At 47.6% G+C, this 57,671-nt stretch carries 56 protein-coding genes (1 of these 56 only partly in view); 33 read left to right on the forward strand and 23 right to left on the reverse strand.

Going from position 1 to position 57,671, the window contains the following annotated elements; translation table 11 throughout:
- Positions 1–79 precede the first annotated feature (79 nt).
- Positions 80–649 carry a gamma-glutamylcyclotransferase gene (locus RJ32_RS10735; RefSeq protein ID WP_034822207.1) on the forward strand — a complete coding sequence of 190 codons (570 nt, stop codon included), beginning with the start codon at positions 80–82 and terminating at the stop codon, positions 647–649.
- On the opposite strand, the gene RJ32_RS10740 is transcribed toward RJ32_RS10735, so the two are convergent.
- Positions 642–2,906: an EAL domain-containing protein gene (locus RJ32_RS10740; RefSeq protein WP_034822209.1), complete on the reverse strand. Its 2,265-nt coding sequence runs from the start codon at positions 2,904–2,906 to the stop codon at positions 642–644. The two genes, RJ32_RS10735 and RJ32_RS10740, sit on opposite strands and share 8 nt — an antisense overlap.
- Positions 2,906–4,594, reverse strand: coding sequence for an EAL domain-containing protein (locus tag RJ32_RS10745; protein WP_034822210.1), 1,689 nt, complete (start codon positions 4,592–4,594; stop codon positions 2,906–2,908). The genes RJ32_RS10740 and RJ32_RS10745 overlap by 1 nt, the downstream gene beginning before the upstream one ends.
- 111 nt (positions 4,595–4,705) lie before the next feature.
- Here RJ32_RS10745 and RJ32_RS10750 point away from each other — a divergent pair, with 111 nt between their 5' ends.
- Positions 4,706–5,740 carry an AI-2E family transporter gene (locus tag RJ32_RS10750; RefSeq protein ID WP_034822212.1) on the forward strand — a complete coding sequence of 345 codons (1,035 nt, stop codon included), beginning with the start codon at positions 4,706–4,708 and terminating at the stop codon, positions 5,738–5,740.
- Between the two features lie 21 nt (positions 5,741–5,761).
- Here RJ32_RS10750 and cfa read toward each other — a convergent pair whose 3' ends face one another.
- From cfa to RJ32_RS10765, 3 genes are all read right to left on the reverse strand, one after another.
- Positions 5,762–6,877 (reverse strand): cyclopropane fatty acyl phospholipid synthase, encoded by a 1,116-nt coding sequence (gene cfa, locus RJ32_RS10755; RefSeq protein WP_034822214.1) that lies wholly within the window; start codon positions 6,875–6,877, stop codon positions 5,762–5,764.
- A 75-nt stretch (positions 6,878–6,952) separates the two neighbouring features.
- Positions 6,953–8,134, reverse strand: coding sequence for an ammonium transporter (locus tag RJ32_RS10760; RefSeq protein ID WP_034822216.1), 1,182 nt, complete (start codon positions 8,132–8,134; stop codon positions 6,953–6,955).
- Positions 8,135–8,144: 10 nt separating this feature from the next.
- A complete protein-coding gene (locus tag RJ32_RS10765) occupies positions 8,145–8,483 on the reverse strand; it encodes a P-II family nitrogen regulator (protein WP_011235392.1) in 339 nt (112 codons plus the stop codon).
- A 221-nt stretch (positions 8,484–8,704) separates the two neighbouring features.
- On the opposite strand from RJ32_RS10765, the gene RJ32_RS10770 reads away from it, so the two are divergent.
- Both RJ32_RS10770 and glpQ read left to right on the forward strand, forming a co-directional pair.
- Positions 8,705–9,757, forward strand: coding sequence for a cysteine synthase A (locus RJ32_RS10770; RefSeq protein ID WP_011235391.1), 1,053 nt, complete (start codon positions 8,705–8,707; stop codon positions 9,755–9,757).
- Complete coding sequence (glpQ, locus tag RJ32_RS10775) at positions 9,750–10,769, forward strand: glycerophosphodiester phosphodiesterase (RefSeq protein WP_011235390.1); 1,020 nt, start codon at positions 9,750–9,752, stop codon at positions 10,767–10,769. Before RJ32_RS10770 ends, glpQ begins: the two co-directional genes overlap by 8 nt.
- Here glpQ and RJ32_RS10780 read toward each other — a convergent pair.
- Positions 10,744–11,211, reverse strand: a complete 468-nt coding sequence (locus RJ32_RS10780; RefSeq protein WP_034822218.1) for an N-acetyltransferase — start codon at positions 11,209–11,211, stop codon at positions 10,744–10,746. The two genes, glpQ and RJ32_RS10780, sit on opposite strands and share 26 nt — an antisense overlap.
- Positions 11,201–12,661, reverse strand: a complete 1,461-nt coding sequence (locus tag RJ32_RS10785) for a RimK family protein (protein WP_034822220.1) — start codon at positions 12,659–12,661, stop codon at positions 11,201–11,203. Before RJ32_RS10785 ends, RJ32_RS10780 begins: the two co-directional genes overlap by 11 nt.
- Positions 12,662–12,804: 143 nt before the next feature.
- Between RJ32_RS10785 and RJ32_RS10790 the strand changes: the two genes are divergently transcribed.
- Both RJ32_RS10790 and RJ32_RS10795 read left to right on the forward strand, forming a co-directional pair.
- Complete coding sequence (locus tag RJ32_RS10790; protein ID WP_034822222.1) at positions 12,805–13,311, forward strand: DUF2062 domain-containing protein; 507 nt, start codon at positions 12,805–12,807, stop codon at positions 13,309–13,311.
- Positions 13,312–13,313: 2 nt separating this feature from the next.
- Positions 13,314–15,065, forward strand: coding sequence for a TIGR03545 family protein (locus RJ32_RS10795; RefSeq protein ID WP_034822224.1), 1,752 nt, complete (start codon positions 13,314–13,316; stop codon positions 15,063–15,065).
- A 9-nt stretch (positions 15,066–15,074) separates the two neighbouring features.
- Here the strand turns inward: RJ32_RS10795 and RJ32_RS10800 are convergent, their stop codons facing one another.
- The gene (locus RJ32_RS10800; RefSeq protein WP_034822225.1) at positions 15,075–16,367 is read right to left on the reverse strand and encodes a GntP family permease; all 1,293 of its coding nucleotides are present in this window, start codon (positions 16,365–16,367) and stop codon (positions 15,075–15,077) included.
- A 43-nt stretch (positions 16,368–16,410) separates the two neighbouring features.
- Positions 16,411–17,025, reverse strand: a complete 615-nt coding sequence (locus RJ32_RS10805) for a trimeric intracellular cation channel family protein (RefSeq protein WP_034822226.1) — start codon at positions 17,023–17,025, stop codon at positions 16,411–16,413.
- Between the two features lie 144 nt (positions 17,026–17,169).
- Between RJ32_RS10805 and RJ32_RS10810 the strand changes: the two genes are divergently transcribed.
- The 12 genes from RJ32_RS10810 to RJ32_RS10865 all read left to right on the forward strand — a co-directional run bounded on the left by RJ32_RS10810 (position 17,170) and on the right by RJ32_RS10865 (position 27,396).
- A complete protein-coding gene (locus RJ32_RS10810; RefSeq protein WP_034822228.1) occupies positions 17,170–18,681 on the forward strand; it encodes a sigma 54-interacting transcriptional regulator in 1,512 nt (503 codons plus the stop codon).
- 138 nt (positions 18,682–18,819) lie between these two features.
- A complete protein-coding gene (gene yajC, locus RJ32_RS10815; RefSeq protein WP_034822229.1) occupies positions 18,820–19,155 on the forward strand; it encodes a preprotein translocase subunit YajC in 336 nt (111 codons plus the stop codon).
- Between the two features lie 28 nt (positions 19,156–19,183).
- Positions 19,184–21,028 carry a protein translocase subunit SecD gene (gene secD / locus RJ32_RS10820; RefSeq protein ID WP_034822230.1) on the forward strand — a complete coding sequence of 615 codons (1,845 nt, stop codon included), beginning with the start codon at positions 19,184–19,186 and terminating at the stop codon, positions 21,026–21,028.
- Positions 21,029–21,036: 8 nt separating this feature from the next.
- Positions 21,037–21,984 (forward strand): protein translocase subunit SecF, encoded by a 948-nt coding sequence (gene secF / locus RJ32_RS10825; protein WP_034822231.1) that lies wholly within the window; start codon positions 21,037–21,039, stop codon positions 21,982–21,984.
- A gap of 33 nt (positions 21,985–22,017) precedes the next feature.
- A complete protein-coding gene (yaaA, locus tag RJ32_RS10830) occupies positions 22,018–22,794 on the forward strand; it encodes a peroxide stress protein YaaA (RefSeq protein WP_034822232.1) in 777 nt (258 codons plus the stop codon).
- Between the two features lie 11 nt (positions 22,795–22,805).
- Positions 22,806–23,690: a DUF3014 domain-containing protein gene (locus tag RJ32_RS10835; RefSeq protein WP_034822233.1), complete on the forward strand. Its 885-nt coding sequence runs from the start codon at positions 22,806–22,808 to the stop codon at positions 23,688–23,690.
- 4 nt (positions 23,691–23,694) lie between these two features.
- A complete protein-coding gene (locus RJ32_RS10840) occupies positions 23,695–24,297 on the forward strand; it encodes a 1-acyl-sn-glycerol-3-phosphate acyltransferase (RefSeq protein ID WP_034822235.1) in 603 nt (200 codons plus the stop codon).
- Positions 24,298–24,299: 2 nt separating this feature from the next.
- The gene (locus RJ32_RS10845; protein ID WP_235598950.1) at positions 24,300–24,941 is read left to right on the forward strand and encodes a GNAT family N-acetyltransferase; all 642 of its coding nucleotides are present in this window, start codon (positions 24,300–24,302) and stop codon (positions 24,939–24,941) included.
- A 55-nt stretch (positions 24,942–24,996) separates the two neighbouring features.
- On the forward strand, positions 24,997–25,461 hold the full coding sequence (ribE, locus tag RJ32_RS10850; protein ID WP_011235370.1) for a 6,7-dimethyl-8-ribityllumazine synthase: 465 nt from the start codon (positions 24,997–24,999) through the stop codon (positions 25,459–25,461).
- A 10-nt stretch (positions 25,462–25,471) separates the two neighbouring features.
- A complete protein-coding gene (gene nusB / locus RJ32_RS10855) occupies positions 25,472–25,891 on the forward strand; it encodes a transcription antitermination factor NusB (protein WP_034822240.1) in 420 nt (139 codons plus the stop codon).
- A gap of 3 nt (positions 25,892–25,894) precedes the next feature.
- The gene (thiL, locus tag RJ32_RS10860; protein ID WP_034822241.1) at positions 25,895–26,890 is read left to right on the forward strand and encodes a thiamine-phosphate kinase; all 996 of its coding nucleotides are present in this window, start codon (positions 25,895–25,897) and stop codon (positions 26,888–26,890) included.
- A gap of 23 nt (positions 26,891–26,913) precedes the next feature.
- Entirely contained in the window at positions 26,914–27,396 is a 483-nt protein-coding gene (locus tag RJ32_RS10865; RefSeq protein ID WP_034822243.1) for a phosphatidylglycerophosphatase A, read from the forward strand.
- 23 nt (positions 27,397–27,419) lie between these two features.
- Here RJ32_RS10865 and dxs read toward each other — a convergent pair whose 3' ends face one another.
- Genes dxs through RJ32_RS10880 form a run of 3 tightly spaced genes read right to left on the reverse strand, consistent with a single transcriptional unit; the run spans position 27,420 to position 30,401 of the window.
- On the reverse strand, positions 27,420–29,276 hold the full coding sequence (dxs, locus tag RJ32_RS10870) for a 1-deoxy-D-xylulose-5-phosphate synthase (protein ID WP_034822245.1): 1,857 nt from the start codon (positions 29,274–29,276) through the stop codon (positions 27,420–27,422).
- 4 nt (positions 29,277–29,280) lie between these two features.
- Positions 29,281–30,168, reverse strand: a complete 888-nt coding sequence (locus RJ32_RS10875; RefSeq protein WP_034822247.1) for a polyprenyl synthetase family protein — start codon at positions 30,166–30,168, stop codon at positions 29,281–29,283.
- Positions 30,165–30,401, reverse strand: coding sequence for an exodeoxyribonuclease VII small subunit (locus RJ32_RS10880; RefSeq protein WP_034822249.1), 237 nt, complete (start codon positions 30,399–30,401; stop codon positions 30,165–30,167). The genes RJ32_RS10875 and RJ32_RS10880 overlap by 4 nt, the downstream gene beginning before the upstream one ends.
- Positions 30,402–30,603: 202 nt before the next feature.
- On the opposite strand from RJ32_RS10880, the gene pomA reads away from it, so the two are divergent.
- The 4 genes from pomA (at position 30,604) to RJ32_RS10900 (ending at position 34,181) form a co-directional block, all read left to right on the forward strand.
- Positions 30,604–31,371: a flagellar motor protein PomA gene (gene pomA, locus RJ32_RS10885; protein ID WP_034822251.1), complete on the forward strand. Its 768-nt coding sequence runs from the start codon at positions 30,604–30,606 to the stop codon at positions 31,369–31,371.
- Positions 31,372–31,373: 2 nt separating this feature from the next.
- Entirely contained in the window at positions 31,374–32,312 is a 939-nt protein-coding gene (locus RJ32_RS10890; protein WP_034822253.1) for a flagellar motor protein MotB, read from the forward strand.
- A 66-nt stretch (positions 32,313–32,378) separates the two neighbouring features.
- Positions 32,379–33,830 carry a tRNA uracil 4-sulfurtransferase ThiI gene (gene thiI / locus RJ32_RS10895; RefSeq protein WP_034822255.1) on the forward strand — a complete coding sequence of 484 codons (1,452 nt, stop codon included), beginning with the start codon at positions 32,379–32,381 and terminating at the stop codon, positions 33,828–33,830.
- An 18-nt stretch (positions 33,831–33,848) separates the two neighbouring features.
- Complete coding sequence (locus tag RJ32_RS10900) at positions 33,849–34,181, forward strand: VanZ family protein (RefSeq protein WP_034822257.1); 333 nt, start codon at positions 33,849–33,851, stop codon at positions 34,179–34,181.
- Here RJ32_RS10900 and srmB read toward each other — a convergent pair.
- The 9 genes from srmB to RJ32_RS10945 all read right to left on the reverse strand — a co-directional run bounded on the left by srmB (position 34,178) and on the right by RJ32_RS10945 (position 45,059).
- A complete protein-coding gene (gene srmB, locus RJ32_RS10905) occupies positions 34,178–35,407 on the reverse strand; it encodes an ATP-dependent RNA helicase SrmB (protein WP_034822259.1) in 1,230 nt (409 codons plus the stop codon). The genes RJ32_RS10900 and srmB overlap by 4 nt on opposite strands.
- A gap of 34 nt (positions 35,408–35,441) precedes the next feature.
- Positions 35,442–36,290: a universal stress protein gene (locus tag RJ32_RS10910; protein ID WP_034822260.1), complete on the reverse strand. Its 849-nt coding sequence runs from the start codon at positions 36,288–36,290 to the stop codon at positions 35,442–35,444.
- A gap of 17 nt (positions 36,291–36,307) precedes the next feature.
- A complete protein-coding gene (locus tag RJ32_RS10915; protein WP_034822261.1) occupies positions 36,308–37,798 on the reverse strand; it encodes a SulP family inorganic anion transporter in 1,491 nt (496 codons plus the stop codon).
- Positions 37,799–38,008: 210 nt separating this feature from the next.
- A complete protein-coding gene (locus RJ32_RS10920; protein ID WP_034822262.1) occupies positions 38,009–38,686 on the reverse strand; it encodes an NADPH-dependent FMN reductase in 678 nt (225 codons plus the stop codon).
- A 77-nt stretch (positions 38,687–38,763) separates the two neighbouring features.
- Positions 38,764–39,975 (reverse strand): organoarsenical effux MFS transporter ArsJ, encoded by a 1,212-nt coding sequence (gene arsJ, locus RJ32_RS10925; RefSeq protein ID WP_034822263.1) that lies wholly within the window; start codon positions 39,973–39,975, stop codon positions 38,764–38,766.
- On the reverse strand, positions 39,975–40,970 hold the full coding sequence (locus tag RJ32_RS10930; protein WP_011235354.1) for an ArsJ-associated glyceraldehyde-3-phosphate dehydrogenase: 996 nt from the start codon (positions 40,968–40,970) through the stop codon (positions 39,975–39,977). The genes arsJ and RJ32_RS10930 overlap by 1 nt, the downstream gene beginning before the upstream one ends.
- 247 nt (positions 40,971–41,217) lie before the next feature.
- Entirely contained in the window at positions 41,218–42,258 is a 1,041-nt protein-coding gene (gene arsB, locus RJ32_RS10935; protein ID WP_034822264.1) for an ACR3 family arsenite efflux transporter, read from the reverse strand.
- Positions 42,245–42,976: a metalloregulator ArsR/SmtB family transcription factor gene (locus tag RJ32_RS10940; protein ID WP_235598951.1), complete on the reverse strand. Its 732-nt coding sequence runs from the start codon at positions 42,974–42,976 to the stop codon at positions 42,245–42,247. The genes arsB and RJ32_RS10940 overlap by 14 nt, the downstream gene beginning before the upstream one ends.
- A 418-nt stretch (positions 42,977–43,394) precedes the next feature.
- Positions 43,395–45,059 carry a Zn-dependent hydrolase gene (locus RJ32_RS10945; RefSeq protein ID WP_034822268.1) on the reverse strand — a complete coding sequence of 555 codons (1,665 nt, stop codon included), beginning with the start codon at positions 45,057–45,059 and terminating at the stop codon, positions 43,395–43,397.
- Between the two features lie 97 nt (positions 45,060–45,156).
- Here RJ32_RS10945 and RJ32_RS10950 point away from each other — a divergent pair, with 97 nt between their 5' ends.
- Positions 45,157–46,005 carry an HDOD domain-containing protein gene (locus RJ32_RS10950; RefSeq protein WP_034822270.1) on the forward strand — a complete coding sequence of 283 codons (849 nt, stop codon included), beginning with the start codon at positions 45,157–45,159 and terminating at the stop codon, positions 46,003–46,005.
- On the opposite strand, the gene rdgC is transcribed toward RJ32_RS10950, so the two are convergent.
- Positions 46,002–46,892, reverse strand: a complete 891-nt coding sequence (rdgC, locus tag RJ32_RS10955; RefSeq protein ID WP_034822272.1) for a recombination-associated protein RdgC — start codon at positions 46,890–46,892, stop codon at positions 46,002–46,004. The two genes, RJ32_RS10950 and rdgC, sit on opposite strands and share 4 nt — an antisense overlap.
- Positions 46,893–46,965: 73 nt before the next feature.
- Positions 46,966–48,699, reverse strand: a complete 1,734-nt coding sequence (locus tag RJ32_RS10960) for an ATP-binding protein (RefSeq protein ID WP_034822274.1) — start codon at positions 48,697–48,699, stop codon at positions 46,966–46,968.
- A 176-nt stretch (positions 48,700–48,875) separates the two neighbouring features.
- Here RJ32_RS10960 and RJ32_RS10965 point away from each other — a divergent pair, with 176 nt between their 5' ends.
- The 10 genes from RJ32_RS10965 to phoR all read left to right on the forward strand — a co-directional run.
- Positions 48,876–49,670, forward strand: a complete 795-nt coding sequence (locus RJ32_RS10965) for a DUF3450 domain-containing protein (RefSeq protein ID WP_011235347.1) — start codon at positions 48,876–48,878, stop codon at positions 49,668–49,670.
- A gap of 12 nt (positions 49,671–49,682) precedes the next feature.
- Positions 49,683–51,062, forward strand: a complete 1,380-nt coding sequence (locus tag RJ32_RS10970) for a MotA/TolQ/ExbB proton channel family protein (RefSeq protein WP_011235346.1) — start codon at positions 49,683–49,685, stop codon at positions 51,060–51,062.
- 2 nt (positions 51,063–51,064) lie between these two features.
- A complete protein-coding gene (locus RJ32_RS10975) occupies positions 51,065–51,595 on the forward strand; it encodes a MotA/TolQ/ExbB proton channel family protein (RefSeq protein WP_011235345.1) in 531 nt (176 codons plus the stop codon).
- 21 nt (positions 51,596–51,616) lie between these two features.
- Positions 51,617–52,024 (forward strand): biopolymer transporter ExbD, encoded by a 408-nt coding sequence (locus tag RJ32_RS10980; RefSeq protein WP_011235344.1) that lies wholly within the window; start codon positions 51,617–51,619, stop codon positions 52,022–52,024.
- Positions 52,025–52,633, forward strand: a complete 609-nt coding sequence (locus RJ32_RS10985; protein ID WP_011235343.1) for an energy transducer TonB — start codon at positions 52,025–52,027, stop codon at positions 52,631–52,633.
- A gap of 11 nt (positions 52,634–52,644) precedes the next feature.
- Positions 52,645–53,898, forward strand: coding sequence for a lipopolysaccharide assembly protein LapB (locus RJ32_RS10990; RefSeq protein ID WP_011235342.1), 1,254 nt, complete (start codon positions 52,645–52,647; stop codon positions 53,896–53,898).
- Positions 53,899–54,032: 134 nt separating this feature from the next.
- Positions 54,033–55,007, forward strand: a complete 975-nt coding sequence (locus RJ32_RS10995) for a porin (protein WP_231378591.1) — start codon at positions 54,033–54,035, stop codon at positions 55,005–55,007.
- Positions 55,008–55,095: 88 nt separating this feature from the next.
- Complete coding sequence (locus RJ32_RS11000) at positions 55,096–56,013, forward strand: AEC family transporter (protein WP_011235340.1); 918 nt, start codon at positions 55,096–55,098, stop codon at positions 56,011–56,013.
- A gap of 94 nt (positions 56,014–56,107) precedes the next feature.
- Entirely contained in the window at positions 56,108–56,794 is a 687-nt protein-coding gene (gene phoB, locus RJ32_RS11005; protein ID WP_011235339.1) for a phosphate regulon transcriptional regulator PhoB, read from the forward strand.
- Between the two features lie 17 nt (positions 56,795–56,811).
- A protein-coding gene (phoR, locus tag RJ32_RS11010) for a phosphate regulon sensor histidine kinase PhoR (RefSeq protein ID WP_011235338.1) crosses the window boundary here: on the forward strand, positions 56,812–57,671 show its 5' portion. The gene runs 436 nt beyond the window's last position; only the first 860 of its 1,296 coding nucleotides appear in the window; it begins with the start codon at positions 56,812–56,814; its stop codon lies off the right edge, out of view.

Raw genomic sequence — 57,671 nt, forward strand, 5'->3', positions numbered from 1 at the left:
ATTCATGTCAGGTGAGATATAGTTCCTGACGTAAACGTCAGGCTACAAAGCACCAAGCGAGAATAGGCAACTGAGCAGTATGTCACACGATACCATTGCAATGAATAAAGAGCGGCAGGACTTAAGTGGCCTGGAGGCTGTCTGGTTATTTGGTTATGGCTCACTGATTTATAAAGTCGACTTTCCGTATCTGGAACGGGCGGCTGCCTCAATACAAGGTTGGTCACGACGTTTCTGGCAAGGGTCGCACGACCATAGAGGCACACCAGAAGCTCCGGGCAGGGTACTGACTTTAACAGAAACTCCGGGTGAAGAATGCACGGGAATGGCCTACAAAGTCTCACCCGATGTGTTCGAGCATTTAGATCATCGTGAAAAAAACGGTTATTTAAGATTTACTACGCCGATGAGTTTTCGTGACGGCAGCCAACAAGAAGGCCTTGTTTATATTGCGACAGAAGACAATGAAGCGTTTCTTGGCGAGGCTACGGCGTCGGAAATTGCCAGCCATATCGCTCGTTCGTCCGGCCCCAGCGGGCCCAATGCCGAATACCTGGTCAAGTTGCAGTTGGCGCTACAGCAACTGGGCGTCAACGACCCTCATATTACTGAGGTTTATGAGGCCTTAATGGCAGACCGGGCTAGTTAGTGTCCTGAGTAAATACGGTGTCGGCGGTTTGCGGTAACATGTAAAGCTTACCCTGCCAGTAGTGGCAACCAAATTCGGCGAGTGTATCTAACTGTGCTTGGTTTTCTACGCCTACCGCTTGTACTTCCAACCCCAGCTCTGAGGTCATGCGAATAACCGCACGCACCAAATTGCGCGAGCGTTCGTTAGTATCAAGATCGCGAATAAACTCTCTTTCTATTTTAATTTTGCTCACCGGCATGGTTTTCAAATGCAGCATGCTGGCAACGCCTTTACCGAACCGGTCAATAACCAGAGTTATACCAAGCTGATGTAACTTCTCAATAATTTCCAGAGTGTGCGGCAGGGGTTCTTGTAAGCTGCTTTCACTTAAATCAAATTCCAGTTTTGCCGCTAGCTTTGGGGTCTTTTTAACAAACTGGCTGACTGTCTGATAAAGCTTCTGTGAAATTTGCTCGGTTGCCAAATTAATACCGATTTTTCCCGGAACGGTGTTTTGCTCCTGCCAGAGATCAATTTGCTCGATAACCTGTTCAACCACCCATACTCCCAGGGTGTCCAGCATGCCATTGGCATCAAATTGTGGCAGGAACTGGTCGGGTTTTAATGAGCCAAGGTCGGGGTGCTCCCAGCGCAGCAGAGCCTCAACGCCGACCACCTGATGCTGCATATTAAGAACGGGTTGATACACCAACTGCATTTGCCCGGTTTGCAACACACTGCGGACGTCTTCTTCTAATTGAATTTCATCGTAAGAGCGGGTTTCCAGCTCTTGTTTAAAGTAAGTGCTGCTCTCATTGTGCTCGTCTTTAGCAGAGTTCATTGCCAAATTGGCCTGAGCCAGAAGCTTTTCGGCATCGTAGCCGTCGAGTGGGTAAACGCTGGCGCCAATGCTGGCTGCCAGTTGCACCTGCCGCTGGCTGTCCGACAATATGAATGGCGGTTCGTACGCGGCCTGAATTTCCAGAATAATGTTCTGAATATCGATGTATTCAACAATATGATTCAAAACGACGGCAAATTCATCACCACCGAGGTTATAAAGTTTGGTACCGAAGGGAACGGCTTTTTTCAGTCTAAGCGCCAGGCGCTGTAAAATTTTATCGCCAATATGATGGCCATACTGGTCATTCACCTGATGGAAATGATTAACGTTCATTACAATGACGGCAGCCAATCTGTCGCTGGGCAATTCATCTAATAACCGGGTTAAATCCAGTGCCAGCGAGTTGCTGTTAGGTAAGCCAGTTAAGTCGTTAAAAAAGGCCAGCTTCTGCAATTGCCGCTGCTGCAATTTCATTCGGGTGACATCGCTTAAGGTCGCAATGTAGGCCGCTTCCCCGGGGAAACTAGCCGGGGCTTCACGAACGGTTAAAATGGCAGAGTAACGCTGATTATCTATATCGCGACCCACTATCAAAATACTCTGGTTACAGGGGAAGCCTCCGTCAATATCATCAATTTCCGTTGCTGATAGGAGTTCCTCGAGTCTTGAATTCAGACAGGCTGATTCGTTCAAGCCGGAAATGTCGGTAAATGGTGTATCAATCGCTATTACCCGACGGCGCCCGTCCAAAAGCGCAATGCCTGACAACACGTCATGCTCTGAGTTCTTCCCGGAATTAATGCTGGTGGTATCATAGTAGTCGGCAGAAATATTCGTCCAGGATCCCTGAAAGCGCAGCGGTTTCTGACTGCTACGGCGAACCTCGTCTCTAACCCAAACGTAATGCCCCTGTTGGTGACGAAAGCGATATTCACAAACAAATTGTTCTTCTTCAAAGCCGCGTAGAGCTGTTTTCTTTACTGTTTTTACGTCGTTAGGATGAATGTTGTTCAGCCACCAGCCCGGTGCCATTACCTCTTCTGTTGAGTATCCCAGAATGCGTTCGCAGTTTGTGCTTACCCAGTCGACGCAGAAGCCGGAATCGAGAGCCCTAAGCTCGTAGTGTACGGTTGGGCTGTTACCGAGATAGCTATGCAGTAACTCACGAGACTTTTTAAACCGTAAAAACCAAATGCGGCGAATAAAGAAAAACAGAAAAATGATGGATAGTGCGACAAACGCCCAGGGCTCCCATTGAATTAAGGTGCTTTTCGTGTCGGCTTCCACCGGTAACTTAGGAATTAAGGCGTTAGCGCCTATTTCCCAGATGATAGCGGCTATTATATAGCTGAGCGCCAGAATAACTTCCGGTCGTTTGAAAAATCGTTTACGCGATGCTCTATGCAGTGTTAACTCTCTTTCATTTCTCATTATCGTATCCGTGCCCAGGGTATTTCTGATTTCTTCAATGACTTACTGAGAATAGAGCCTTGTAATTCTTCACACCCTATTTGCTTTAACAGTAGTAGCTTAGCGCGATCATTGATGCCCGTAGCTATGGTTGTTAAACCTCGCGCTCTGGCCATTTTGACCATAGAGGCTAACTCTCTTTTTTGATCGCTGTGAGACGTGGCTTTTTGCACTAATTCCTCAGACAGTTTTACCGCATCTACAGGCAGCACAAAAAGTGACTGTATAGTGGAGCGGCCTTCTCCAAAGTGCGAAGCGATAACATTACAACCAATGCTGCGCAAACGTTCCAGGTAGCGTTTCGACTTGTCGGAAAGTGACATTAAGGCTCGCTCACTTACTTCTATATTAACATTTTGTGCCGGAAACTTAGTGTCCTGTAGCTCGTGCGCTAAAACATTGAGTACAAGCGGGTCAACAATGTCATTAATGCTAACGTTTATAGAGACCCGTACAGTGACTTTTTGTTTTTGCCATACCCGCAGGTCTTTAAAAGTTCGTTGAATAATCCATGACGTAAACTGCTGAGTTAAAGAAACCTCCTCTATCATTGGCTTAAACTCTTCTAAACTCATGCTGCCGCGCTTGGGGTGAACCCACTTAGCCGAAACTTCCAGCACGGAAAAGTAGCCTGAATTAGTATTGAGACGTGGCTGGTAGTAAAGTTGAATATCGTTATTTTTCATGGCCTCGCTAAATTGACGCGAGAAAGTGACCTCTTCAATTTGGTCAATAGCCCCATTTTGATCCAGAAAGGAAAACTGCTGTTTCTTTTGAAAGGCATTGAAAGCATGAGACTGAGCTTCGTCGAAAACTTTCTGGTGGTTTTCTTTAAGTTGTTGTTGTTTTACTCGAAGAACCCCAGCGGTGCTGTCCATTTGATAAGAAACACCGTCAACTACTATGGGTTGCTCCAGAAAACTCTCTATTTTTTGTTTTAGCTCTTTTGAATCTTCTTCAGCCTCAGAGCGAACTCCGACCAGCTCATTTCTTGATGTTTGACCGACGTGAACCTGGTCTCCAAGGAGCTTTTTCAGTTGTATTGCCATTTGCTTAACCAGCTCGTTGGCTTTTTCAGTCCCGACTTGCTGTTGAATTTTATCCATATTCTGTAAGCGGAAGTTGAAAATATCGACCAGGTCATCGGGTGAGCTACCTTTTCTATGACCAATGGCTTCTAGCTGCTTTAGCAGGGCGTTTATATTGGGAAGATCCGTTCCCTGATATTTGAATTTAGCCGTTTGTTCGGCACCGCTTAACTCTTTTATGACTTTGGCAATCATCCCCGCCATAGTGGCCACAAGAGTATAAGCGACCATGCGAAGCACCCAGCCGCCGACAATTTCATTACCGTTTATCAGCGACTCGGAAAAAGAAAAGGGGCTGAGTAATAAACCACACATGAAACCAGCCAGGGCACCAATGCGTGAACCCAGCAGTAAACCGGCAAAAATCAAGGGAAAGTAAAGCAGGTGCTCGTAAAGACTCGGAAGCCCGCCTGTTATCTCAATAACTCTGATAATCACGGCAATAAGTACGGCCAACACGAAGCCCATGAACACCTGCTTTTCGGCGTTCATCTCGGTGAAGTTGACGACACTTTCTTTGAGCCAGCTGGTAAAGCTGTTTGGGTCTTCAAGTTTAGGCATTTATTCTTATCAGTTGTGATAAATTAGGTAGTTAGCTACCTTGAGGTTGTTATCAATCTTAACTTCTGTCAAGTATTTAAGCCGAGAATCATTAACATCAAGGAATGAGCTATGCGGGAATCTTTAGAAAGGCGGGCATTTTTACTGACAATGGTGTTAGTCAGTATCGCCTTTGCCTGGGTACTTATACCGTTTTGGGGCGCCATTTTTTGGGCTTGTGTGGTGGCTGTAATTTTTTACCCGCTGCAACAAAAACTGAAAAAGAAATTTGGAGACAAACCCAACCGGGCAGCTCTTGTAACTTTGCTAATTGCCTTGGTTATCGTGGTGATCCCTGGGCTGGGTATTTCATACTCTTTCGTGCAGGAAGGTGTCAGCTTTTATCAGCGTCTGGACGAAGGCAAAATTAACCCAGGTAAGCTCTTTGATGATGTTCAAAAAGCCTTTCCGATTATTAGTGACTTGCTTTCTCAGTTTGATATTAAAGCCAGCGACGTGCGGGAAAAAATATCTTCGGGCGCAGCCAGCGGCAGTAAATTCTTAGCTGAAGAGGCTTTAGCCTTTGGTCAGAATACTTTTTCTTTTCTTATCAGTCTGGGGTTGATGATTTATCTAACCTTTTTTCTGCTAAGAGACGGGCAGTCTTTAATTAACCTGATGGTAAAAGCCTTGCCTCTGGGCGATGAGCGCGAGCGCCTGCTTTTTAGTAAGTTTGCCGGTGTGACCCGGGCGACAGTGAAAGGAAACATTGTTGTTGCTATAGTTCAGGGGGCACTGGGGGGCATAATTTTCGCCTTGCTGGGTATTCCGGGTGCCCTGCTATGGGGTGTGGTTATGGCCTTCTTGTCGTTAATTCCGGCGGTTGGTGCCAGTTTGGTATGGTTACCGGTATCTATTTATTTGTACGCGACAGGCAGCTGGATAGCCGCCACCATACTCGTTGCCTACGGCGCAATAGTGATTGGCCTGGCCGACAACGTACTGCGCCCAATTCTGGTCGGGCGTGATACTAAGTTACCGGATTATCTGGTGCTGTTTTCTACTTTAGGTGGTATGTCGTTGTTTGGTATTACCGGCTTTGTTTTAGGGCCGCTGATTGCAGCCCTGTTTTTGGTCTTCTGGAATATCTTTATGACAGAATTTTAGCAGCCGGGTTAATACGGCCTCTTAAAGTTGAGGCCGTAAATATCCTCCAACCCTGCCCTTAGGAGATAACACCCATTGCCACAATTGAATGTCGCGGGCACGGAACGCACCTGCGCAGGACAGTAAATAGTATTTCCACATACGGTAAAATTCGTCATCAAACTGTGACTTAATAGACGGCCAGGCTTTATCGAAGTTTTCAAACCAGGCCATTAAGGTTTTATCGTAATCGGCACCAAAGTTGTGCAGGTCTTCGCAGACAAATTTTTCTTCCAGTGCCGTTCCTATTTGTGAAATAGACGGAATTTCGCCATTCGGGAAAATGTACTTGCTGATCCATGGGTCGGCTGCGGTGTCACTGACATTTTTACCAATAGTGTGCAGCAGGAACAGGCCGTCTTCTTTGGTGCAGCGCAGAGCGACATCCATATAGTCGTCGTAGTTTTTCTGACCGACATGCTCAAACATGCCTAAGCTGATAACGCGGTCAAACTGTTCGTCCAGCTCGCGATAGTCCTGTAGCCGGAACTCTACCGGAAGCCCTTCGCAGCGCTCCTTGCCAAGGGCTACCTGCTCTTTAGAGATAGTGACTCCAACACATTCGACACCGTAGTTTTCAGCGGCATACTGCATGAAGCTGCCCCAGCCACAACCAATATCAAGAACGCGCATGCCAGGCTTCAGTCCCAGTTTTTTACAGCACAGTTCAAGTTTATGTCGTTGTGCTTCATCAACGTTTTTGGCTTTTTCCCAGTAACCACAGGTGTAAACCATACGCTCATCAAGCATGGACTGATAAAGGTCATTGCCCATGTCGTAATGATGCTGACCAACCTCCCAGGCTTTGGATTTACTTTGTAAGTTGAATACTCGGCTTTTTAAGGAATGAAAAATAAGGCGGGCGGGGTTAACTTCATCCTGAATGCCAGAGCGCAGTAGCTGGAAGAAAAACTGGTCAAGCGATTCGGCGTCCCACAAACGAGCCATATAGGATTCACCCAAGCCAAGATTACCGCGCGACAGTGCCTGATCAAATACGGTTTCATCGTGAACCTGCATATCCCAGGCTCTGTCACCGTTAATGCGGATATCTGCTTTTGCTAAAAGCTCTTCAACATACTCTCGTGATGTCGACATATTTGTTCGCCCATTCCGGAAAATGATGGTTAAAAACGTTATCAAGAATGGGCGAAACTGGCAATAAAAAGCCTTTTACCCGTCTTTTTTCGACGTAAACTCAGGGTAAGCTTCAACGCCGCAATCGACTTGATCTAAGCCGATATATTCCTGCTCTTTAGTTACACGAATGCCCAATATTAGCTTCAGTATAGCCCAGACAATAAGACTACTGAAAAACACCCAGCAGAAAATGGTACCGACACCGGCTAACTGAATAACAAAGCTGGCACCGTCATCGCTGAGCGGCACCACAAGGGTACCGAAAATACCGACCACACCGTGTACCGAAATAGCACCGACCGGATCGTCAATGTGGAGCTTATCCAGCCCAATAATGGAGAGCACGACAATAAGCCCCGCAATAAAGCCGATAACGCCGGCAAGCCAGGGTTCTGGGGTAACAGGTTGTGCGGTAATGGCAACCAGACCGGCTAAGGCACCGTTTAAAATCATGGTTAAATCGGCTTTTTTCCACAACAGCTTAGTAAATAGCAGCGTGGCGATAGTGCCAGCTGCGGCCGAGGTATTAGTGTTTACCATGGCGCGGGCTATGGCATTGGCATCGTCAACGGTGCTTAGCGCTAACTGTGAACCGCCGTTAAAACCAAACCAGCCAAACCAGAGAATGAAGGTACCCAGCGCGGCCAGTGGCATATTAGAGCCGGGTAAAGCGTTGATACTGCCATCACTCAGGTATTTACCGGAGCGCGGGCCAAGTAAAAGAACCGCAGCAAGTGCCGCTGATGCACCGGTTAAATGCACAATGCTGGAGCCGGCAAAATCGACAAAGCCCCATTCTGTCAGCATTCCACCGCCCCAGGTCCATAAGCCCTGTACCGGATAAATGACCGCACTAAGCACGACACAGAACAGCAGAAAGCTCATTAGCTTCATACGCTCGGCAACGGCACCTGAGACTATCGACATAGCAGTAGCAACGAACACCATCTGAAAAAAGAAATTAGCGTCAGCCGCGTAAGCTGAGGTTGAAGGATCGGGGTACATGACTTTGTAGCCGATAACCAGGTAAACAATACAGGCGATGGCGTAGAGCACGATGTTTTTGGTCAGAATTTCGGTGGTGTTTTTGCTTCTGACCAGACCCGCCTCCAGCATGGAAAAACCAGCCGCCATCCACATAACCAGCGCCCCGGATATGAGTAAGTAAAAGGTGTCTACCGCGAAAGTGAGTTGTTGTAAGTTTTGTGCTTCCATGATGGGCTCCTTAAAGGGCGTCTTGGTCGGTTTCGCCAGTGCGTATGCGAACGCATTGCTCCAGCGGCATAACGAATATTTTTCCGTCGCCGATATTGCCGGTATGAGCCGCGGCAATGACTACTTCCAGAGCTCGTTCGACGGTTTCGTCGGGAACCGCCAGTTCAATTTTCATTTTGGGCAGGAAGTCGACTTGATATTCGGCGCCCCGGTACAGTTCGGTATGCCCCTTTTGACGTCCTACTCCCCGGACTTCGGTTACTGTCAGGCCTTTACAGCCAATTTCAAACAGCGCTTGCTTCACATCCTCCAGCTTGAAGGGTTTGATTAACGCAACGAGCATTTTCATGGTGCTTTCCTTATTAAAATATTGTTAAGCAACCCTTTAACTTCACGAAGCGTGCCAGAATTTAACTAGCTGATATTTATGAATAAATAATATTTACGTAATTTTTCTGCACAAAAAACGTGCGCCCCTTCTGTGCATTGCACCAAAAGTGCTATTGAACCAAAAGGGTACAGGGGAGATACTATTTACCTACAGTAGCGAATGATTAAGGGTGCAGTGGCATGAGAGTTGGCGCGCGGCAGAGCGATCTTATCGGGCAGACGGATTTACTTCGTATACCGTCGCTGTCTGATTTAACCGGATGCGATATCTTTATTAAATGCGAGTTCCAGAATCCGGGCGGCTCCATTAAGGATCGCGCGGCTAAGCAACTGATTGATGACGCTATGGAACGCGGCGAGTTAAAGCCGGGTATGACGGTGGTTGAAGGTACCGCCGGTAATACCGGTATTGGCCTGGCTGTTGTGGCAAAGTCTTACGGCTTGCGTATGTTAGCGGTCATGCCCAATGACCAGACACCGGAGAAAGAGCGCATGATCCGCTTGCATGGCGGTGAACTGATGGCGGTTGATCCGGTTCCTTTTAAGAACGAAAACCACTTCTACCATACGGCGCGCCGTTTAGCGGAAGAACGCGATGATTGCTGGTGGGCTAACCAATTTGAAAACACCAGTAATGCTCGTGCGCATTACCTTCATACTGGCCCGGAAATATGGGAACAAACCGAAGGGAGAATTGACGCTCTGGTGTCTGTGGCTGGAACCGGTGGCACCATTGGTGGTAACTCTCGCTTCTTAAAAGAGCAGAACCCGGAACTGGATGTTTGGGTGGTTGACCCGGATGGTTCCGGTATCTATGAGTTTTTACGCAGCGGCGAATATGTGTCGAATGGCGGCTCTATGACGGAGGGCATTGGTATTATGCGGCTAGTGGATAATTTCCGCCAGGCACGTATTGATCACGCGGTTAATTTGCCCGATCAAGATTTAGTGACTTTGTCACGTTATATCCGAGACGAAGATGGTATTGTTCTGGGGAGTAGCTCGGCGCTAAACGTGGCTGGTGCGTTGGCCGCAGCTTTACGAAAAGGTCCGGGACACCGCATTGTGACCTTTTCCTGTGACTTGGGTGAACGTTCGGTGAGTAAGCTGTACAACCCGGAATATTTGCGCGGACGCGGGTTAAACCCTGACCCGGAACCCATTGACGTATTAATGACGCGTTATCGCGAGCTTGGCGATAAGGTACTAGAGGTTAACTGGAACAATGACTAAACGTATTTTTGGGTGTTTGTTTTTATTGGTATCAGCAACCGCAGTTCAGGCGCAGGACGAGACGCCGGATGCGCCGTTCCATGACCTTCAAGTTCCGCAGTTTCTGGACATTGCGCACCGCGGTGCTTCCGGTTATTTACCCGAGCACACTCAGGCCAGCACCGTTATGGCTCATGGGCTGGGAGCGGACTTCATAGAGCAAGACGTGCAACTGAGCCGTGACAGCGTTCCGGTCGTTCTGCATGATGAAATTCTGGACCATGTCACCAATGTCTCCGAAGTATTCCCGGAAAAGCACCGACCCGATGGGAAATACTATGTGGTCGATTTTTCGCTGGAAGAGCTTAAACAGTTAACTATGGTCGCCCGGCATAAAGATTATGAGCTGGTTTACCCTAAGCGGTTTTCTCACCCCGATGTTCACTTTCCTATACAAACGCTGGATGAGGAAATCAAACTGATTCAGGAGCTGAATCGCGTTCGGGATATGTCGACAGGCATTTATATCGAGATCAAATCTCCGCGCTGGTATCAGCAGCAAGGGTACGACGCGACGGCGGCAGTGATGTCTGTCCTGGCTCACAACGGATACCACGACAAACGGCCAACACCGGTTTATCTGCAGTCTTTTGACCCGGAAGTGTTACGTCGCTTAAAGCGTGAATTTAACTGGGACTTTCCGTTAATTCAGCTGGTGGGTGACAATGAGTGGGGAGAGACCGATATTGATTACAGCGCCATGCGCACGGGCGCCGGGCTGGAGTCAGTAAAAAGCTACGCTGAAGGTGTCGGCTTGTGGGTAAACCACGTATTGACCGGAGTGAATGAAAACGGTGAGCCTGAATGGGACAGTGTTTTAAAGTCAGCGGAAGAGAAAGGTCTGGATGTTCATGTTTATACCTTGCGGGCCGATGACTTACCCGAAGGCGTGGAGTCTCATGCGCAATTGCGCCAGTGGTTAAAACAAGCTGGCGTAGAGGGCGTGTTTACTGACTTTCCGGACAAAAAGTAAAGCGCATTTTGAAACCGTCGCTGCCGTCATCGTAGTATTCCGGCAGAATATCGATGGTTTCGAAACCACAGCTTTGATACCAGTGAATAGCGGCCTTGTTGTCGCTTTTCACTTCCAGCGACATGGCATTAGCGCCGGCGGTTTTCGCCGAATTCAGCACTTCATTCATAAGCAGATTACCTACCCCTAAACCGCGAAAGTTCTGAGCTACGGCTATTGAGTACAGGCGCCATACTTTGCTGTTACGCCGGGTAAAGGCAATAGCATACCCGGCTAAATCGTTACCTGAACGTGCTACCCAGCAATAGTTATGGCTGGATTCAATTACTCGTTTAAAACTGCGACGACTAATGCAACTGTAATTAAAAGTTGCACGTTCTAAAGAAACTAATTGTTCAAGGTCGTTCTTGTCTGCCCGCTCAATGCGAAACTCAGTATTCATCCAGGCGTCGTCCAAAATCAGCCATAATCAGCCGGTACAGCTCATAACCTAAGTGTTTGTCTTCCACACCAGATTCAATTGACGGGTTGTCATTAATTTCAATAACAACAGGGCCTTGCGGTGTTTGTTTAATATCTACACCGTACAGGCCGTCACCTATTAAGCGGGTTGCCTGTAATGCCAGCCGCACCACATCTTTAGGAGCCTGATGCACGCCTAAAGTGGCAAAAGAACCGCTTTTACCTCGTGAGGACGACTCGCTGTGGTTATAAATTTGCCAGTGGTTACGCGCCATAAAGTACTGGCAAGCGTATATGGGTCGGTTATTCAGTACACCAATACGCCAGTCGTAGTCGGTTCTCATATACTCTTGTGCCAGCAGTATAGTGGACTGCTCGAAAAGCTCCGTTGCCACTTGTTTAAACTGGGCTAAGTCTTCTGCTTTTTCCACGCCAATAGAAAATGAACCGTCAGGAATTTTCAGCACAACCGGGTAACCCAAACGTTCGCCTATTGCTTCGTAGTCGATATCTGATTGGCTCAACAAGAGTTCTGTTTTTGGTGTCGCTACCTTATGTTTATCCAGTAACTCTTTTAAGAACACTTTATTGGCACATTTAACAATGGAGTCCGGGTGGTCAATGACGACCATACCGTTGGCTTCGGCTTTTTTCGCAAAGTGGTAGGTATAATGATTAATACGGGTGGTTTCGCGAATGAAAAGCGCATCGAACTCCAACAGACGATTGAAATCGTTTGCGGTAATCAGCTCAGCTTCAATATCGGCCTCTTTGGCGGCTTTTATAAACAATGACAGTGCTTTTTTGTCACTGGTCGGAATGGCTTCGTCCGGATTATACAAAATGGCCAAATCAAAACGGTACTCTTTGCGGGTGCGCGCTTTGCGCCACACTCGTTTACTGAAATGATCCAGTGAGTTACCAAAAAAGCTTTGTTGCTCATCAGTTAACTGATTCAACGCACCTGATGTCAGCTTGTTAATATGCCAGCGACCGTTAAATTCCAGTTCAACTTTTAAAATAGGGCATGGGTAGCGCTCAAATATTTGGCGTGCAAAAGAAGCCAGTTCAGGCTGTTCGCATAAGCCAAAACAAATCAGTAGCGACAGCGACTTTTCGTCACGATTCTGCAAATATTTAGTGAGTGATCGGTCGGCGGTATTAATCAGTAACTGATAATGGGAAAAGTTGGTCAGGTCATTAATAGTCGCAACCGACGGCATAACTCTTTGTCCGCGAGCCTCTGCCAGCAGACTAACGTAGTAGCCGGTTGACAGGTAAGATAAGTCGTTACACAAATTTAGAACATGATAACGACTCTGCAAGTGTGCCGATTGTAAGTATTCACTTGCGGTGAGTAGGCTTTGACTAGGGTAATAAGGCTGCCAGTCGGCGGCGTTATCTATGATAAGGTGAACGTGTTGCTGCATGTCGTAAAGTACTCAGAAGTCGTTAAAAATAATGTAAGTTATTTGCTTATTATTTGCGTAATAAATGCAACTCACACTATATTAGAAAGACGACGGATAACAAGCAGATTTGCTGTTTTATCTTTTTCAAAGGAGTCAGGTGAATGCTGACAATTCTGGCAAAGCTGTTAAAAGCTTTGAATTCTGAAACCAGCGCCTGGGCACTGGCGTTAGCTGTAGTACTAGGAATGTTTATGGGGGTAACCCCGCTATGGCGAATTCATAACTTAATAATTTTATTGGCGGCATTAATATTCCGCGTAAACCTCAGTCTATTCATTGTGTCTTTTGGTATTTTCTCGGGTATTGCTTACCTGCTGGACCCTTGGTTCCACAGTGTCGGTTTGAGCTTATTAGAAGCGTCAGGCTGGCAGGGCATTTATGAAGCACTGTATGCAACTGCCTTAGGACGCCTGTCTATGTTTAATCACACCATAACTATGGGCAGCTTTGTTATCGCGTTGATTGCCGCGCCGCTTGTAGCTGCGTTGAGTTACTGGGTTATTGCCAATTACCGTAAAAGAATTCAGGCTCAAATAATGAAAATGCGCGTGGTGCAGGTTATTCGCGGTAGCCGTTTCTGGCAGATCTATACGGACTTGAGGGGGTGAGTATGAAGCGCAGTATCATTCGCTGGCCGGGACTGGCCGTTTTCGCCGGGTTCGTATTGTTGTTGGTCGCTATTTCCTGGTTGTTTCTGGACGCTATTATAAAAGTTACATTAGAGCACACGCTGGGAAGACTGAACGGCGCTGAAGTTAATATTGAGCGAGTGGAGCATAGCTGGGTACCTTTATCTCTGACTTTGGCCGGTATCCAGGTCACCGACCCTAATGCACCGAAAAATAACCGGGTACAGGTTGGTGAAGCTTCAGCGGACATCAGCCCTACAGAAATTGTGCTTGGCCGAACCTTAATTGAACAGCTGACTATGACCGGCGTTCGTGTTAATCAGCCACGGGAAAGCGAGGGTGACGTTTATGTCATGCCGGATCAGGAAGACGTGCAGAATTGGGCCAGTCAGTCCTGGGATAAACTGACCATGTCTTTACCTTCTGTGGACGATATTGTCAGCCAGGTTGATTTGCGTACAGAAACGGTGATTGATGAAGCCAAAGCTGCCTACGAGCAGCAAGAACAAGAGGTTAAAGCAGCTAGAGAAGCTTTGCCGAGTAAAGACAAAATAAAAGAATACGAAGAGAAAATTAAGCAAATTACCGAAGGCAAAGTAGAAGGCCTGGCTGATATTGCGGCGAGAAAAGAGGCTTTAGATGAGTTAAAAGACTCGATTCGGGCAGATAAAGAGGCGGTCAGCAACTTTCGTGATGAAGTGAAGCAGGCGAAAGAGGTGGTGCAACAGCAAATAGCCGACCTTAAGAACGCGCCGGGTAACGATATTGACCGAATTAAGTCGTTTTTCAGTCTGGACGGAAGTGGTTTAGAGAACGTGACTGGTTTGTTATTAGGCGAAAAAGCGCGGGAGTGGAGTAAGTACGTACTTCTTGCCTATGAACAGCTGGGGCCTATGCTGGCGCGTTCGGACAACTCTGCAACGGTAGAGCCGGTGCGCGGCGAGGGGCAGAGAATTTCCTTTGCCGATGACAACGCACCACCGGAGTTTTTAATTAAAAAGGCGCGCACCGAATTTATGGTTGGCGGTACGGTTATTGATGTCGACTGGCAAAATATTACCCACCAGCATAATTTACTGGGTCAGCCGACGACGTATCAGGCTCGGGCCGATAACAGCGACTTGTGGAATGCGTTTAACCTGAATGGCGAATTATCGCTGACTGACCTGGGCATTGATGCGAAGCAGCAATGGCAGTTAAAAGGCGCAAAACTGAATAACCTAAAGCTTAGTAATAGCAGCGAACTCAGTGCCAATATTTTATCGTCCATGATGGACAGTGATGGAACCGTGCTAGTTCGTGAGAATAAACTGGACGGGAAAGCCATGGTACGCATGCTGAATCTTGACTTAGAAGCCGAGGGCAGCAGCAAACTGACTTCTGCGGTTGCAGGTGCTTTAAAGCAACTACAGCGGTTAGATATTACCACCAACATTGGCGGTGATATTCAACGGCCATCGCTGAGTTTTGAATCCGATTTAGATGACCAATTAGGCGATGCGTTGGCTCAATCCGCGATGGGCGAGGCCGACGAAAAACTGGCCGAAATAAAAGCTGACCTTACTGCCAAAGTTTCAGAGCAATTAGGTGGTCAGCAAGGCTTGCTGGAAAATCTGACTCAATGGGACAATGAATCTGGTGAACAGAGCAAACAACTGGAAGAGCTGTTAAAAGCCAAAGTTGGAGACAGTCTTAAGGATAAGCTCAAGGGCCGCCTTTTGGGCGGCTCTTGAGTTCCATTTTTATAGCATAAACAATCCAATAGCCACGGCTAAACCCATTAATGGCACCACAACAGTTACTGCGGCAACCGCCCAATAAGCGGCGCTGTGTTTCTCGTTACAAATAGCGCGAATAGTGGTAACTACGTAGCCATTGTGGGGCAGCGAGTCGAGCGCTCCTGAGGAGATCGAAACAATACGGTGCAATTGCTCGGGGTTAACCCCCGCCGCCATGTAGTGCGGGCCTACTTCAGGTAAGGCGATAGCCTGCCCACCGGATGCTGAACCGGTTAACCCAGCAATAACACTTACTGCAACCGCTGCGCCCACCAACTCATTGCCTGGCAAGCTAGTCATGGCAGTAACGGCGGCATCAAAGGCCGGAGTTATTTTGGCGATGCTGCCAAAGCCAACCACTGCCGCAGTATTACCAATAGCCACTAAAGCCCCTGTGGTAGCTTCATGAATGGCGGTCTGGGGTTTGTGAAAATGCTTAAAGTTAATAACGGCAATAGCAATTACACCGCCCAGCAAAGCTACTATCAGGGCGTTTTGCTGCAAGGTGTCGTGAAAGGTAAAAGATAGCCCCAGAACAACTAACAGTGGAATTAAGCCACTAATGGGTGAGGGCAGTTTCCGCTCCAGCAATATCGGGTCGCCTTCACGTGCTTCAAACTTCTCACCATTAGCTATGGCGCGGTTAATAATCTTTCTTAACCACCAGTAGCCAAAGGTTGCCATTAATACTGCGACTACCAAACTGACTTCCCAGGCAGCATAAGGCGAAGTGCCGAGGTATTTTACGGGTATCCAGTTCTGGATTTCCGGTGAGCCGGCTGAGGTCATGGTAAAAGTGACGGAGCCAAAAGCCAGTGCTGCCGGAATAAAACGTCGAGGCAGGTTGGCATCTTTAAATAAACTGAGCGCCATTGGGTAAACCGAAAAAGCGACAACAAAAACGCTGACACCGCCATAGGTTAAAATGGCACAGGCCAGTACCACCGCCAGAACTGCCTGCTTGCGACCGAGTTTATTGATGATCCAACTCGCGACACTGTCGGCTGCTCCGGTATCCTCCATGAACTTACCAAATAGAGAACCGAGTAGAAACATAAAGAACCAGGCGGCAACAAAGCTGGCAAAACCATCCATATAAGCACTAACGAAATTGACCTCGCCGGTCAGTAGCGGCACTCCACTACACAACGCGACTATAACAGCGCACAGAGGGGCACTGATAAACAGGTTTACTCCTTTTAAAGTGAGTACGATAAGCAACACAAGGCCGCCAACCAGACCAATCATACTTAACATGAGTTACCCCGCGGATTAAAGAAACAAAACATGCTCAACATAGCTAATGATCCTGATGATCCCGGAACACGGGCAGTGACCAGTTAAACTTGATTGCTCCAAGTCTAATGAGCAAAGTTGAGGTCATGCCCGCAGCTAATGCGACTAAAGGTTGATAGGGTACAAGCACGACATAAACGGTAGCGCCGATAATACAGGTGGTAGCGTACAGTTCACTTTTTAAGACCATTGGAATATCGCGCGCCAGAACATCGCGCAACATACCGCCAAAACAGGCCGATATGGTGCCCATGATGATAGCGATAAAGGGTGGGAAACCGGCTGATAGTGTTTTTTCCGCGCCCATAGTGGCGAAAAAGGCCAGACCAATAGCATCTGCAACCATTAGTGTGTTCATGGGAATATAGGCTTTAAATCGCAGCCATATAATGGTGAGCAGAGCGGCGATAATTATGGTGTATAGATAAACTGGGTCGTGTGTCCAGAATACCGGTAATCCAAGAATAAGATCGCGCGTTGTACCGCCGCCAATCGCTGTCGCTGAGGCTAAAACGAGTACGCCAAAACCATCCATCTTTTTGCGAAACGCTAATAACGTACCGGCTACCGCAAAAACCGCGACACCGGCGTGATCTGTCCAGTAAAATATTAATTCCATGAGTCATCAAAAAGTAGCAATGGTATAACTTAGTTTGTCATTAACCTTTATTGATTCCCAGCACAAATTGATTGGCTATTTAGACTTCATAATTTTATGATGGCATCAATTTAAAAGCTGCTGTTGGGCTAAGGATCAGCGAGAATGAGTGCAACCGAGTACACGACAAAACATGTAGTTGATGATCTCGTTAGTAGCTACCAACGAGTTCCAATGTTAGTGATCGCAGTGCATCCTGATCGATCCCGGATTGGTGAGCGCGCAGCGTTAATGGATTTGTACAGTCAGGGAAGTGACTACTTAAGCAGGGTCAAGCCTGAATTCGCTAAAAATGGTAATGCTGGCAGAGCGTTGCTTGATGAGTTTATCAGCCGCTCGCCAATCATTTTTCAGCGCGAGTCAGGTGGTCGTATTAAGCTAAAGGCGCATAGCACAAAAACAACGGTCACCATTGCCGGGCGCGGTGTTCAGGACGAATATATTCTGAAAGAGAGCGACCTTGATAACGGTGTCGTTATTGGTTTAAACCACCGCATCGTTTTACTTTTAAAGTTATTACCACTGCAAGATTCCTCGGTAGATGATAACGATGTGTTGTTTGGTATTAGCTCTGATATTCGAGCTATTCGTGATCGTGTTTCCCAACTGGCCGGGATGGACTTACCGGTTATGATTAGAGGTGCCGCCGGAGTGGGGAAGCAACAGGCCGCCTTTGCAATTCATCAGGCCAGCGAACGTCGGGAGCAGCCTTTTATTAGTGTAAACCTGGCTGCAATACACGATGCAGTTGCAGAAGCTGAATTGTTTGGTAGCTATCGTGGTGGTAGCCGCCAACCCGGCTATTTTGAACAAGCTGGTGGCGGTACTATTGTGCTGGAAGATATCGAGGATGCCTCGCCGGGCCTACACCGTTTGCTTTATACTGTGCTGCAAAGCAAGTCTGTTGTACCTGTTGGTGCAGAAGAAACACTGCCAATTAATTGCCGTATTATGCTGACCAGCCATCAGGAATCCAGTAGCGTCGAAGAAAATTCAATGCTGTCCATGCTGATTGAAAAGCTTTCAGCTTATCAGTTGTTCATTCCGCCATTAACCGAGCGTCGTGAAGATATCGGTTTATTATTCGACTACTTTGTACGTGAGCAGTGGCGCAAGCTTTACGCTGACCGCTCTCATGACGTCAAAATTCCTGGGGAATTGATGAGTCAGCTGCTGACCTTTCATTGGCCTGGGAATGTACGACAATTGCGAAATGTAGCGCGTCAGGTCGTTATTGATAGCCGTGAGCAAGAGCAACTGCACCTCGATCCGCAACTTTTATCTATGCTAAAGCCGAGTAACCCCGGTCACTGGGAAGATGAAACCAGTGTTCATCGCAAACCCAACAGTATTAGTCGAGATGAGCTACTGGAAACACTGCGCAGCTGTCGGTTTGAGCTGCAGGCAACAGCAAAAACTTTGGGTATCTCCCGGGCATCGGTATATCAGCTTATTCAGCGCTTTGAAGGGGTTCGTACAGCGCAGGATTTGTCGGAAGAAGAGATTAAAAAAAGTTATGAGCAGAACCGCTCTGATACCGAAAAAATGATGTGGGATTTGCAGGTGTCTCAAATAGGTTTACGGCGCAGGCTTAAAAGTTTGGGATATGATATTTGATAATACTGAGCGCCGTTAAACTTTCTGATAGTATAGCGACCTTAGAAAAACTGAATTGCATTCTGGAGTAACTGTCCCCATATCGTGAGATGGTTATCCGAAATTTAATAATAAATTTAAATTAACTGAGGGAATTTTATGGACTTTTTTATTAGCTCAGCATACGCGCAAGACGCCGGCGGACAAAGCAGTGGCGGTATGGAATTGATTTTCATGCTGGTCATGTTTGCGTTAATTTTTTACTTCATGATTTATCGTCCACAGGCGAAGCGTGTCAAACAGCATAAAGAGCTGATGGGTGCTTTGAGCAAAGGCGACGAAGTGCTGACTCAAGGTGGTTTGGTCGGTAAAATCACTAAAGTAAGCGAAGACAAAGACTTTCTTGTTATTGCTTTGACTGACGAGCTTGAAGTAACCATTCAGAAAGGTTCTGTGACTTCCGTTCTTCCGAAAGGAACAATGAAGTCTCTCTAATCTCTGACATTAGAAACAGGGGCACGACGTGTTAAATAAATACCCGTTGTGGAAAAACCTGCTGGTTATTTTTGTCGTATTGATGGCAGCGCTTTATGCGCTGCCAAACATTTACGGCGAAGATCCAGCAGTTCAAATTTCCGCAAACCGAAATGCGACCATCGATACCAGCACCATGGATCGCGTGAAGAGCAGTCTGGAAAACGTTGGCATACAAGCTAAAAGCATTGCTTTAGAAGAAGAGCAACTCTTAGTTCGACTGAACTCCGATGATGAGCAGTTAAAAGCCCGGGAGAGCATCCTGGAGAGTTTAGGTGATAATTACATTGTCGCTTTGAACCTTGCTCCTGCAACTCCTGAGTGGTTGAAAAGTGTTGGTGCTCAGCCAATGAAGTTGGGGCTGGATTTACGTGGCGGTGTACACTTCTTAATGGAAATCGACATGGACGAAGCCGTCCGTAAAATAGTCGATGGTATGAAGGACACGATTCGTGCCGAACTGCGTGAAGAGCGCATTCGTTACAGTGCTGTTCGCGTTAATGACACCACGGTTGAAATTGAACTTCGTAATGAAGAAGCTTACGCGGAAGCTGCCGAGTATCTGGATGGCCGTTATCAGGGCTATACACTTCTGGAAGACGATGAAAACCAACTGCTGCAACTGCAGATGAGCGATCAGAAGCTTGCTGAAACACGCGATTACGCGGTATCTCAGAATATTACCATTATGCGTAACCGGGTTAACGAGCTGGGTGTTGCCGAGCCGCTTATTCAGCGTCAGGGTTCAAACCGCATTGTGGTAGAACTGCCGGGCGTACAGGATACAGCACGGGCGAAAGAGATTTTAGGGGCTACAGCAACGCTGGAGTTCCGTATGGTTGATTCCGAGAACGATGTGCGTGACGCACAGAACGGTCGTGTTCCTTTTGGCAGCGAACTCATGCCAATGCGTGACGGTCCGGATCAATTGTTGAAAGAAGACGTTATTCTGACAGGTGACCATATCGTTAACGCGGGAGTCGGTTATGACGAATATAACCGCCCGCAGGTTAACATCACCCTGGATGGCGCTGGCGGTAACAAGATGTCTTTATCGACTAAAGACAATGTTGGTCAGCCTATGGCTACCGTCTTTATTGAATATAAAGCCACAGACGAGCGCGATGAAGAAGGTAACTTACAGTTCACTAAGAACGCGGAAGTTATTAACGTAGCAACAATTCAGTCTCGTTTGGGCAGCAACTTCCGTATTACCGGAGTAGGCGCAAACGAAGCTCAGAACTTGGCGTTGTTATTACGCGCCGGTGCACTTATCGCGCCGATTCAAATTGTCGAAGAGCGCACTGTAGGTCCAAGCTTAGGTCAGCAGAACATTGATTCTGGTACTCAGGCAATTTTCTGGGGCTTTGTGTTAGTTCTGGCCTTTATGTTGTTGTACTACAAGAAGTTTGGTCTGGTTGCGAACTGTGCTCTGGCAGCAAACCTGGTTCTTATTATTGGTGTTATGTCGATGATTCCGGGAGCCACACTGACCTTACCGGGTATGGCAGGTATTGTACTGACGGTTGGCATGGCAGTAGATGCTAACGTACTTATTTTTGAGCGTATACGCGAAGAAATAAAAGCAAAACGAAGCCCTCAACAGGCAATTCATCACGGTTACGACAGCGCCTTGTCGACCATTGCCGACGCGAACGTAACAACGCTGATTGCAGCGCTTATCTTGTTCGCTATTGGTAACGGCCCTATTAAAGGCTTTGCTATCACTCTTGCTATCGGAATTATAACGTCCATGTTTACCGCGATAGTTGGAACCCGTGCCATTGTTAACTCAGTTTGGGGCGGCAAAAAGCTGTCTAAACTGTCTATTTAGGGGGAGCCATGCAAGAGATTATAAAAACTGATGAACGACTTCCCTTCATGCGCTTCCGCGGAATTATGGGCCTTATCAGTGCATTACTGGTGGTGGCGTCCATAGTTTCGTTGTCAGTCAACAAGCTCAATTTTGGGTTGGATTTTACTGGCGGAACCTTGCTTGAGGTTGGTTTTGAAAGCGCGGCCGATTTAAGTCGTGTTCGTGGTGCATTGGATGAAAGTGATTTCGGTGACGCTGTAGTACAGAACTACGGCTCGCAGGAAGATATACTGATTCGCCTTGAGCCTCGTGAAGGGGTTAAAGCTGAACAACTGGGTACTACAATACTCGAGTCGTTGCGTACCGAGTTTGATCAGACCGTTGAAATGCGCCGCATTGAGTTTGTTGGCCCGAATGTTGGCGACGAATTTATCGAGCAAGGCGGGCTGGCTATGCTAACCGCTCTTATTTGTATTTTGCTCTACATTGCAATGCGTTTTGAGTGGCGTTTAGCCGTGGGTGCTGTAGCAGCACTAGCGCACGATGTCATTTTAACGTTGGGACTATTCTCTATATTGCAGTTAGAGTTTGATTTAACGGTTCTGGCAGCTTTACTGGCGGTTATTGGTTATTCAATTAACGATACGGTGGTGGTTTGTGACCGTATTCGGGAAACCTTCCGTAAGTTTGCTAAGTTAACGCCAATTCAAACCGTTAACCGGGCACTAACCGATACCTTAAGCCGTACAATAGTGACCTCGTTGACAACGATACTGGTGTTATTGACCTTATTCTTCCTTGGTGGACCATTAATTCATGGTTTTGCTACGGCGTTATTATTTGGTGTGGTTATTGGTACCTATTCATCCATTTATATTGCCAGTACAGTCGCACTGAAGTTTGGTGTGAGCCGTGAAGACTTAATGCCACCAGAAGTGGAAAAAGAAGGCGCGGATCAAGATCCGCTGAACTAGTCTTACGGTATAATTTGAATGGAGTGCATAGACATGTTGGCCGTTGTTTCACCTGCTAAAAACCTGGATTACGAAAGTGACTTGCCGGAACTGAATGTGACGCAGCCACGGTTGCTGGATAACGCCGAAGAACTGGTTGAGGTTTGTCGGCAATTAAGCCCGCAACAACTGGGGTCGCTAATGAAAATTAGCGATAAACTGGCAGGTTTGAATGCTGCTCGATTTGAGCAGTGGCAACGGCCTTTTAATGAAGACAATGCACGTCCGGCTATGTATGCATTTAACGGTGATGTCTATACCGGCTTAGAGGCTGCCAGCCTGAATTCAGAGGCTATTGATACGGCACAAAAGCAGTTGCGGATTTTGTCTGGTCTTTATGGTGTTTTACGTCCCCTGGATTTGATGCAGCCGTACCGACTGGAAATGGGTAGCAAGCTGGATAACCCTAAAGGCAAAAACCTGTATGAATACTGGGGCGATACTATTACGCAGATGCTAAATGACGACCTGGCTGAGCTGGGTAGTTCAACTTTAGTGAATTTAGCTTCTAATGAGTATTTCTCGGCGGTTAAGCCAAAAGCATTAAATGCGGATATTATTACACCCGTGTTTAAAGATGAAAAAAATGGTCAATATAAAGTCATCAGCTTTTATGCCAAGAAGGCGCGGGGATTAATGGCACGATTTATCCTGAACCAAAAGCCAAAATCCGTGTCTGATCTAAAAGAATTTGATGCAAATGGCTATAGTTTCAATGAGGCTATGTCCAGCGATAAACAATTGGTTTTTTGTCGTGCTGAGCAAAAATAAAGGAGCGCACAATGAGTGACGACCAGGTTGAAACATCAACGGCAACAGAAGAAGCAAGTCGCAAAACGACTTGGATTGTTGTTACGCTTATTGTGCTGGCGGTTATCGCTGCCATAATATGGTGGTGGCTGCCGGCTTCTGACGACAAGAAGCAACAAACCGAAACAGTAGAGGTTGATCAACAGCAGTCAACGGAAGTTCAGGTTGAGGGTTATGAACAAGAGTATGAAGAACCTGAGCCTGAAATTGAGCCAGAACCGGTTCCAACCGAACCTGAATCTGAACCGGAACAAGAGGAGGCTGAACCTGAGCCAGAACCTATTGCTTTACCGGAACTGGATAACAGCACACCAACGGTGCTTCAGAATCTTGATTCAACCGACGTTAACATTCGTCCATTAAAAAGCTCTCAAATTATTCGTGACGCAGTTGTACTAATGGACAATATCAGCAACGGCAGCATTGTTCGTGAACGCACTATTGTGCAGCGTCCCGATGGCCGTTTTAGTGTGTTGGAGGTTGATGGTGAACTCTATATTGACGAAAGCAGCTACCGCCGATACGACGCTTTAGTCGACTGGTTTGTGAGCCTGGAGCCTGATGCACTGGCTGAAAACTATGAATTATTTAAGCCATTAGTGCAGGAAGCTTACGCAGAAATTGGCTATCCAGAGTCAGATTTTGACGACACCTTGCTGGAAGCCATTAATGTCATACTTGAAACGCCGGTGCCAGAAGGGCTGGTTCAGGTAGAAGATGACAGCGTTATGTATACTTTCGCTAACGACTCTTATGAATCATTACCGGCAGCGCAAAAGCAATTACTGCGCATGGGCCCTGAAAATATTCAGCGAGTGAAAGAAAAGTTACGCGAAATAAGACAGGTACTACAGTAATTTTATGACCGATAAACAAGTAATACCGGAATTTGTTAAAGGCGAATTTCCTGTTACCCAGAACCGCTTTTTACGTTGGGTAGGCCGTTTTGGCTTACGTGTATTGGGCGGCTGGAAAATTAATGGTGAAATGCCTCACGTAAGAAAAGCGATTCTTCCGGTTGCGCCGCACACATCTAACTGGGATTTCCCGGTTGGAGCCTGCGTCATGTTAGCTATGGGTTTGAAGCTGAATTATTTAGCTAAGAGCAGTCTGTTCCGTTTTCCGCTGAAAGGTTTGTTAACCAAGCTGGGCGGACTTCCTATAGACAGAAGTAGCGCGAATGGCGTTGTTGGCAACATGGTGAAAGAGTTTCGGGAAAAGAACGAACTGATTTTAGTGATAACTCCCGAAGGCACAAGAAAGCGGGTTAAAGAGTGGAAGAAAGGCTTTTTACACATGGCACAGCAAGCTCGTGTCCCTGTTGTTCCTATTGCTTTTGATTATGCGCGTAAAGCTATCGATATAGGCCCGGCGTTAATGATTGGCGATGAACTGGAAAAAGAGCTTGCGCGGGTTAAATCTTATTTCGAGCACGCGCAGGGTAAGCATGGAGAAGCGTGTTGAGAATGCTTCTTCGGAGTTTTCTTCTCCTGTCAGTACTGTCGTTATTTAATGCGGCAGTAGCGGCAGACTTCTGGCAAAAAGAATGGGCTGTTCCTGAATATGCCGAGGGTAACAGCTTAATTATTCGCCCCATTGAACGTTCCGATGCCGACCGCTTTTTTCACAGCTATATGACCTCGCAGAGGTGGCTTTATGAACGCCTGGGTTGGTCCTGGCCGTCAGAAAAAAGCACCCCTCAGCAAAACGAAACCATGGTGAATTACCATCTTGAGCAGGCAAAAGCGCAAACAGCTTTTACTTATTTGGTGATTGATAAGGAAGATAAGTCCATTATTGGTGCCGTTTATATGGTACCGGTGGCTGCCAGTAGACAAGAAAAGAATGGCATTTCACGTAATTCCTATAATGCGGAGGTCAGTTGGTGGCTTTTAGAGTCGGCCATTGGCGATAACTTGCACAATGATTTTTTTGTGCTTTTAAAAGACTGGCTGGAAGCAAGTTGGCCCTGGCGCCAAGTGTTGTTTCCGGTATCAGAAAATAACGAAACCGCTTTGCAACTACTGGAAAGTAGCAGTGCCCGCTCGCTGGGTCGTGATTTAGATGCTGAAGAAAGGTATTTCTCCTACTCAATTTCACGCAAATAGCCCCACATTGTGCTATGATCGCGCGCAATTAACGAACGGTTAATAAGGAAAACTCATGCAGGTAATTGAAGGTGGAATAAACGCGGCTGGTAAAAAGTTTGCCATTATCGTTTCTCGCTTTAACCATTTTATGGTTGAAAGCTTATTAGACGGTGCTGTGCAGACATTAAAGCATTATGGTGAAGTCGCGGACGACGATATAACTGTTGTGCGTGTTCCCGGCGCTTATGAAATGCCGGTAACAGCGAAACGTCTGGCCAGCTCTGGTAAATACGACGCAATTATTGCGGTCGGTGCGGTTATTCGCGGTGGCACACCACACTTCGAGTTTGTTGCCGGTGAATGTAATAGCGGTTTAGGCCGGGTTGCGACCGAGTTTGATTTACCTGTCGCATTTGGTGTTATTACCACAGATACGCTGGAACAAGCCATTGAGCGCAGTGGTTCTAAAGCCGGAAATAAAGGCTCGGAAGCCGCATTAAGCGCGCTTGAAATGGTCAATGTACTGAAACAACTCTGAGATACTTCAAATGAAACCCGCAGCAAGAAGAAAGGCCCGCAAGTTGGCCGTGCAAGCAATTTACTCATGGCAGCTATCGCAGAACAGCTTTAGCGATATTGAGGCTCAATTTTTAACGGAAAATGACACCAGCAAAGTGGACGTTGACTACTTTTTAGAGTTAGTGCGTGGTGTTGGCGGGCATTACCGGACACTGGACGAAGCGCTGGCACCGTTTTTAGACAGGCCGATTAAAGAGCTCGACCCCATTGAACTGGCCGTTTTAAGGCTGGCAGCTTACGAGTTGCGTGAGCGCGTTGATGTGCCATACAAAGTCGCTATTAACGAAGCGATAGAGCTGGCTAAATCTTTCGGTGCCGATGAAAGCCATCGTTTTGTCAACGGCGTACTCGATAAAGCAGTAGACACATTCCGCCCAACCAGGCAGTAACTTATGCCCCGCGATGAATTTTCGCTTATTAATGAATACTTCACTCATCGCTCCGCAAAACGGGGCGATGTTGCTATGGGCATTGGAGACGACGGTGCCGTTGTCCGACCAATGCCTGAGCATGACCTGGTCATTGTTACCGATACACTGGTAGAAGGTGTGCATTTTGATATGACCACGCCACCCCGTGCTATTGGTCATAAAAGTGTTGCTGTGAATTTAAGCGACTTAGCCGCCATGGGCGCCCAGCCATGCTGGATTAATCTGGCTTTGACGCTTCCGCGTATGGATGAAGACTGGCTACAGGAATTTAGTGGTGGCCTGGATGAAATTTGCAGTTATTACGATTGTCAGTTAATTGGTGGTGACACAACCAAAGGCCCGCTGACAATAACCATTACGGCTCACGGACAACTGCCTTCGGGTAGCGCGATACCGCGTTCCGGCGCAAAAGCGGGCGACTGGATTTATGTCAGTGGCTCTTTAGGTGATGCGGGTTTAGGCTTGCAGGTTACACAAAATAAAGTCAGCACAACCGGTCGGCATTTGCAGCAGGTAATAGAACGCTTGCATTATCCCACCCCCAGAGTTGCTTTAGGCCAAAGTCTGCGGGGCGTCGCAAGTTCCTGCATTGATGTTTCTGACGGTCTGCTGGCCGATTTAAGACACTTAATGACAGAAGCTGGCACTCAGGCGCAACTGGAACTGGAAAAGCTGCCACTGTCACTGGCGTTAACCGAAACACTTAAGGTGGATGACGCACTGGCTTTGGCTTTGACTGCCGGAGATGACTACGAGCTTTGCTTTACCTTGCCCGAGGAACATCGGGGGCGTATGGAAACCTTAACCACGCATCTTAAGACCCGGCCTGTGTGTATTGGTCGTGTAGCGAACGGTGAGTCCGGTGACATTCAGCTGCGCTATAATGGTGAAGACTGGTTGCTGGCTGAAGGTTATAGCAGCTTTAATCATTTTCCACAGAACGAAGCTACTAAATAAGACGCTTAAGGAGCCGCAAGCCCATGTCTCATGCGAAACTTTCATGGTTTAACCCCATACACTGGCTTGCGTTAGGCTTTGGCTCAGGTCTGGCTCCTAAAGCTCCCGGTACCTTTGGAACCCTTATTGGTATTCCGGTTGTCTTTCTGTTAGCTCAACTTAACTGGTGGGAATATCTGCTGGCACTGGTGGTAATGACGCTGGCCGGTATTTGGATATGTCAGTATACCGCTAAGGCCATGGGAGCCCATGATCATCCATCAATTGTCTGGGATGAGATAGTTGGCTATGCCGTTGCCATGTTCGCACTGCCTGTAGAGCCTTTTTGGTTGCTGGCGGCCTTTGTGTTGTTCCGCATCTTTGATATCTGGAAACCCGGGCCAATTGGCTGGGCAGATAAGAAACTGAGCGGCGGCAACGGTATTATGATGGATGACGTGCTGGCGGGGATTTTCTCGGCAGTATTACTGCATTTAGGTTGGTGGTTGTCAGGTCTGCTGGGCTAAAGCAAACCTGACCTTGTCATACTTCAGCTTTTCTTAATAAAGTCATTCACCTGCCGCTCAATACCTGCGGCATCCAGACCCAGTTCGGCACGAACTTCACCTTGCGAACCATGTTTAATAAACTCGTCCGGTAAGCCTATTGTTAACACTTGCGGGCTTGCTTTGTGTTGGGCTATGTATTCGCTCACTGCACTGCCTGCGCCGCCTGCTATGACGTTTTCTTCTACGGTTACCAGTACCGAATGGGTTGTCATTAACTGGTCCAGACAAGCGGTGTCCAGAGGTTTTACGAAACGCATATCGACAACGCTGGCATTAAATTTGGCTGCCGCTGCTTCCACTTCAGGCAGCAGGGTACCAAAATTAAGGAAAGCAATATTCTGCCCCTGAGTAAGGGTTTGAGCTTTTCCTATATCAATAACTTTACCCTGACGAAGCTCCAGACCAACACCCGCTCCACGGGGGTAACGAACCGCTGCCGGACCTTTGTACTGATATCCTGTGGTTAGCATGTCCAGACACTCTTGTTCATTACTGGGAGCCATTACCACCATATTAGGTATGCAACGAAGGTAACTTAAGTCAAAAGCGCCCTGATGAGTGGGGCCGTCAGCACCGACAATGCCGGCACGGTCAATGGCAAAAAGCACATCAAGGTTTTGCAGGGCGACATCGTGAATGAGTTGATCATAACCACGCTGTAAAAAGGTGGAGTAAATGGCGACAACTGGTTTCAGTCCTGAAATAGCCAGGCCCGCTGCGTAAGTCACACTGTGCTGCTCAGCTATAGCCACGTCAAAGTACTGTTGTGGATATTGCTGTGAGAAGGTCACCATACCAGAGCCTTCACGCATAGCCGGTGTTATGGCCATAAGTGACTTGTCATTACTTGCGGTATCGCACAGCCATTGGCCAAAAATTTCAGAATAGCTGGGAATACCCGGTGCTTTCTCAGGCAGGCTGGACTCTTTGGGATCAAACTTTGGCACGCCATGGTAACCAATAGGATCTTTTTCTGCAGGTCGGTAACCTTTGCCTTTTTGCGTCACAATGTGCAGCAATTGCGGGCCGCCTAAACTGCGCATGTTCGATAACGTGTCGACCAGAGTATCGACATCATGGCCGTCTATCGGACCTATGTAATTGAACCCCAGCTCTTCGAAAATAGTTCCCGGCGCCATCATGCCCTTCATGTGCTCTTCGGCACGGCTGGCAAAATGGCGAATATGAGGGAGCGGGCTGAGTAATTTTTTGCTGCCTTCCCGTAAAGAGGTATAAAAACGACCTGACAATAAGCGGGCAAAATGATGGTTCAGAGCGCCAACGTTTTCTGAAATAGACATGTCATTGTCGTTCAGCACGACCAGCATATCCGGTTTTATATCACCCGCATGATTCATGGCTTCAAATGCCATACCTGCGGTCATTGCACCGTCACCGATAATAGAGACGACTTTCTGTCGCAGGCTTTGTCTTTGTGCGGCGACCGCCATTCCTAAAGCTGCTGATATAGACGTACTTGAATGCCCGACTGAGAGCACATCGTATTCACTTTCTTCGCGCCAGGGGAACGGGTGAAGCCCGTCTTTTTGACGAATAGAGTGCAACCGTTGTTTACGCCCGGTCAGAATTTTATGTGGGTAAGCCTGATGGCCAACGTCCCAAACCAGCTTATCCTCTGGTGTGTGATACACATAATGCAGGGCAACCGTCAGCTCTACGGTGCCTAAACCTGACGCGAGGTGGCCGCTGCTTTGGCTCACTGAGGTCAATAAAAACTGTCTAATTTCTGCGCACAGGTCCGGCAATTGCGTTCGTGGTAAACGGCGCAGGTCAGCGGGGGAGTTAATTTTATCAAGTAACGGATATTGTTGAGTCATTCAGTTAGTGGTCCCGCTTTAACAGCAAGTCGGAAAATTGTTCAAGTCTGTCTGTATTGTAAGGGATATCGCTTAACGACTGTAGTGCTTTATGGTGTAAGTTTTGCAGGCGTTGCTGAGCACCTTCTATCCCAAGCAAACGCACGTAAGTTGACTTCTCAGACGCGGTATCTGAACCCTGAGGTTTGCCCAGAGCTTCAGTGTTACCTGTTACGTCGAGGATATCATCCTGTACTTGAAATGCCAGCCCCAGGTAATGAGCGAACTGCTCAAACTTTTTCCGCCATTGTTGTGAATTGTTATTACCGCACAACACACCCATAGTGGCGGCGGCTGTTATCAACGCGCCGGTTTTACTTAAATGCATTTGCTCCAGAGCGTCTTCAGTGAGGATTTTAGCTGTCGCCTGTAAATCTATTGCCTGACCTGCACACATTCCGCGGGCACCGCTGGCTTTAGCCAGTACCTGAACCAATTGCAGCTGTCGTTCACTGGGCAATTGTTCCATACGGTTTTCGGTTAAGACTTCAAAAGCCAGTGTCTGTAGCGCATCTCCGGCTAAAATGGCTGTCGCTTCGTCGTAAGCAATGTGGCAAGTCGGCTGACCACGGCGCAAGTCGTCGTCATCCATTGCTGGCAAGTCGTCGTGAATTAACGAATACGCGTGTATTAATTCCACTGATGCGGCGGCTCTAAGAGCATCGTTTTTATTAGCGCCACAAATATCGGCAACAGTCATCAGCAGGTAAGGGCGAATACGTTTTCCGCCCATTAACACACCGTGCTGCATGGCCTGATTCAGACGCGAATTCAGGGTTAACTGCGCAAGCGTTTGCTTTAAGAAGGTATCGACTTGTTCTCGTGTTGCTGCTGTTAACGAGTTAATCGTCACATCAGTTCTCCATTGCTTTCATCAGTTTCAGATTGCTGCTCGGCCAGCAAGGTTGTCACTTTTTGCTCGGCTTGCTGCAACTGCTGCTGGCTGGAACGTGATAAGGCAATGGCTTGTTCGAATTTCTTCAGCGATTGCTCAAGCGGTAAGTCGCCTTGTTCCAGTTCATTAACCAGCTGTTCTAACTGCTCCAGAGCCTGTTCAAAGGATTGCTGTTTCTGTTCGTCTGCCATAGCTGAGTCTGCCTTAATATCTGTGATGAGCCGCATTGCTAATAGAATGAAAGTTAATTATCCGATAAAGAATCCGGAATGTCAGCCGATGATCTCATTATTCCTGTGTAAGATGAACAGATGTCGCTTGTAAGCGCGACGCGATTGTTTAAGAATGAGCACAGCAGCATAAATGAAAACTCAAATCGGGGAGGAAGGCTGAGTGGATATAGCAACGCTCGTAGGAATTATCGGTGCCGTTGGCTTTGTCATTGTTGCTATGGTTCTGGGTGGGGATATTGGTCTGTTTTTAGATACTCGCTCATTCTTTATCGTATTCGGCGGTTCATTATTTATAACCTTAGCGAACTTTTCTCTAAGCCAGTTTCTGGGTACGGGGAAAGTGGTTGTTAAGGCGTTTTTCTTTAAAATTGAACACCCGCAAGAGCTTATCGACACTGCTGTTGAAATGGCAGACTCTGCGCGTAAAGGTGGTTTCCTGGCACTTGAAGAAGCGGAAATTCCGAACAAATTTTTTCGCAAAGGCGTAGACATGCTGGTTGACGGTCACGATGCCGAAGTTGTCCGCCAAACCTTGTCTAAAGACATAAAAATGAGCTTTGCCCGCCATGAAGAGGGCGCCCGGGTATTTAAAATACTGAGCGATGTAGCACCGGCTATGGGTATGATTGGTACCCTGATTGGCCTGGTTGCTATGCTGTCTAATATGGATGACCCGAAGGCGATAGGACCAGCTATGGCCGTTGCTTTGTTAACAACGCTTTATGGTGCCTTTTTAGCCAACGTTATTGCCATTCCTATTGCTAATAAGTTATTGCTACGGGCCGAACAGGAAAAGCTGAACCGGCAACTGATACTGGATGCCATTTTAGGTATTCAGGATGGTCAGAACCCTCGTGTCATTGAAGGTATTTTACGTAATTACTTAGCTGAATCTAAGCGTATTGGTAACGAGGATGAGGACGAGTAGTTATGGCCTCAGAGAAAGTCAGAGACGAAGAAGAAGAGGACTGCAACTGTCCGCCCCCGGGATTGCCCATGTGGATGGCAACCTTTGCCGATCTCATGACTTTGCTCATGTGCTTCTTCGTGCTCTTGTTGGCTTTCTCGGAAATGGACGTGCTGAAGTTTAAGCAAATAGCCGGTTCAATGAAGTACGCTTTAGGCGTGCAGAATAAAATTGAAGTGAAAGACATTCCTAAGGGTACCAGTGTTATCGCTCAGGAGTTCCGTCCCGGGCGGCCAGAGCCAACGCCCATTGAAACTATCCAGCAGCAGACCGTGGAAATGACGCAGCAGATGCTCGAGTTCCAGGAAGGTGAATCCGACTTTGCCGGTGGTCAGCAAACTGAGCGGGGCGGTCAGGAGTCCGACAGCGCGGATGACGAAAAAGAGGCAGAAGCGGAAAACACTGAGGCTATGACGCAGGTATCTAAGGAGCTTATGCGTCGTATCGAGCAGCAGCTTGAGAATGAGATTAAAGCCGGTACTATTGAGCTTGAGCAGCACGGTCAACAAATTATCATTCGCATACGTGAACAAGGCTCATTTCCTGAAGGCTCGGCATTTTTACAGCCGCAGTTCCGGCCTATTATTCAGCAGGTCGCCGGGGCACTGAAAGATATTCCGGGTGAGGTCACTATTTCTGGCCATAGTGATAATGAAAAGCTGGTATCGGAAATCTACTCATCAGACTGGGATCTCTCCAGTAAGCGGGCGGTTGCGGTTGCGGAAGAAATGCTGAAAGTAGACGACTTTAGCGAAGACCGTCTGGTGGTTATGGGCTATTCCGATACTAAGCCATTGGTGCCGAATAACTCGGAAGAAAACCGCAAGCGAAACCGTCGTGTTGAAATATCCGTCATGCAAGGTAAAGCGGCAGAATCTGACCCGGTTGATGTTATCGACTGAGCGCTGGTTTCTGCCGGGCATGACACGTATAATTGCCCACTTTCCTAAAGACTTGACGATTTTGCTATGAAGTTTGTTGTTCGCCTGCACGCTGAAATTACCATTAAAAGCCGTTCTGTTCGTAAGCGTTACGGTAAAGTACTGACTAATAACCTGCGTAAAATACTGGCTCCGGTTGACGACTCGGTATACGTCAAGTGGCTATGGGATCGCATCGAAGTTTCTGCTGATGGCGACGACTCTCAGGTACGTAGTGAAATCAAAGAGATTCTGCAAAACACCCCCGGTATTTCCTGGTTTGCCGAAGTTATAGAACAGCCATTAACCGATTTTGATGCGGTTGCCGAACTGGTTGGTGAGCACTGGTTAAAGCGTTTGCCGGGTAAAAGCTTTGCTATGCGGGTTAAGCGCAAAGGTAATCACGAATTCAGCTCACAACAGCTAGAACGTTACGTCGGCGGTTATTTGCTGGAACGTGTTCCGGATACTTCTGTAAACCTATCTAATCCGGACCTGGACATTGCGCTGCAAATTACTAATCAGATTGTTCATTTGGTTGGAGAACGAGTGAATGGCTTAGGTGGTTTTCCTATTCCGACTCAGGAAACCGTACTGTCATTGTTAAGTGGTGGCTTTGATTCCGGCGTTGCAACCTATGATTTTATCCGGCGCGGTGCGCGAACTCACTTTTGCTTTTTTAATTTAGGCGGTGACGCCCATGAAGTCGCAGTGCGTCAAATAGCCTATTATTTGTGGAAGCGATACAGTTCGTCGCACCCCATTAAATTTATTAGTGTTGATTTTGCCCCTATTGTTGACGACATTCTGACAAACGTGGATAACGGTCAGATGGGCGTGGTGTTAAAACGGCAAATGCTAAGGGCTGCGGATAAAGTCGCTCGTTATGTAAAAGCGCAGGCGTTGGTAACCGGTGAAGCTATGGGGCAGGTATCCAGTCAGACTCTGTCTAACCTGAGGGTAATTGATCAGGCTACGTCAGCGTTGGTTTTACGCCCGCTAATAACCAAAGACAAACAGGAAATTGTGGATGAAGCAAAGCGCATTGGTACCGAACCATTGGCTAAATCCATTCCTGAATATTGTGGTGTTATTTCTAATAAGCCCACAGTTAAAGCCATTCCGGCGGTTATCGAAGCCGAAGAAGCAAAGCTTAACAAAGATTTACTGGATCAGGTGGTACGGGCGTCAAACGTACTGAGCATGCAGGATATAGCGACGCAAACAGACGCAGAACTGGCACTGCCGGATACCACAACGGAACTCAGTAGCGACACAACCATCATAGATATTCGAAACGATGAAGAAATTGAAGCAGCACCCTTGTCAGTAGAAGTTGAGGTTATTGAAATTCCATTTTTCAAATTAGCCTCACAGTTTGCTGAACTGGATCAAAGCCGGGAATACTTGCTGTACTGTGATCAAGGCATTATGAGCCGGATGCAGGCTTTGTTATTGCACGAAAATGGCTATAACAACGTATCGGTTTATAAGCCCTAATTTAGAGAGAAGTAGACTATGCTGGCAAGAGCCCTATTTTTTGTTGTGTTATCGACAGCCACCTTTCTCTTTTTGTGGCAGTTTCCAAGTACCGGAGCTCAGAGCATTCCGCATCTGGATAAGCTGGTTCACTTTGGAATTTTCTTTGTTCTGGCACTGACCTTTCACAGAGCGTTTGCATTGTCAGCTAAGCTGTCGCTACTGATTCTGGTTTGTTATGGCTTATTAATAGAAATAGCCCAGTCTTATGCGCCCGGGCGTAGTGCCGACGTTTATGATTGGTTGGCAGATGCCAGTGGGGTTGTTGCTTACTTTATTTTGCACCATTTACTAAGCAAGAAGTCGCGTTAACGCGACTTCTTCTTTTTATCCGTTTTCTTTTTCACTTTTTTCTTCGACCGGGACTTTTCTGTCGACGGAAACTTATATTGAGGTTTTAACCCTTCAATTGTTCGTCTGTCGAGTTTGGCGTCCAGGTAACGCTCGACACGTCCCAGTAATAAAGCATCATGTGCTTCTACCAGTGATATAGCCGTTCCTTTTTGTCCGCCGCGGGCTGTGCGCCCAATACGGTGCAGATAAACATCGGCCTGTTTAGGTAAGTCGTAGTTAACAACCACGGTAATGTCGTCTACATCCAGCCCTCGAGCAGCTATATCAGTAGCTACTAAGGTAATGTCCGTAGTTTGTTTAAGCTCGTTCATGATGCGCTGACGATCGCTTTGTGGCATATCGCCCCGTAGCGTGACAATTTTACGGCCGGTACCAAACTGGCTGCGCAGGAAGTTTGCAATAAGTTCCACGCGTTCACGTGTTCTGACAAAGACAAACTGCCGGCCAGGATGAGTCTGAAGCACATTCATTAGCAGTTTGCGTTTATGTTCATCGGTATCCGCTAAATAAACCCATTGAAGAATTTTACCACGCTCACGCTTTGGTGGTTGCACATCAATGTATTCAGGTTCTGTTAATAACTCGCGGGAAAACTTAATAACGCCAGAGCTGTTTAATGTTGCCGAAAGTAACAACGACTGCTGGCGATGACGTGCCTGCAATGCCATTTCTTTTACTGTTGCTGCAAACCCCATATCCAGCATGCGGTCGGCTTCATCAATAATAAGCCACTCAATGCCTTCCAGGTTGTATTGCTCGGCTTCGAGCAAATCCATGAGTCGGCCAGGTGTTGCAACCAATATGTCGTGTGTCTTTTCTAATAACGACAGCTGCGAACCATAATTGATGCCCCCGGTGACAACCACAGAGGTTAATCCGGTTTTGCCCTCAAACTGTTTAGCCTGTTCATGAATTTGTTCAGCCAGTTCGCGCGTTGGAGCCAACACCAGTATACGAGCTGGTCCCGGTTGCTGACGCGGGAAATCCAGCAAATGCTGCAGTGCCGGCAGCAGGAAAGCCAAAGTTTTACCTGTTCCTGTTGGTGCGCTAATGAGTAGGTCGCGACCATCCAGGGCGGCAGGAATACTTTGCTGTTGTACTTTTGCTGGTTTGTTCAGTTCGGCATCGCGAAGAACCGCTATTAAGCGGTCATCGAGGTCAAACTCTTCCCAGTCTGGCGTCATGTTATTTTCCTTGAAATCGTCTTGTCTGCTGCAATTAACGTAGCAGCAATAAAGCGGAGTTAGTTGTCTGTAGCAGGCTGGTCGTGGTGCTGCCTACTAAAAACTGACGAATACGCGAGTGACCATAAGCCCCCATGACCAGAAGATCAATATTGTGCTCTTCCTGGTACGCATGAAGTGCAGACTCAACTTCGCCAGAGCGTATTTCAAACCGCGAATCATGTCCCAGCTCTCGCAAGTGGTTAGATGCCGCTTCTATGGATGCGCGGCTGTCGTTGGTATCAGCGCCAACCATAACCAAATGTAACGGAAGGCCTCTGAAAATAGGGCTTTCCGCAAGCATGCGAATACCTTTACGGGAAGAATCACTGCCGTCAAATGCTAACATCACATTTTTAGGTTTAGTAAATTCCTCAGGTGCGACCAGAATGGGTCTGTGCATGGTTCTTACAACGGTCTCAAGTTGGCTTCCGACACGATTGGTACGGGTAGTTTCTTCGCCATGAAGACCCATAACAAGCAGTCTCATGGAATCTTCTATTTCTAACAAGGATTCCGCCAGGTCGCCGTGTCGCTGGCGTAAGTTAACTTGTTCAACACCACTTTGGGCTGCGCGCAATTTTGCACTTTCCAACATGTGATGGCCTTGTTCTAAGGCCAACTTGCTGCGTTGCTGGTCAAGTTCTGCTAGTTGTTCAAGCAAAGCTTCCCGGCTGCCTAAGCCGATGTTTCCGGTCATATTGGTTTCGGTCGGGTAACGCGCTTCGTCCAGAACATGAAAAAGCGTTAATGGCGTTTGTAAGCGTAATGCTGCCCAACTGGCGTAATCACAGACAGATTGAGTTGACGCAGAACCATCAATACAAGCAACAACATGTTTCATTATTAAATCCTTTTCCATTAGTGCCCGCCCATCAGCTTATCGACAGCGTCGGGTTTGTCATGTACGCCAAAGCGATCAACGATGGTCGCGCTGGCTTCATTAAGCCCTATAACTTCCACTTCAGCACCTTCACGGCGGAATTTTACTACAGCACGGTCAAGTGCATCGACGGCGGTGATATCCCAGAAATGGGCCTGACTGAGGTCGATGACAACCTGCTCAACCCCTTCTTTGAAATCAAATGCGCCAAGAAACTTTTCAGATGAGCTGAAAAATACCTGACCAATGACCCGATAAGTGCGTTTTATGCCGTCAGAGTCAATCTCTGACTTAATGTACAGGTAATGCCCAATTTTGTTCGCAAAGAACATAGCGGCCAACAGCACACCAACCAATACACCATAAGCCAGGTTATGTGTTGCGACAACGACCGCAACTGTTGCAACCATGACAATATTGGTGGACAGCGGATGTTTCCTTAAGTTCTTAATGGAACTCCAACTGAAGGTACCTATAGAGACCATGATCATTACGGCAACCAGTGCGGCCATAGGAATTTGCACCAGCAGTTTGTCCAGAACCAGAACCATAATCAGCAGGAAGATACCGGCAGTTAATGTAGACAACCGTGTACGACCGCCCGATTTCACATTAATAATGGACTGACCAATCATGGCGCAACCGGCCATTCCGCCTAACAGACCTGCGCCGATATTCGCAACGCCCTGACCTTTACATTCGCGGTTTTTATCGCTGGGGGTATCGGTTAAGTCGTCGACAATAGTCGCTGTCATCATGGACTCAAGTAAACCCACTACGGCAAGCGCTGCCGAGTAAGGGAAGATAATGGCTAAGGTTTCGAAGTTTAACGGAACGTCAGGCCATAAGAAAATAGGCAGGGTGTCCGGCAATTTACCCATATCACCAACGGTACGAATATCCAAACCTAAGAATACGGCGACGATAGTTAGGGATACAATACAAATCAGCGGAGAGGGCAGTATTTTCCCAATAACCGGAACATAAGGAAAACCGTAAATAATGGCGAGACCAGCTACGGTCATGGCATACACATGCCAGGTTACGTCAGTTAGCTCCGGCAGCTGCGCCATAAAAATCAGAATGGCCAGAGCATTTACGAAACCGGTGACCACCGAGCGCGAGACAAAGCGCATCAGCTCGTCCAGTTTAAGGTAGCCGGCAGCAATTTGCAGTAACCCGGTCAGTAAGGTGGCCGCTAACAAGTACTCAAGCCCATGCTCTTTGACCAGCGACGCCATAAGCAACGCCATGGCGGCGGTTGCGGCAGATATCATCCCCGGACGACCGCCGGTAAAAGCAATAACAACGGCAATACAGAAAGAGGCATACAGGCCCACTTTCGGATCTACGCCCGCGATAATAGAGAATGCGATGGCTTCAGGAATAAGCGCTAAAGCGACCACAATACCTGACAACAAATCACCACGTATATTAGAAAACCAGTTCTGCTGGATAGACTTCAACATAGATAGATAACACCAAATTTTAATCGTAATTATAAAGCGGCCGGAATGGCCAGAAAAGCAGAGAACAGCCTACTGCGCACCTGTGACAGGAAAGTGACGGCTAGGGTGGCGTAATACGCGTCAGCACGTAGGTGGCTCCTTATGGTTTGAGGCTGGTCAAAAAAAGAGCGCGAATTTTAGCATAAAATGTGCCAACTACAACCGAAAAAATTATTTTCGGTCGCTGTCTGGGGCATTGCGTTGTGAGGGGTCACTTTTAAAGTCGCTGACCAGCTTGCGCGGGTTCAGCGCTTCGCGTTGCTTTTGTGCCGCCTCGGCCCACCAGCATAGCTGATTCAGAGTGCGGCCGAAATATTGGATCCAGCGCTCAGTGTCTTCAACCTCCTGAGTGAATTTGCCGTTTTCCTCAAATACTGTTTGCGCTTTAGGCACGTGGATCATAGCGGATACCGGTAGGCAGCCTAATTCAGACAGGAAGGTGCGCATATTAACCGCCGCGCGAACGCCACCCCACTGACCAGCCGAATAAGTCGCAATGGCACTGGGTTTATAAGAGTACAAAGACGCACCGAAGTGGTTCAGTAAGTTTGCTAAAGCAGGACTCATGGAGTGATTGTACTCAGGGCTGACCATAACGTAAGCATCGGCAGCTTCAATCTTTTTAGCCAGAGCGTCCAACTGTTCGGGGACGTCTTTTTCATGGTATGAAAAATGTGGCTTAAAAACATCCTCAAATGGGTAATCTAAAGGGTCAATAAGTTCGACTTCTGCGTTATCGAAGCTTTGTTCCAGGTAATTAACGCAGGCCTTTGCCACACGTTCGCCCAATCTGGCTGGCTTGGGCGGCGTACTGTCACGTACCGTACCTAAAAACACTAAATATTTCATTGTGGTTCCTTAATAGTAGCCTGACATTTACGTCAGGTCAGATATCGCACCTGACATAAATGTCAGGCTACGACATATCAGACGCGATGCTGCTCCCGCTCGGGCAAAAAGCTAATTGCTGCCGTGGATAATAGCAATAACAGTGTTGATATCATTAGGCAAGCAACCAGCCCCCATTGCTGATACACCCAGCCGGATAAAACGGTACCCATTAGACGCCCGGCTGCGTTGGCCATGTAGTAAAAGCCTACGTCCAAAGACACCCCGTCGGCGCGAGAATAAGAGACAATAAGGTAACTGTGCAGCGACGAGTTAATGGCAAACAGAATGCCGAACAAGCCTAAACCAATAATAATGCTCTGGGTAACAGGTAAGCCCTGCCACAGGGCCAGAGCAAGCGCGAGTGGACTCAGAGTCAGTAACGCATTCCATACCACGGCCTGAGTTTTAGGTACGTCCTGGCCACTTTTTGTGAATTTAGGCGCAATGCTTTGTACAAAGCCGTAACCAATAACCCACAAGGCTAAGAAGCTGCCGACTTGCCAGTGGTTCCAGTCCAGCTGGCTGGCTAAGAACACCGGTAAGGCCACCACAAACCAGACGTCGCGGGCACCAAAGAGTAAAAAGCGAGCACCCGATAAAATATTGATAGGCCGGCTTTTGGATAAAATGTCCTTAAACTTAGGCTTGAACTTTGCTTTGCCCGACTCTTTTTTCAGAAAAATTAAACTGGCTACCCAGACCAGGCTAAGCATAACCGCCATGGCCAGCACCGCACCCTGGAAGCCAATTAACGTGAGCAGTAAACCACCAAGGAAAAAGCCAACGCCTTTTAAGGTGTTTTTTGAGCCGGTGAGTATCGCGACCCATTTATACAGCTGACCTTGTTTGTCGTCAGGCACCAGTAGCTTAATGGTGCTTTTGGCGCTCATTTTATTGAGGTCTTTGGCAATACCGGACAACGCCTGGGCGGCCATCACCCAAATGACGGTGAGCATAGAACCCGGTACCAGCAGCATGGCAAGCGCCACAATCTGTATGCCAAGCCCAATATTCATGGTTCTGTTGAGCCCCCAACGAGCGCCCAGCCAGCCACCAAATAAGTTAGTGACTATGCCGAAAAACTCGTAGAACAGAAACAGCATAGCCACTTCCAGCGCACTGTAACCCAACTGGTGGAAGTGCAGCACCACCAGCATGCGCAGCGCGCCGTCAGTCAGGGTAAAAGCCCAGTAGTTACCCGTAACAATTAAGTATTGGCGTATAGCCGGCGACAGCTGACTGAGCATTAGCCGACTTTTTCCACCAGTTCAACTGCGCGGTTGGCATAACCCCATTCATTGTCGTACCAGGCATAAATTTTCACGTGCGTGCCGTTAATAACCTTAGTCGACAGAGCATCGACTATGCTTGAGCGAGGGTCGGTTTTGTAATCTATTGATACTAACGGACGCTCTTCATATCCCAGAATGCCTTTGAGTTCGCCTTCGGCGGCCTCTTTCATCCAGCCATTAATTTCCTCCACGCTGGTGGATTTCTTCACTTCGAACACGCAGTCGGTTAATGACGCGTTTGCTAAAGGTACACGTACTGCGTGGCCGTCGATTTTATCCTTCAGCTCCGGGAAAATTTCCACAATGGCCGTTGCTGAACCGGTGGATGTCGGAATTAAGCTCATGCCGCAGGCACGGGCACGGCGTAAGTCTTTGTGCGGCGCGTCCAGAATGGTCTGGGTGTTGGTTAAATCGTGAATGGTGGTAATTGACGCGTGCTTAATACCAATTTTGTCCTGCAGTACTTTGACCACAGGTGCCAGACAGTTGGTTGTGCAGGACGCGGCGGTGAGTATCTGATGCTTTTCCGGATCGTAAAGGTGGTCATTAACGCCCAAAACAATGTTCAGCGCGCCGGGTTCTTTGACCGGAGCTGATACCACCACACGTTTAACGCCCTGCGACAGGTAGTCGTTAAGCACCTTCACGGTTTTCATCTTGCCGGAGGCTTCTAAAACCACATCACAACCACTCCAGTCGTTCTCGGCAATGGTTTTGTGTTGAGTGAAAGCTATGCGTTCATCACCAATTTGAATGGCGTTGTCCTGAGCTTCGGCTTCATAACCCCAGCGACCATGCACCGAGTCAAAATTCAGCAAGTGTGCAAAAGTAGCCGCATCAGCACCCGGGTCATTCACCTGAACAATTTCCAGGTCAGGGTTTTCCCATGCCACGCGAAGCGCCAAACGACCAATACGACCCAAACCGTTAATTCCAACCTTAATCGTCATAAAAGACTCCTTTTGTGTATCTCTTACCTGCCTACTTTTGGGCTTGGGGGGGAGTTTGCTGTCTTGTTTCGCTTGAGCATTGCGCCCCCTATGGCGGAGACGCTACAAGCTCATCCATGAGGGCTTGTCGAAGGCCATCCTTGGCCTTCGACACTCCACCATAGGGGGCGCAACACTCATAACGCTTACAAGACAACAAACTCCCCCTCCCATATCTAAAGGGTTTTTGCGCTCATCACTCCACGCCTTAACTTGATGCAAACCAGTGTTTGGTTCTATTCGCGAACCAGACTAATGAGAGCATCACCGGTACTTCTACCAGCACGCCAACAACCGTGGCTAGCGCTGCGCCGGACTGCAAACCAAATAGTGAAATAGCTACGGCTACTGCTAACTCGAAAAAGTTTGAGGTACCAATTAAGCAGGCCGGAGCCGCTATGCGGTGAGGCAGCTTAATTAGTAACGCAATAATAAAGGTAATAGCAAAAATGCCGTATGTCTGTACCAATAATGGCGTAGCAATCATGGCGATATCCAGCGGACGGGTCAGCAAAACCTCAGCCTGAAAACCAAATAACAGCACTACAGTCAGAAGTAGACCGACGATTGACCAGGGCTTCATAGTCTGGTCGAAATTGGTCAGCGCTTTATTGTTGTCATTATCGCTATCTGAATTTGAGCGGGTGATGTACCGGCGCGTTATAAACCCAGCAATAAGCGGGGCAATAACGTAAAGGCCAACACTTAATAGCAGGGTTTGCCAGGGCACAATGATATCGGTAACACCAAGTAATAAGGCTGCAATGGGCGCGAACGCGAAAATCATAATAATATCGTTAACCGACACTTGTACCAGCGTGTAGTTAGCATCGCCTTTGGTCAGCTGGCTCCAGATAAAAACCATGGCAGTACAGGGTGCAACGCCTAATAAAATGACTCCGGCCAGGTATTCGTTTGCGGTTTCGGGTTCAATAAAGTCGGCAAATATACCTTTGAAGAATAACCAGCCTACCAACGCCATGGTAAAAGGTTTCACCAGCCAGTTAATAACAACCGTCAGAATTAAACCTTTGGGCTCTTTCGCTATTTGTGTGATAGCGGCAAAGTTAACCTGCACCATAACGGGGTAAATCATCAGCCAGATAAGTACTGCGATAATTAAATTAACCTGAGCAAACTCAAAAGCTGAAAGCCATTCGAAAGCGCTTGGAAAGAAGCTCCCCAGGGCCGTTCCTGCAATAATAGCTAAGGCTACCCAGGCAGAGAGAAAACGTTCAAACACACCCATTATCGATATCCTTTATCAGTTGGGGGTTATAGTTGGCGGTGGTAATAATGATTTTACGCATCCAGTCAGGTAGTGCCGGATTCAGTTGGTAGTAAACCCAGCGCTGGTCTTTGCGGTCAATCAGCAGCCCATATTCGCGCAGCTGAGCCAGGTGGCGCGACACTTTAGGCTGCGACATGGCGGTAGCATCAACAAACTCGCACACACAAAGCTCTTTGTGCTTGGCTAACAGGCTTATCATGGTTAAGCGTAGCGGGTCTGCCATGATCTTGAAGAAATCTTCCGGTGCATTAAATAAATGCGGCTTGCCACTGTTCTTGCGCAAAATGAGCAAAAACATCTTAATGCGGTCACTTAACTCATGAGCGGTCTTCTTAAAGGCATTGGTTTTTTTGCTGCTTACCGGGTCGGGAAAGTCCCAGGCTATAAAGTGGTTCTCTTTGTATTGTAGCTGGCATTCAGAGCGGGCGCGGTCGCATAAGCTGATAACGTAATCAAATTCATCGATGCTTAAATCTGAAACGGCCTTTGAACTTAACCCTTCGGTACTAATCCCGAGGGCTTGCAGCGCTTCAAGAGCTTTAGGTTCAGGCTGGGTTGGCTCAGTGCCGGCACTGTAAACTTCCAGCTCATCATTACCAAACTGTCGCAAAATGGCTTCGGCCATTAGCGAGCGAGCCGAGTTGGCGGTACAGAGAAACAGAACTTTCGTGGTCATGGGTATCATCATATATTCGATATTTCATATATATGGTAGATCGAATATGTAGAAGGTGCAACAGGATAGGGACTGAACCAAGAGCGCTGAGGTTACAGGAACCATTGTGGAGGACGCCCGTGAATACATCCCTGTAGGGCTTGGGCAGCGCCATCCGTGGCGCTGCACACCTCCACCGTGGTCCGCTGTAACCGTCGTACGCGCTCCTGTTTCAGTCCCTATCCTAATATCAATGCCAGGCTGGATCTCGCAGGTGTAGATAGGGTAGGTTGCTCATTTGCAAGCGTTATGAATGTTGAGCCCCCTGTGGCGGAGTGTCGAAGGCCAAGGATGGCCTTCGTCAAGCGTTCAAGGATGAACTCGTAGCGTCTCCGCCACAGGGGGGTCAATGTTCAAGCGAAGCAAGTGACAACCTGGCCTACAGCCCAAGCACCTCTTTGCCCTGGTCAAAGGTGACGTCAACCGGTATACCGGCGTCGGTTAGTTTGTCCAGGTCGGCTTTTAGCTGCGGGCTGACAACACCTAGTGTTGCAACCAGTTCAGCTACGCCGTTGTAGTCGCCGTCGCCTTGCAGTGTCAGAATTTTTTCCGACAGGCTGTTCATGGCGCCACGCATTTTTTCCATATTAATGGCGTATTGGCCGCTGGCGTTACGCTCAAAGGCACCTGCGTCGGCAAAGTAGTTAAAGCGGATCATGTTGGCTTTGCCGTGTGCACTTGAGGCACCAAAACGAACGGAGCGGAAAATACTGGCCATAAAGGTGGTGTAGTAGTCTTTTAGTTCGCCTTCGGCTAGAACGCCTTGCTCGAATAACTGTGTCACCATGTACAGACCCAGAATATCGGCTTTACCCTCTTCTAAAGCTGAGGCGTGCTCTTTTAACGCTGCGCGCACGGTACCTTTGTCATTCAGAGTATTTTTAATGCCTAAGCCGTGAGCCACTTCGTGAAACATGGTGTTGGCAAAAAAGGCGTTAAAAGTAATGTCTTCACGCTGTTCTGGCACAATGAGCTGCTCGGCAATTGGCACCAGAATTTTATCGAACTTAGCTTGCATGGCGTTTTTAAGCTGCAGGCGACGTGTGCCTTTTTCTAACTGAACTTCTTCGTCGTTAGGCAGGTTAATGGCAATGGTTTTGCTACCGGCATTGGAGTGACCAGCATAATACACCACATCGTATGCGTTTAGCTGAGCGTTAGCGCCGGGTTTTTCTGCTTTGTAAGCCGACTCAACCGGCAGACCTTCCTGCAATTGCGGCAAGTATTGAGCATACTTTTCCAGACGTTGGCTCCAGGCTTTATCTTTTACTAACACATAAGACTCAAACGCTGTTTTGTAACCAAACAAATGGTCTTCATAATTCTCAATAGGACCGATAACCACATCAATATCGTTACCTGTCATGTCCATCCAGGCCATGTCGGAAGGCTGGTATTCATTGCTTAAAAAGGCATCGGCGCGCAAACGCAGGTACTCTGAGAAATCTTCGTTTTCTGCTAACTCGGCGGCTTCACGGAGTAAATCGGCAGCTTTAGTTAAAGACTCTTTATAAGCTTCTGAGTAAGCTACTGTTTTCAATTCGCCTTCATCGTCGCGACGCAACAAGGTATATAAGCTGTCTTTGTCCGCAAGCTCGGCGTTTTCAAATTCCGTTTTGGTCATGTCGGCAGGGTAAAAGTTAGCGCCTGCAGGCTTGTCTTCAAAACCGGTTAAGAAGGGCTGGTTATTGTTTAGCCTATCCCACGGACCGTAGTTAATAACAGTAAACTCCCGGGCTTTTTCTTCAACCTGGTTTAAAAGTTTTTGTTTATCACCCGGAAACGCTTGCTGCCAAAACAGGTTGTCCATAATTTTTGACGCGTCTATAAGTAAACCAACCATTTTTTTCTGTTCGTCTGATAAATGCGACAGATCCGTTTTTAGTTGGTAGGGCGTGTAGATATCAAGTCTTTGTTCTGTCCCCTCAACTAACTCGTAGTGACTTTTTTGTTCGCTATCAGGGCTTTGTGTTGTGGTTTGAGGCTCGCTGCAACCCATTAAAACCAGCGCAAGTGGTGCTAAGCTAAAAAGTGTTTTTTTCATAATAGGACGTTTCTAAAAATTGAGTTGTTGTAAAGTTCTGTTAATCTACTTCCAAGCTTTTTCAGAAGCAAGAAAACCATAATAATAAGGAAATAAAATGTCATCGCAAAATGCACTATACCTGCTAATTGACGAGCGACTCAGACGTGATGAACTAAAACTTCCCGGCTTACCTGAAACGGCGGAGCAAGTGCGTAATGCAACCATGGACCCGGACTGCAACCTGCACGATCTCAGCCATATTATCCAGCAAGATACCGCGTTGACAGCGCGGCTTATTCGTCTGGCCAACAGCGCCTACCTTGGCGGCAGAAATAAAGCTGAGAGTTTAATGCAGGCGTTAACTCGTATTGGTATGCGGCGCATTCGGACACTGGCATTGGCGATGGCTATGGAGCAGGTATTCAAGCCGGGTAACGACATAGTGCAAATGTTCTCTCAGCAGTTTATTGTCGAAAGCAGAGAAATTGCCGCAGCAGCCGTTGTTATAACCGAAGACTTGCAGCGCAGAGGCATTGGTCATCGGCTGCATCAGGACGTTGCGCTGTTAGCCGGTATGGTGTCGCGCATTGGCGTTGCCCCAATTTTGCATATGGCGAATGAGTTTGAAGACAGCTTCGCCAACCCTTCTTTTATTAAAGAGTGTATTAACCAGTTCAGTTCGCCTTTAGGCAGTAATATTCTCAGCTATTGGCAGTTTACGCCAAACCTGGTGCAGGTGCCGCTGCACTATTACAACGGCAGAATGAGCTTAAACGATGCAATTACCGTGAACTACTGTGACATTGTGCATTTGGCTGCTTTGTTAACCGGAAATGTGAAACCTGGCAAGGACAGTGTGACTCTGGTTGAGTATCAAATGTTGGGGGTGATTAAGACCGATGATTTTTGGCAGCAGGAGTCTGTGCAGAAATCCTACCGCCAAATGCTGGACTTGCTGTCTTAGCCAAAAGCTTTCTTTAAATCGTCAAACAGAAGCCCGACTTCGGCGCTAACCAGAGCAAAGTCGGCGTCGATTTTTTCTTCCGGGCTAGGGTCAACTAAATCGTCTTTGGCGTCGAGCAGACGGTCTGTTGGTTTGACTCGTTTTAACGCCATATCCGACTCAATAATAAATTCTAAATTTTCCTGCCATACCAGACCTAAACGAGTGACTTGCTTGCCACCGGCTAAGTGTGCCTGAATGTCTTCACGGGTTAAGTCTTCCTGCTTGCAGCGAATAATGCCGCCGTCCGCTTGTGGTGAACGCAATTCTGCTTCATCACCAAACTCGAATGGATTCGGTAATTCAGCACTTTGTAACCAGGCCGTCAGGTAAGTTTCAACTGCGTCACTTGGGCTTACCGGGCGCACAGGTAACGAGCCGACAGAACCACGCAACAAACCTAAAAAGTCTTCGGCTTTATTGGCTGCTGACTCATCAATAGCAATAATTTGGCGGTCTAGGTCGATGTAACCCCAGCTTTGGCGGAAACGGCTGAACGCCTGTGGCAGAAGCTGGTGAATTAAGTCTTCTTTTAAGTTTTGTTTTTCTTTGCGCGGCACTGAGCGGCCTTCGGCTTCACTGATCTGGCGTACTTTTTCGTCCAGCTGGGCGTTAACAACCGTGCTCGGAAGTACTTTTTCTTCTCGTTTGGCACACAGCAACCAGCAATTACCCAGGCTGTGAGTCAGTACTTCATTGTCTGCGCCAAAAGGCGAAGACCAGCCAAATGAGCTTTGGTCCGAGCGCGAACAGGGGTGAAAGCTGTGCTCAGCTAATTGCTCAGAGAAATCATCTGGCAGGGAAAAGGTTTCGCTGAATTGATAAAAACGAAGATTTTTAAACCACATAGGTAAGCTGTTCCTGTCGCAACAAATAAAACAAAAATAAGGGCAGGGATTGTAGCCCGTTAGGGCAGAGCTGTCAGTTTAAAACCTGTACAGAAAATGAAAAGAAATAGTTTAAACCTTTACCGGGTTCACTTTCCGCGCTGATTTCACCAGACAGAGTCTGAGTGACCAGGTTCCTGACAATATGCGTACCCAGGCCGCTGCCACCCTGGTCTCTTTTCGTGGTAAAGAAGGGGTCGAATAAGCGTTTAAGTTGAGCTTCGGATAAACCATTACCATTGTCAGAATAGTGAACCTGAAGGGTTTCACCATCGAGCCGGATAGAAATGGTCATAAGGCCTTCATCAATGCCGTCAAAGGCATGCCGTAGCGAGTTAAGAATCAGGTTGGTAAAAATTTGTGATAAAGCACCCGCCGGGCAACGTATGAAAATGTCATCGGCACATTCAAGATGCACCTGATGGTTGGTCTTTTTAAGGTGAGGCTGCAAAGACTGAACTAAGTCTTCGATATAACTTTTCAGGTTAATGTCGCGGATAGCGTCCGACGCCTGGTCGACAGCCACTTGTTTAAAGCTGCTAATAAGATCAGACGCGCGGTGCAGGTTGCTGTCCAGTAAGTTCAGGCTTTCGCGACCTTCCTCTATAAATTTCTTCAACTGCGTTTGCGTCAGTTCTTTATTAAGCAGCGACTGATCAAGCGTGTCGAGCTTTTCGCGTAAGTAAGAGGACGCTGTAACGCTAATGCCTATGGGCGTATTCACGTCGTGCGTAATACCGGCAACCAGCCCACCCAGCGACGCCATTTTTTCCGACTCAATAAGTTGCTGTTGAGTTTCACGCAAGTTATTCAGCGAAGACTCCAGCCGCTGGTTAGACTGACGCAATGTATTTTCAATGGCGCGGCGCTGGCCAACTTCGCGCTCCAGTTTCTCCTGACGCATTTCCAGCTCGTTCTTACGTTGTTCAAGGTCAAGCATAACCTGACTTAAACTGGAGGTTTTGCGCGCCACCTCCTGCTCAAGTATGGCATTTTGCTCGTCGAGCTGACGGTTAGCCGCTTTGAGCTTCTTCTGGGTACGGTCCAAATCGGACTGATATTCCTCAATATTATCCAGCAGCTGGTTATAGGCTTGCTCTACCAGTACCAGTTCATTGTTGTGCTGATCCGCTAAGCGAATTCTGGAGCGTTCTAGGTTATCCAGCCGGAAACCTTTAATTTGCTGAGTTAAGTCGCTGAGTGGCCGGTTCAGCATGCGGTTAAAGGCAATAGTGAAAAGCACAATAAGGAAGATACTTTTAATAATGGCGTTACCGATAATAAAGCCAAGGCTCACTTTAATACGGTCAATGGCAATGTCGCGGGTCGAAAACAGGCTGACATCACCCACTTTGGTGGAATGACCGGAAAATTCAAATATGAGTGAATCGTAGTAGCCGAAAATGCCGTTACGTTCAGGTAGCAACGCTCCTTCGCTATTGTCGTCGGGCAAGTCGCTCATTTCTGTGGTTTCGCCCAGCTGCACCAAAATATTACCGGCATCGTCGCGGATAAGAACACCGGCAATAGCGGGAATACTAATAAGGCCGTCGGCAATGGTATCAATCTGGTTGCTGTTGAACTCCCAAAGCGAACGCGTCAGGGAGCCATTAAATGTGCTTTGCTGGTTCTGTAGTTCGGCAATCAGTACTCGTTTGGTATCAAAATATTCAGCTCCAATTTGTATCGCGGTCACAATTAACGTCAACAAAAAGTAGACGGAAAGCACGCGAGTTAATAAGGAGGATGAAATACTTTTGATTGCCATAGACTGAGGTCAACGAGTTGTACAGATAGGGATAAACTAATTCATTGACTGAAATAACGCAATAAAGCAATCCCGCCAATAAAAAGCACTGACACAAAAATGACATATTACAGTCATTAAGCTGTCACGAAAAGTGACTAAAGTCGCCACAAATTAATTCACAAAGGTCATAATTTATGAAGTTAATTACTTCTGCTGGCGCTTTAGCTGTTGCAGCCTTAGTTGCGGCTCCGGCTTATTCGCAACAGGACACACTGGAACCTGTGGTTGAGCAGGCATCCTCTATTAATGAATCTGCCCGTCAGTCGCAACTGACTATAGACCAGATTTCCGATGATATGCAGGAACGACTGCAACAGTATAAACGCATCATGAAAGAAATTGATGGATTAAAGGTTTATACCGCGCAAGTCGAGCAGCAAATCGATAGCCAGGAAAGTGAAAAAAGCGACATTAATAACTCTATTGATCAGGTCAGTTATGTCGAACGCCAAATTACTCCACTAATGTTGCGGATGATTGACTCGCTTGAGTCTTTTGTTGAATTAGACGCCCCGTTTCTGCAGACCGAGCGAAGTGAACGCTTACAGCAGCTGAATGACTTGATGGAAAGAGCCAACGTCGATGTCTCTGAGAAGTTCCGTCGGGTTATGGAAGCTTACCAGATAGAAGCTGACTACGGCCGCAACATTGAAGCTTATACCGCTGAACACGAAATTGATGGTCAGCAACAAGACGTCACCTTCCTGCGTGTTGGCCGTGTCGCTTTGATTTACAAAACCCGCGACGGTCAGCATCTGGGATTATGGAACCAGCAAACGCGCAGCTGGGAAGAGCTTGATAGTAAGCACTTACCAGAAATTGACGAAGCCATTCGTATTGCCAGAAAACAACTGGCGCCAGATTTACTGATGATGCCGCTGTTCGCGAATAAATCGACCAGTTCTTCTAACAACGGCAGCGGCCAATAAGGAATGATAGCCATGAGATTAAGTAAGCAGATTGCAAAATGGTTCTCAGTAACGCTACTGGCCATCACTTCTTCCGCAGCTTTGGCGGCACCGGTTCCGCAGGAACCCATTAATTTAGATGAGCTTCTGCAGCAGTTGCAGCAGGGCAAGTTCTCGCAGTCAGAGAACAACAAAGAACGTGAACAGCGTTTTCGTGAAAGAGAGCAAGAACAAAAAGCTATGCTGGAAGACGCCATTGCCGAGCGCAATCGTCTGGAGCAGCGCGCAGAGCAACTGGAAACTCAGTTCGAGCAGAATGAAGTTGATTTGGGTAACTTGAGCGATACTTTAACGCAGCGCATGGGCTCACTGAAAGAGCTGTTCGGTGTTTTGCAGCAGGTGGCTAACGACGCCTCAAGTAACTTTGATAACTCGGTTATTTCTGCTCAGTATCCCGGGCGTGCCGAGAATTTATCGGAACTGGCTGAACGTATGGGCTCGTCGTCTAAGCTGGCCTCTATTGAAGACATAGAAAGCGTCTGGTTTGCCTTGCAACAGGAAATGACGGAATCCGGTAAAGTTGCTGAATTTACCACTCAGGTTACCGCGGCAAACGGCGACAAGTCAGAAAAAGAAGTGGTTCGTGTCGGTGCATTCAACCTGGTTGCAGACGGTAAATATCTGGAACGAGTGGGTGAAACCGGTTCGGTTGCCGAACTGGTACGTCAGCCAGCAGGCCGCTACCTGAGTACCGCAGAAGAGATTCAGCAAACCGACAGCGGCATTGTGACTTTTGGTCTTGACCCCACTGGTGGTTCAATTCTGAGTCTGTTAGTTCAGGCGCCAAGCCTGAGTGAGCGTATTGATCAGGGCGGAACCGTTGGTTACATCATTTTAGCACTGGGTGCTATTGGCCTGCTGTTTGCACTGGAACGCTTTGTTTCGCTGATGCTGCTGGGCAATAAAGTGAAGCGTCAGCTGAAAAAAGATAAGCCGAGCGATGATAACCCGCTGGGCCGAGTGATGTTGCTGAAAGACAAGTATCCGCAGGCTGACACTGAAACCCTGGAATTGAAGCTGAGTGAAGGGATTTTGCGTGAAGTGCCGAAGATTACCCGCAACCTGACGTTCATTAAAATTATTTCAGTGGTCGCACCGCTAATGGGTCTGCTGGGAACGGTCACTGGTATGATCAACACCTTCCAGGCAATTACCTTGTTTGGTACGGGTGACCCGAAACTGATGGCAGGTGGTATTTCACAAGCCCTGGTAACGACGGTACTGGGCCTGGTGGTTGCGATTCCCATGACGTTACTGTTCGCGACGTTACACACGCGTAGTAAAAACCTGATTCATATACTGCAGGAACAAGCATCCGGCATTATCGCGGAGCGGTCTGAGCGAGGAGAGTAACCGTGTTATTCCTCATTGAATTCAGTAATGCGATTAGAGATTTCATCGAGTCCGGCGGACACGTTCTGCTGGTCATCGGAATCCTCATTTTTACCATGTGGCTGATGATTCTTGAACGCATTTTTTATTACTTCAACGGGCACCGTAAAAATGTGAAAGAAACGCGGCAACGTTGGCAGCAGCGGGAAGATAAATCGTCGTGGAATGCAGAGCAAATTCGGCAGGCGATGATTTCGCGGGTCAGTTTGGCGTTAGGCGGAAACTTACCGATTATTAAGGCGCTGGTGGCCTTGTGTCCGCTGCTGGGGCTGATGGGTACCGTAACCGGCATGATTGAAGTGTTCGATGTCATGGCGGTAACCGGAACCGGTAGTGCGCGCTCAATGGCGTCGGGTGTCTCTAAAGCCACTATTCCGACCATGGCGGGTATGGTTGGCGCCTTGTCAGGTGTATTTGCCGCAACCTGGCTGCAACGTACGACTCGCCGTGAGCGCATGAAGCTGGAAGATAAAATTTTATTGGAGCGTCACTAAGGTGATGTCGAGGACAGGATTATGAAGCAGCATTTTGCCAATTTAATTGAAGAAGAAGAAAGTGCTATCGATATGACACCCATGCTGGACGTGGTGTTCATTATGTTGATTTTCTTCATTGTCACGGCGTCTTTCGTGAAGGAAGCCGGTATTGATGTGAACCGCCCGGATGCGGCCACCGCAGTGCAAAAAGACCGTGCCAACATCTTAATTGCGATAAGTGAAAGCAACGAAATCTGGATTGATAAGCGCCAGGTGGATGTGCGGGCAGTGCAAGCTAACATCGAACGTTTGTACGCGGAAAATCCGCAAGGGTCTGTGGTGATTCAGGCGGACCAGGAGTCAAACACCCGGGTGTTAATTAAGGTAATGGATGCAGCCCGCTCAGCGGGGGTTTACGACGTTTCTGTAGCAACGGATGAAGAGTAAATGATGAGATTCCTGGCAGCATTACTGGTTGCAGCTTTTGTCACCATTGGTTTGTTTTACCTGATGCAGTCCTTGATCAGTGGTGGCGAGGGCGCAATGAGCGAACCGCCCCGGGGCAGCGTGCTGGACTTTGTGCGCACGCCTGAGCCTGAAGAAGTTCAGGAGAAGGAGCGCAAGCCTGAACGCCCCCCAGAGCCTGAGCAGCCACCTGAAGATTTGCCCCAGCCGCAAATGAATAATGATATTGCGGATACTGACGGCGGATCAGGTTATGACTTTTCGGCCAATATGGACAGCGGTGCAGACATTGGCAGTGGTATGTCACTGCAGGCAAGCGACGGCGAGTATCTGCCTATTGTGAAGGTTCAGGCTGCATATCCGCGCCGGGCTTTGCAGCGCGGCATAGAAGGTTACGTGGTGGTGGAGTTTACGGTGACAAAACAAGGGTCGGTGCGAGATCCGGTGGTTGTCCAGGCAGAACCGGAAGGTATTTTTGATCAGGCCGCAATGGATGCCGTACTGAAGTTTAAATACAAACCTCGGGTTATTGATGGCGAAGCGGTGGAAGTGGATGGTGTCCGCAACCGCATGACCTTTGAAATGAACTGATTGGGTGACTTATGAAATTTAAATTCATTACTTTTGCGGCTTGTAGTTGCTGGCTGGCCTTTGCCCACCCGGTGTTGGCACAACAGACTGAACGAGTGCCGGCGTTACGGGAAAAAGTTTACGGACAACTGGCGCGGGCGCAGGAACAAGCCGATAACGGTAACCTCGCCGAGGGCATTTCGATACTGGGCGAAGTGGCGGAAAAAGCGGATAGCATGAACAGCTACGAGCGCGCCATGATGTGGAACTTTTACGGTTTCATGTATTACGAGCAGGGCAATACCAAAGAGGCTATTAACTACTTTGAAAAGGTTGTAAAAGAGTCGCCTATTCCTGAATCTTTGGAAAAAAGCACGCTGTACAGCCTGGCTCAACTTGCCTTAAGTGATGGCCAGTTCCAGCGCGCAATTAGCTTTTTAGACCAATGGGAAGGCCTTGCGGAAGAAGGTGAGATGGGTAAAGCCTGGGTGTTAAAAGCACAGGCTTATTACCAGGCTGATAAATACCAGGAAGCTTTGTCTCTAATTGATAAAGCCATTGCAGCTGTCGATGCAGAAAACAAAATACCAGATGAAAACTGGTTGATTTTAAAACGTGCATTGCACTACGAGCTGGAGCAGCCAGAGCAGGTTGCCAAAGTCATGGAGCGTTTAGTGACCAGTTACAGCAAGCCGGAGTATTGGGTACAACTGGCTGGTGTTTACGCGCAGTTGGAACAGGACGAGAAACAGCTGGCGGTACTGGAAGCCGCGCATCAACAGGGGTATATCGAAACAGGCAGTGAGTGGAGGCAGTTAGCTCAGGCTTATTACTTTAATGAATTGCCGTACAAAGCGGCAGAAACCATGCAGGAAGCCATGTCTAAAGGCAAAGTTGATGCCTCTGTCGATAACCTGAAATTTGTTGCTCAGGCCTATACTCAGGCAAAAGAAAATGAAAAAGCCATTAGTGCCTATATGAAAGCGTCAGAAAAGGTTGAGCACGGAAACTTTGCGGCGCAAATAGCTCAGCTGTATCTGGCACTGGATAATAATGAAAAGGCAGTAGAATACGCGAAACAGGCCTTTAGCAAAGGTGAGCTGGACAACGAGGGTAATTTGTATCTGGCTGAAGGAATGGCGTTACTGAACTTGAAACGTTATGAGCAGGCTATTGAGTCTTTTGAGCAGGCTGCAGAAATTGAAGGGGCGGAACGCTCTGCAAAACAATGGCTTAAATACGCGAAAAGTCAGTATAAGCAGCAACAGCAAATGGCAAACTTATAATAAGCGAGTATTTATAACTGTATCCTAACAATAATGTCATGTGATTGACTAAAAAACGAAAAAAACTGTAATAATTTTTTCATTCATTATAATGTGCGCGAAATTTATACAGGTTTTGTTTTTTTGTGAGGATAATGATGACAAAGTACTCGGTTCCGTTAATGATTGCTGCCACTGCAGCCAGCTTTTCGGCTTTCGCTAATAATGATGACAGTTTAACGGTTTACGGCCGGGCAAATGTTTCGTTTCAAAGTAATGACTATGGTTTTGGTTCAGAAACTGAGGTGGTAAGTAATTCATCACGTTTCGGTTTTAAAGGTGCCAGCGAACTGGAGTCCGATTTAGAAGTCTTTTATCAAATAGAGTTTGGCGTTGATTTAGCCGACTCTGATGATGAAGAAGACGCCGTAACGAATCGAAACCAAGTTGTCGGCCTGCGCGGCAATTTTGGCGAAGTGATGATTGGCCGTTATGATACTTTTTTAAAGGATTCTCAAGGCTCGGTTGATGAGTTTAAAGACTTTGAAGCCGACTTGAAAAGTTTATTCAAGGGTGAAAACCGTCCAGACAACACCTTGACCTATTACTCACCTTCTTATAAAGGCTTTAGTTTCGGGGTTACTTATATAGCGTCAGAAAATGACAATGTTGACGACGGTCTTTCCTTTGGTCTGTTGTACGGTGACAGTAAGCTGAAGAAAACCAATTATTATGCTGCGTTAGCTTTTGATCGTGATGTGAATGGTTATGACGTAACCCAATTAACCGGCGCTACTAAGTTTGGCAAAACCCGAGTCGGTGTGGTTTTGCAGCAATTTGAAACTATTAATGGCTCAAATGATTCTGACGGTTACTTAATCAGCGCTGCTCATCCTTATGCAAACTGGGTTTTTAAAGCACAGTATCAGGCAATAGATGATGACACCGATAACGACGCTTCATTATCTGTCGGTGCCGATTACTTCTTCAGTGGCGATACTCGTGTTTATGCCTGGTACACGGGTCGTGAGTGCGACATCAGCTTGTACTCAACCAAGGGTTGCGGCGCAACGCCAGGTATTGAGCAGGACTTTGTTGCAGTCGGCATTCGCCACGACTTTTCCTGGTAAGCGTTTCCTCTGCAGAAAAACACAAAAGTAGCCTGACACTCTTTGTCAGGCTACACTATAGCGGTCACTCTCAACCTATCTGTACGCTATGATCAACCTCGCCGTATTGGGGCTCTATTTACTTATTGGTTTTATCCTCAAGCGTACCGGCAAGTGCCCGGAAAACAGCGCGCAAGTTCTTAATCTCTATGTTATTTACGCTGCCTTACCTGGCGTTATTTTCAGTAAAGTTCCGGCTCTGGAGTTTTCCACTGATCTGCTAATTCCGGTTGTTATTCCCTGGGTTCTCTTAGCCTTTAGTGCTGTTTTCATATGGTTGTTAGGGCGAGCTTTTAAATGGCCCCGGGAAGTGGTTGGCGCGTTACTTATCTGTGTGCCACTGGGCAATACTTCGTTCTTTGGCTTTCCGATGATAGAAGCCTTTTATGGCAGTGACGCTATTGTCTATGGCCTGTTATACGATCAGTTCGGTTCCTTTTTTGGTCTGGCAATTTACTCGACCATTGTTATCGCCCTGTATCGCGAGCAGGACAATAAACCCACAGTGGCCAGTGTTACCCGTCAAATTGTGACATTCCCGCCTTTTATCGCGCTCATTATTGCGTTGTTAACGAAATCTCTGGTTTATCCGGAAGTTTTTCAGCGGCTTATTGACTCGTTGGCGGTGACTTTAGTGCCGGTTATTATGATAGCCGTGGGTTTTCAGTTGAAATTTCGCCTGCCTAAGGGCAGTAAAACACCATTAACGATAGGTTTATTGACGAAACTGGTTCTAATGCCCCTGATTACCGTTGGCTTATTGTATGGTTTCGGTTTTGACAGCACCCTGGTTCAGGTGACTATTTTTGAAAGTGCTATGCCGCCTATGATCACAGCAGGAGCAGTGGCTATTATGGCTGGGCTGGCGCCGCGTTTGTCGGCGGCTATGGTCGGTTACGGTATCTTGTTTGCCTTTGTTTCCTTGCCCATTGTTTACCAATTATTGCAGTTGCTCTCTGCGCATTGATATAAGAAATTTGACAGAGATGTGTCTAGATTCATAAAAGTGTCATATTCTTTAGTAATAATTGAACCATCAGTTCATATTAGGGAAACAATGCATGTCACGTAGAATTCTAATTGTTGAAGATGAAGCGCCTATTCGTGAGATGTTGAGCTTTGTTATGGAACAACACGGTTATCAAGCTGTGGAAGCCAACGACTTTGACGCTGCTGTCGATAAAATTGCCGAACCCTATCCGGATATGGTGTTACTGGACTGGATGCTTCCGGGCGGCTCAGGTCTGCAGCTGGCTAAAAAAATTAAAGGCGATGATTTTACCCGTAATATTCCTATCATCATGCTCACCGCAAGAGGCGAAGAAGAAGATAAAGTTAAAGGCCTGGAAGTGGGTGCTGATGACTATATTACCAAACCTTTTTCCCCAAAAGAGCTTATGGCCCGCATGCGCGCCGTTTTTCGCCGCGTTGCGCCAACCGTGCTCGACGAACCGCTGGAAGTTGAAGGCTTAAAACTTGATCCGGTATCGCACCGTATTTCGGTCGATGACAAAGGCATTGATATGGGCCCGACAGAGTTCAAACTACTGCACTTTTTTATGACACACCCGGAGCGGGTATACAGTCGTGAACAGCTGCTGGACCACGTTTGGGGCACCAACGTGTATGTGGAAGACCGAACTGTTGATGTTCATATTCGCCGTTTGCGTAAAGCCCTGACCGAACATGGTTATGACCGTTTGATTCAAACGGTTCGGGGAGTTGGCTATCGTTTTTCAAGTCGCTAAGCGCAGGCTGATTTAGTATGGACAGGAACTACTCCAACTGGCAGTCACTGACCAGTCTTGCCTTATTCCTGCTGCCGTTTTTATTTATTGGCTGGCTGTTTGACCTGTTCTGGCCGGTAACGGCTCTGGCCCTATTAGGACTGGTTTGCTGGCACTATTACTACCAGCAAAAGCTTATTAAGTGGTTATGGCAAAGCCGTACCTTAATGCCGCCTTCCGCGCCGGGCAGTTGGTCGTATATTTACGACGGTATTTATCGCTCGCAGCGGCGCAGCCAAAAACGTCGTAAGGCTTTAGCGCGCTTATTACGCCGTTTTCGTGAAGCGGCTGAAGCTTTGCCTGACGCTGCTATTGTGTTCCGTGCTGACGGCGCGTTGTTGTGGAGTAACAAGCTGGCGCAGTTCTATTTTGGTTTGCGTTGGCCGGACGATGCCGGACAGCGGTTATCGAACCTGATTCGGCATCCTGAATTCTATGCCTACCTGAACGCCGGTAATTTTGACGAAGAACTGACGATTCCTTCACCCATTCGCGAAAGCCTGGACATTGAAATTCGCATTATGCCTTACAGCGAAGACCAGTTTCTTCTGGTTGCCCGTGACGTCACTCAGGTAAAACGCCTTGAGAACTTACGTCGTGAGTTTGTGGCTAACGTGTCTCATGAACTGAAAACGCCGCTGACAGTATTACAGGGTTATCTGGAAATGATGGATGAGCCGCAGCAGACGCCACCGGCTATGCTGAAAAAAGCGGTCGAGAACATGAATGCGCAAAGCACTCGTATGGCTAATCTGGTAGATCAGTTACTCACCCTGTCGCGCATGGAAACGCCAAGTAATGATGTCTTTGATCACGAAGTGGATATGCCAGCTTTGCT

Origin of the sequence: Idiomarina sp. 28-8, assembly GCF_000320945.2 — a bacterium.
Taxonomy (GTDB): Bacteria; Pseudomonadota; Gammaproteobacteria; order Enterobacterales; family Alteromonadaceae; genus Idiomarina; species Idiomarina loihiensis.

Coding starts and splice junctions, on each gene's coding strand:
- RJ32_RS10735 (WP_034822207.1), top strand. CDS start 80: ATGTCACACGATACCATTGCAATGAATAAAGAGCGGCAGGACTTAAGT.
- RJ32_RS10740 (WP_034822209.1), bottom strand. CDS start 2,906: ATGAGAAATGAAAGAGAGTTAACACTGCATAGAGCATCGCGTAAACGA.
- RJ32_RS10745 (WP_034822210.1), bottom strand. CDS start 4,594: ATGCCTAAACTTGAAGACCCAAACAGCTTTACCAGCTGGCTCAAAGAA.
- RJ32_RS10750 (WP_034822212.1), top strand. CDS start 4,706: ATGCGGGAATCTTTAGAAAGGCGGGCATTTTTACTGACAATGGTGTTA.
- cfa (WP_034822214.1), bottom strand. CDS start 6,877: ATGTCGACATCACGAGAGTATGTTGAAGAGCTTTTAGCAAAAGCAGAT.
- RJ32_RS10760 (WP_034822216.1), bottom strand. CDS start 8,134: ATGGAAGCACAAAACTTACAACAACTCACTTTCGCGGTAGACACCTTT.
- RJ32_RS10765 (WP_011235392.1), bottom strand. CDS start 8,483: ATGAAAATGCTCGTTGCGTTAATCAAACCCTTCAAGCTGGAGGATGTG.
- RJ32_RS10770 (WP_011235391.1), top strand. CDS start 8,705: ATGAGAGTTGGCGCGCGGCAGAGCGATCTTATCGGGCAGACGGATTTA.
- glpQ (WP_011235390.1), top strand. CDS start 9,750: ATGACTAAACGTATTTTTGGGTGTTTGTTTTTATTGGTATCAGCAACC.
- RJ32_RS10780 (WP_034822218.1), bottom strand. CDS start 11,211: ATGAATACTGAGTTTCGCATTGAGCGGGCAGACAAGAACGACCTTGAA.
- RJ32_RS10785 (WP_034822220.1), bottom strand. CDS start 12,661: ATGCAGCAACACGTTCACCTTATCATAGATAACGCCGCCGACTGGCAG.
- RJ32_RS10790 (WP_034822222.1), top strand. CDS start 12,805: ATGCTGACAATTCTGGCAAAGCTGTTAAAAGCTTTGAATTCTGAAACC.
- RJ32_RS10795 (WP_034822224.1), top strand. CDS start 13,314: ATGAAGCGCAGTATCATTCGCTGGCCGGGACTGGCCGTTTTCGCCGGG.
- RJ32_RS10800 (WP_034822225.1), bottom strand. CDS start 16,367: ATGTTAAGTATGATTGGTCTGGTTGGCGGCCTTGTGTTGCTTATCGTA.
- RJ32_RS10805 (WP_034822226.1), bottom strand. CDS start 17,025: ATGGAATTAATATTTTACTGGACAGATCACGCCGGTGTCGCGGTTTTT.
- RJ32_RS10810 (WP_034822228.1), top strand. CDS start 17,170: ATGAGTGCAACCGAGTACACGACAAAACATGTAGTTGATGATCTCGTT.
- yajC (WP_034822229.1), top strand. CDS start 18,820: ATGGACTTTTTTATTAGCTCAGCATACGCGCAAGACGCCGGCGGACAA.
- secF (WP_034822231.1), top strand. CDS start 21,037: ATGCAAGAGATTATAAAAACTGATGAACGACTTCCCTTCATGCGCTTC.
- yaaA (WP_034822232.1), top strand. CDS start 22,018: ATGTTGGCCGTTGTTTCACCTGCTAAAAACCTGGATTACGAAAGTGAC.
- RJ32_RS10835 (WP_034822233.1), top strand. CDS start 22,806: ATGAGTGACGACCAGGTTGAAACATCAACGGCAACAGAAGAAGCAAGT.
- RJ32_RS10840 (WP_034822235.1), top strand. CDS start 23,695: ATGACCGATAAACAAGTAATACCGGAATTTGTTAAAGGCGAATTTCCT.
- RJ32_RS10845 (WP_235598950.1), top strand. CDS start 24,300: ATGCTTCTTCGGAGTTTTCTTCTCCTGTCAGTACTGTCGTTATTTAAT.
- ribE (WP_011235370.1), top strand. CDS start 24,997: ATGCAGGTAATTGAAGGTGGAATAAACGCGGCTGGTAAAAAGTTTGCC.
- nusB (WP_034822240.1), top strand. CDS start 25,472: ATGAAACCCGCAGCAAGAAGAAAGGCCCGCAAGTTGGCCGTGCAAGCA.
- thiL (WP_034822241.1), top strand. CDS start 25,895: ATGCCCCGCGATGAATTTTCGCTTATTAATGAATACTTCACTCATCGC.
- RJ32_RS10865 (WP_034822243.1), top strand. CDS start 26,914: ATGTCTCATGCGAAACTTTCATGGTTTAACCCCATACACTGGCTTGCG.
- dxs (WP_034822245.1), bottom strand. CDS start 29,276: ATGACTCAACAATATCCGTTACTTGATAAAATTAACTCCCCCGCTGAC.
- RJ32_RS10880 (WP_034822249.1), bottom strand. CDS start 30,401: ATGGCAGACGAACAGAAACAGCAATCCTTTGAACAGGCTCTGGAGCAG.
- RJ32_RS10890 (WP_034822253.1), top strand. CDS start 31,374: ATGGCCTCAGAGAAAGTCAGAGACGAAGAAGAAGAGGACTGCAACTGT.
- thiI (WP_034822255.1), top strand. CDS start 32,379: ATGAAGTTTGTTGTTCGCCTGCACGCTGAAATTACCATTAAAAGCCGT.
- RJ32_RS10900 (WP_034822257.1), top strand. CDS start 33,849: ATGCTGGCAAGAGCCCTATTTTTTGTTGTGTTATCGACAGCCACCTTT.
- srmB (WP_034822259.1), bottom strand. CDS start 35,407: ATGACGCCAGACTGGGAAGAGTTTGACCTCGATGACCGCTTAATAGCG.
- RJ32_RS10910 (WP_034822260.1), bottom strand. CDS start 36,290: ATGAAACATGTTGTTGCTTGTATTGATGGTTCTGCGTCAACTCAATCT.
- RJ32_RS10915 (WP_034822261.1), bottom strand. CDS start 37,798: ATGTTGAAGTCTATCCAGCAGAACTGGTTTTCTAATATACGTGGTGAT.
- RJ32_RS10920 (WP_034822262.1), bottom strand. CDS start 38,686: ATGAAATATTTAGTGTTTTTAGGTACGGTACGTGACAGTACGCCGCCC.
- arsJ (WP_034822263.1), bottom strand. CDS start 39,975: ATGCTCAGTCAGCTGTCGCCGGCTATACGCCAATACTTAATTGTTACG.
- RJ32_RS10930 (WP_011235354.1), bottom strand. CDS start 40,970: ATGACGATTAAGGTTGGAATTAACGGTTTGGGTCGTATTGGTCGTTTG.
- arsB (WP_034822264.1), bottom strand. CDS start 42,258: ATGGGTGTGTTTGAACGTTTTCTCTCTGCCTGGGTAGCCTTAGCTATT.
- RJ32_RS10940 (WP_235598951.1), bottom strand. CDS start 42,976: ATGACCACGAAAGTTCTGTTTCTCTGTACCGCCAACTCGGCTCGCTCG.
- RJ32_RS10945 (WP_034822268.1), bottom strand. CDS start 45,059: ATGAAAAAAACACTTTTTAGCTTAGCACCACTTGCGCTGGTTTTAATG.
- RJ32_RS10950 (WP_034822270.1), top strand. CDS start 45,157: ATGTCATCGCAAAATGCACTATACCTGCTAATTGACGAGCGACTCAGA.
- rdgC (WP_034822272.1), bottom strand. CDS start 46,892: ATGTGGTTTAAAAATCTTCGTTTTTATCAATTCAGCGAAACCTTTTCC.
- RJ32_RS10960 (WP_034822274.1), bottom strand. CDS start 48,699: ATGGCAATCAAAAGTATTTCATCCTCCTTATTAACTCGCGTGCTTTCC.
- RJ32_RS10965 (WP_011235347.1), top strand. CDS start 48,876: ATGAAGTTAATTACTTCTGCTGGCGCTTTAGCTGTTGCAGCCTTAGTT.
- RJ32_RS10970 (WP_011235346.1), top strand. CDS start 49,683: ATGAGATTAAGTAAGCAGATTGCAAAATGGTTCTCAGTAACGCTACTG.
- RJ32_RS10980 (WP_011235344.1), top strand. CDS start 51,617: ATGAAGCAGCATTTTGCCAATTTAATTGAAGAAGAAGAAAGTGCTATC.
- RJ32_RS10985 (WP_011235343.1), top strand. CDS start 52,025: ATGATGAGATTCCTGGCAGCATTACTGGTTGCAGCTTTTGTCACCATT.
- RJ32_RS10990 (WP_011235342.1), top strand. CDS start 52,645: ATGAAATTTAAATTCATTACTTTTGCGGCTTGTAGTTGCTGGCTGGCC.
- RJ32_RS10995 (WP_231378591.1), top strand. CDS start 54,033: ATGATGACAAAGTACTCGGTTCCGTTAATGATTGCTGCCACTGCAGCC.
- RJ32_RS11000 (WP_011235340.1), top strand. CDS start 55,096: ATGATCAACCTCGCCGTATTGGGGCTCTATTTACTTATTGGTTTTATC.
- phoB (WP_011235339.1), top strand. CDS start 56,108: ATGTCACGTAGAATTCTAATTGTTGAAGATGAAGCGCCTATTCGTGAG.